Source organism: Azospirillum sp. SYSU D00513, from assembly GCF_017356015.1.
GTDB lineage: Bacteria > Pseudomonadota > Alphaproteobacteria > Azospirillales > Azospirillaceae > Azospirillum.
In genome coordinates this window covers 56,490-111,684 of sequence record NZ_JAFIQV010000010.1, presented here as the reverse complement: position 1 = coordinate 111,684, position 55,195 = coordinate 56,490, and the positions used below count along the sequence as shown (strand labels likewise).

54 protein-coding genes and 1 pseudogene (2 of these 55 only partly in view) are annotated in these 55,195 nt (G+C 68.8%); 28 read left to right on the top strand and 27 right to left on the bottom strand.

The window, feature by feature from the left end; translation table 11 throughout:
- Window positions 1-800 carry the 5' portion of an extracellular solute-binding protein gene (locus JUB11_RS09965; RefSeq protein ID WP_247886961.1) on the bottom strand. The gene continues 1,003 nt to the left of window position 1, outside the view, so 800 of the gene's 1,803 nt are visible here — the first part of the coding sequence; the start codon lies at window positions 798-800; the stop codon falls past the left edge of the window.
- 226 nt (window positions 801-1,026) lie between these two features.
- Between JUB11_RS09965 and JUB11_RS09960 the strand changes: the two genes are divergently transcribed.
- A complete protein-coding gene (locus JUB11_RS09960) occupies window positions 1,027-1,974 on the top strand; it encodes an EboA domain-containing protein (RefSeq protein WP_207458375.1) in 948 nt (315 codons plus the stop codon).
- 6 nt (window positions 1,975-1,980) lie between these two features.
- Here JUB11_RS09960 and JUB11_RS09955 read toward each other — a convergent pair whose 3' ends face one another.
- Together JUB11_RS09955 and JUB11_RS09950 are read right to left on the bottom strand one after the other, a co-directional pair.
- Entirely contained in the window at window positions 1,981-3,621 is a 1,641-nt protein-coding gene (locus tag JUB11_RS09955; protein ID WP_207458374.1) for an alpha-glucosidase family protein, read from the bottom strand.
- Between the two features lie 87 nt (window positions 3,622-3,708).
- Window positions 3,709-4,098, bottom strand: coding sequence for a hypothetical protein (locus tag JUB11_RS09950; protein ID WP_207458373.1), 390 nt, complete (start codon window positions 4,096-4,098; stop codon window positions 3,709-3,711).
- A gap of 198 nt (window positions 4,099-4,296) precedes the next feature.
- On the opposite strand from JUB11_RS09950, the gene JUB11_RS09945 reads away from it, so the two are divergent.
- The 3 genes from JUB11_RS09945 to JUB11_RS09935 all read left to right on the top strand — a co-directional run bounded on the left by JUB11_RS09945 (window position 4,297) and on the right by JUB11_RS09935 (window position 6,453).
- Window positions 4,297-5,484 carry a DNA topoisomerase IB gene (locus JUB11_RS09945; RefSeq protein ID WP_207458372.1) on the top strand — a complete coding sequence of 396 codons (1,188 nt, stop codon included), beginning with the start codon at window positions 4,297-4,299 and terminating at the stop codon, window positions 5,482-5,484.
- A 46-nt stretch (window positions 5,485-5,530) separates the two neighbouring features.
- On the top strand, window positions 5,531-5,860 hold the full coding sequence (locus JUB11_RS09940) for a hypothetical protein (RefSeq protein ID WP_207458371.1): 330 nt from the start codon (window positions 5,531-5,533) through the stop codon (window positions 5,858-5,860).
- A gap of 227 nt (window positions 5,861-6,087) precedes the next feature.
- Window positions 6,088-6,453 carry a response regulator gene (locus tag JUB11_RS09935; RefSeq protein ID WP_207458370.1) on the top strand — a complete coding sequence of 122 codons (366 nt, stop codon included), beginning with the start codon at window positions 6,088-6,090 and terminating at the stop codon, window positions 6,451-6,453.
- Window positions 6,454-6,485: 32 nt separating this feature from the next.
- Here the strand turns inward: JUB11_RS09935 and JUB11_RS09930 are convergent, their stop codons facing one another.
- The 9 genes from JUB11_RS09930 to wrbA all read right to left on the bottom strand — a co-directional run bounded on the left by JUB11_RS09930 (window position 6,486) and on the right by wrbA (window position 15,369).
- Window positions 6,486-8,459 (bottom strand): SpoIIE family protein phosphatase, encoded by a 1,974-nt coding sequence (locus tag JUB11_RS09930; protein WP_207458369.1) that lies wholly within the window; start codon window positions 8,457-8,459, stop codon window positions 6,486-6,488.
- Between the two features lie 246 nt (window positions 8,460-8,705).
- Window positions 8,706-9,104 carry a response regulator gene (locus tag JUB11_RS09925; protein WP_207458368.1) on the bottom strand — a complete coding sequence of 133 codons (399 nt, stop codon included), beginning with the start codon at window positions 9,102-9,104 and terminating at the stop codon, window positions 8,706-8,708.
- 124 nt (window positions 9,105-9,228) lie between these two features.
- On the bottom strand, window positions 9,229-10,830 hold the full coding sequence (gene ctaD, locus JUB11_RS09920; RefSeq protein ID WP_207458367.1) for a cytochrome c oxidase subunit I: 1,602 nt from the start codon (window positions 10,828-10,830) through the stop codon (window positions 9,229-9,231).
- 76 nt (window positions 10,831-10,906) lie between these two features.
- Window positions 10,907-11,824, bottom strand: a complete 918-nt coding sequence (gene coxB, locus JUB11_RS09915; protein ID WP_247886960.1) for a cytochrome c oxidase subunit II — start codon at window positions 11,822-11,824, stop codon at window positions 10,907-10,909.
- A 149-nt stretch (window positions 11,825-11,973) separates the two neighbouring features.
- Window positions 11,974-12,891 carry an FAD-dependent oxidoreductase gene (locus tag JUB11_RS09910; RefSeq protein ID WP_207458366.1) on the bottom strand — a complete coding sequence of 306 codons (918 nt, stop codon included), beginning with the start codon at window positions 12,889-12,891 and terminating at the stop codon, window positions 11,974-11,976.
- The gene (locus tag JUB11_RS09905; protein WP_207458365.1) at window positions 12,888-13,202 is read right to left on the bottom strand and encodes a hypothetical protein; all 315 of its coding nucleotides are present in this window, start codon (window positions 13,200-13,202) and stop codon (window positions 12,888-12,890) included. The genes JUB11_RS09910 and JUB11_RS09905 overlap by 4 nt, the downstream gene beginning before the upstream one ends.
- Window positions 13,203-13,297: 95 nt before the next feature.
- A complete protein-coding gene (locus JUB11_RS09900) occupies window positions 13,298-13,681 on the bottom strand; it encodes a hypothetical protein (RefSeq protein ID WP_207458364.1) in 384 nt (127 codons plus the stop codon).
- Between the two features lie 81 nt (window positions 13,682-13,762).
- Window positions 13,763-14,710, bottom strand: coding sequence for a glutathione S-transferase family protein (locus JUB11_RS09895; protein WP_207458363.1), 948 nt, complete (start codon window positions 14,708-14,710; stop codon window positions 13,763-13,765).
- 56 nt (window positions 14,711-14,766) lie between these two features.
- A complete protein-coding gene (gene wrbA / locus JUB11_RS09890; RefSeq protein WP_207458362.1) occupies window positions 14,767-15,369 on the bottom strand; it encodes an NAD(P)H:quinone oxidoreductase in 603 nt (200 codons plus the stop codon).
- A gap of 128 nt (window positions 15,370-15,497) precedes the next feature.
- Between wrbA and JUB11_RS09885 the strand changes: the two genes are divergently transcribed.
- Window positions 15,498-16,484, top strand: a complete 987-nt coding sequence (locus tag JUB11_RS09885) for a LysR family transcriptional regulator (protein WP_207458361.1) — start codon at window positions 15,498-15,500, stop codon at window positions 16,482-16,484.
- On the opposite strand, the gene JUB11_RS09880 is transcribed toward JUB11_RS09885, so the two are convergent.
- The 8 genes from JUB11_RS09880 to JUB11_RS09845 all read right to left on the bottom strand — a co-directional run bounded on the left by JUB11_RS09880 (window position 16,450) and on the right by JUB11_RS09845 (window position 27,270).
- Window positions 16,450-16,827 (bottom strand): hypothetical protein, encoded by a 378-nt coding sequence (locus JUB11_RS09880; protein ID WP_207458360.1) that lies wholly within the window; start codon window positions 16,825-16,827, stop codon window positions 16,450-16,452. The genes JUB11_RS09885 and JUB11_RS09880 overlap by 35 nt on opposite strands.
- Window positions 16,824-19,646: a cation:proton antiporter gene (locus tag JUB11_RS09875; RefSeq protein WP_207458359.1), complete on the bottom strand. Its 2,823-nt coding sequence runs from the start codon at window positions 19,644-19,646 to the stop codon at window positions 16,824-16,826. The genes JUB11_RS09880 and JUB11_RS09875 overlap by 4 nt, the downstream gene beginning before the upstream one ends.
- A gap of 92 nt (window positions 19,647-19,738) precedes the next feature.
- The gene (gene xylB, locus JUB11_RS09870) at window positions 19,739-21,205 is read right to left on the bottom strand and encodes a xylulokinase (RefSeq protein ID WP_207458358.1); all 1,467 of its coding nucleotides are present in this window, start codon (window positions 21,203-21,205) and stop codon (window positions 19,739-19,741) included.
- A gap of 124 nt (window positions 21,206-21,329) precedes the next feature.
- Entirely contained in the window at window positions 21,330-22,505 is a 1,176-nt protein-coding gene (locus JUB11_RS09865) for a Gfo/Idh/MocA family oxidoreductase (RefSeq protein ID WP_207458357.1), read from the bottom strand.
- A gap of 10 nt (window positions 22,506-22,515) precedes the next feature.
- Window positions 22,516-23,571, bottom strand: coding sequence for a sugar phosphate isomerase/epimerase (locus JUB11_RS09860; RefSeq protein WP_207458356.1), 1,056 nt, complete (start codon window positions 23,569-23,571; stop codon window positions 22,516-22,518).
- Window positions 23,572-23,780: 209 nt separating this feature from the next.
- Entirely contained in the window at window positions 23,781-24,731 is a 951-nt protein-coding gene (locus tag JUB11_RS09855) for a substrate-binding domain-containing protein (protein WP_207458355.1), read from the bottom strand.
- Window positions 24,732-24,755: 24 nt separating this feature from the next.
- A complete protein-coding gene (locus tag JUB11_RS09850) occupies window positions 24,756-25,745 on the bottom strand; it encodes an ABC transporter permease (protein ID WP_247886959.1) in 990 nt (329 codons plus the stop codon).
- Window positions 25,738-27,270, bottom strand: a complete 1,533-nt coding sequence (locus JUB11_RS09845; protein WP_207458353.1) for a sugar ABC transporter ATP-binding protein — start codon at window positions 27,268-27,270, stop codon at window positions 25,738-25,740. Before JUB11_RS09845 ends, JUB11_RS09850 begins: the two co-directional genes overlap by 8 nt.
- 195 nt (window positions 27,271-27,465) lie before the next feature.
- On the opposite strand from JUB11_RS09845, the gene JUB11_RS09840 reads away from it, so the two are divergent.
- Window positions 27,466-28,659, top strand: coding sequence for an ROK family transcriptional regulator (locus JUB11_RS09840; protein WP_207458352.1), 1,194 nt, complete (start codon window positions 27,466-27,468; stop codon window positions 28,657-28,659).
- Window positions 28,660-28,708: 49 nt separating this feature from the next.
- On the opposite strand, the gene JUB11_RS09835 is transcribed toward JUB11_RS09840, so the two are convergent.
- Genes JUB11_RS09835 through JUB11_RS09825 form a run of 3 tightly spaced genes read right to left on the bottom strand, consistent with a single transcriptional unit; the run spans window position 28,709 to window position 31,653 of the window.
- Window positions 28,709-30,274: a HAMP domain-containing sensor histidine kinase gene (locus JUB11_RS09835; protein WP_207458351.1), complete on the bottom strand. Its 1,566-nt coding sequence runs from the start codon at window positions 30,272-30,274 to the stop codon at window positions 28,709-28,711.
- Window positions 30,255-31,094, bottom strand: a complete 840-nt coding sequence (locus tag JUB11_RS09830) for a response regulator transcription factor (protein WP_247886958.1) — start codon at window positions 31,092-31,094, stop codon at window positions 30,255-30,257. The genes JUB11_RS09835 and JUB11_RS09830 overlap by 20 nt, the downstream gene beginning before the upstream one ends.
- Complete coding sequence (locus JUB11_RS09825) at window positions 31,078-31,653, bottom strand: hypothetical protein (RefSeq protein ID WP_247886957.1); 576 nt, start codon at window positions 31,651-31,653, stop codon at window positions 31,078-31,080. Before JUB11_RS09825 ends, JUB11_RS09830 begins: the two co-directional genes overlap by 17 nt.
- Before the next feature lie 625 nt (window positions 31,654-32,278).
- Between JUB11_RS09825 and JUB11_RS09820 the strand changes: the two genes are divergently transcribed.
- The 14 genes from JUB11_RS09820 to JUB11_RS09755 all read left to right on the top strand — a co-directional run bounded on the left by JUB11_RS09820 (window position 32,279) and on the right by JUB11_RS09755 (window position 42,798).
- Window positions 32,279-33,220: a hypothetical protein gene (locus tag JUB11_RS09820; protein WP_207458349.1), complete on the top strand. Its 942-nt coding sequence runs from the start codon at window positions 32,279-32,281 to the stop codon at window positions 33,218-33,220.
- Window positions 33,217-33,633, top strand: coding sequence for a phage holin family protein (locus JUB11_RS09815; protein ID WP_207458348.1), 417 nt, complete (start codon window positions 33,217-33,219; stop codon window positions 33,631-33,633). The genes JUB11_RS09820 and JUB11_RS09815 overlap by 4 nt, the downstream gene beginning before the upstream one ends.
- An 8-nt stretch (window positions 33,634-33,641) precedes the next feature.
- Window positions 33,642-34,592, top strand: coding sequence for a hypothetical protein (locus JUB11_RS09810; RefSeq protein ID WP_207458347.1), 951 nt, complete (start codon window positions 33,642-33,644; stop codon window positions 34,590-34,592).
- A 263-nt stretch (window positions 34,593-34,855) separates the two neighbouring features.
- A complete protein-coding gene (locus JUB11_RS09805; RefSeq protein WP_207458346.1) occupies window positions 34,856-35,341 on the top strand; it encodes an SUF system Fe-S cluster assembly regulator in 486 nt (161 codons plus the stop codon).
- 49 nt (window positions 35,342-35,390) lie between these two features.
- Window positions 35,391-36,875, top strand: a complete 1,485-nt coding sequence (sufB, locus tag JUB11_RS09800) for a Fe-S cluster assembly protein SufB (protein WP_207458345.1) — start codon at window positions 35,391-35,393, stop codon at window positions 36,873-36,875.
- Between the two features lie 33 nt (window positions 36,876-36,908).
- Window positions 36,909-37,661, top strand: a complete 753-nt coding sequence (gene sufC, locus JUB11_RS09795) for a Fe-S cluster assembly ATPase SufC (RefSeq protein WP_207458344.1) — start codon at window positions 36,909-36,911, stop codon at window positions 37,659-37,661.
- Between the two features lie 4 nt (window positions 37,662-37,665).
- Window positions 37,666-39,006 (top strand): Fe-S cluster assembly protein SufD, encoded by a 1,341-nt coding sequence (gene sufD / locus JUB11_RS09790; RefSeq protein WP_207458343.1) that lies wholly within the window; start codon window positions 37,666-37,668, stop codon window positions 39,004-39,006.
- A 40-nt stretch (window positions 39,007-39,046) separates the two neighbouring features.
- A complete protein-coding gene (locus tag JUB11_RS09785) occupies window positions 39,047-40,324 on the top strand; it encodes a cysteine desulfurase (protein WP_207458342.1) in 1,278 nt (425 codons plus the stop codon).
- Entirely contained in the window at window positions 40,321-40,797 is a 477-nt protein-coding gene (gene sufU, locus JUB11_RS09780) for a Fe-S cluster assembly sulfur transfer protein SufU (RefSeq protein ID WP_207458341.1), read from the top strand. Before JUB11_RS09785 ends, sufU begins: the two co-directional genes overlap by 4 nt.
- A 30-nt stretch (window positions 40,798-40,827) precedes the next feature.
- Window positions 40,828-41,205, top strand: coding sequence for an iron-sulfur cluster assembly protein (locus JUB11_RS09775; RefSeq protein ID WP_207458340.1), 378 nt, complete (start codon window positions 40,828-40,830; stop codon window positions 41,203-41,205).
- 15 nt (window positions 41,206-41,220) lie between these two features.
- A complete protein-coding gene (locus JUB11_RS09770; protein WP_207458339.1) occupies window positions 41,221-41,562 on the top strand; it encodes an iron-sulfur cluster assembly accessory protein in 342 nt (113 codons plus the stop codon).
- A gap of 150 nt (window positions 41,563-41,712) precedes the next feature.
- Window positions 41,713-41,970 (top strand): BrnT family toxin, encoded by a 258-nt coding sequence (locus tag JUB11_RS09765; protein WP_207458338.1) that lies wholly within the window; start codon window positions 41,713-41,715, stop codon window positions 41,968-41,970.
- Window positions 41,963-42,340, top strand: coding sequence for a type II toxin-antitoxin system MqsA family antitoxin (locus JUB11_RS09760; RefSeq protein ID WP_207458337.1), 378 nt, complete (start codon window positions 41,963-41,965; stop codon window positions 42,338-42,340). The genes JUB11_RS09765 and JUB11_RS09760 overlap by 8 nt, the downstream gene beginning before the upstream one ends.
- Window positions 42,341-42,375: 35 nt before the next feature.
- Entirely contained in the window at window positions 42,376-42,798 is a 423-nt protein-coding gene (locus JUB11_RS09755; protein ID WP_207458336.1) for a GNAT family N-acetyltransferase, read from the top strand.
- A gap of 13 nt (window positions 42,799-42,811) precedes the next feature.
- Here JUB11_RS09755 and JUB11_RS09750 read toward each other — a convergent pair whose 3' ends face one another.
- Window positions 42,812-43,816 carry a 2-hydroxyacid dehydrogenase gene (locus tag JUB11_RS09750; RefSeq protein WP_207458335.1) on the bottom strand — a complete coding sequence of 335 codons (1,005 nt, stop codon included), beginning with the start codon at window positions 43,814-43,816 and terminating at the stop codon, window positions 42,812-42,814.
- A 206-nt stretch (window positions 43,817-44,022) separates the two neighbouring features.
- Between JUB11_RS09750 and pepN the strand changes: the two genes are divergently transcribed.
- On the top strand, window positions 44,023-46,680 hold the full coding sequence (pepN, locus tag JUB11_RS09745; protein WP_207458334.1) for an aminopeptidase N: 2,658 nt from the start codon (window positions 44,023-44,025) through the stop codon (window positions 46,678-46,680).
- Window positions 46,681-47,150: 470 nt separating this feature from the next.
- Entirely contained in the window at window positions 47,151-47,348 is a 198-nt protein-coding gene (locus tag JUB11_RS09740) for a hypothetical protein (protein WP_207458333.1), read from the top strand.
- Window positions 47,349-47,757: 409 nt separating this feature from the next.
- On the opposite strand, the pseudogene JUB11_RS09735 reads toward JUB11_RS09740, so the two are convergent.
- Window positions 47,758-48,219 (bottom strand): annotated as a pseudogene (locus JUB11_RS09735) (carbon monoxide dehydrogenase subunit G); the annotation flags it as partial.
- A gap of 105 nt (window positions 48,220-48,324) precedes the next feature.
- Window positions 48,325-48,771: a hypothetical protein gene (locus tag JUB11_RS09730; protein ID WP_207458332.1), complete on the bottom strand. Its 447-nt coding sequence runs from the start codon at window positions 48,769-48,771 to the stop codon at window positions 48,325-48,327.
- Between the two features lie 180 nt (window positions 48,772-48,951).
- Between JUB11_RS09730 and folK the strand changes: the two genes are divergently transcribed.
- The 3 genes from folK to JUB11_RS09715 all read left to right on the top strand — a co-directional run bounded on the left by folK (window position 48,952) and on the right by JUB11_RS09715 (window position 52,284).
- The gene (gene folK / locus JUB11_RS09725) at window positions 48,952-49,512 is read left to right on the top strand and encodes a 2-amino-4-hydroxy-6-hydroxymethyldihydropteridine diphosphokinase (RefSeq protein ID WP_247886956.1); all 561 of its coding nucleotides are present in this window, start codon (window positions 48,952-48,954) and stop codon (window positions 49,510-49,512) included.
- A 197-nt stretch (window positions 49,513-49,709) separates the two neighbouring features.
- Window positions 49,710-49,868 (top strand): hypothetical protein, encoded by a 159-nt coding sequence (locus tag JUB11_RS09720; protein WP_207458331.1) that lies wholly within the window; start codon window positions 49,710-49,712, stop codon window positions 49,866-49,868.
- Between the two features lie 250 nt (window positions 49,869-50,118).
- Entirely contained in the window at window positions 50,119-52,284 is a 2,166-nt protein-coding gene (locus tag JUB11_RS09715) for a methyl-accepting chemotaxis protein (protein WP_207458330.1), read from the top strand.
- 119 nt (window positions 52,285-52,403) lie between these two features.
- On the opposite strand, the gene JUB11_RS09710 is transcribed toward JUB11_RS09715, so the two are convergent.
- Complete coding sequence (locus JUB11_RS09710) at window positions 52,404-53,270, bottom strand: universal stress protein (RefSeq protein WP_207458329.1); 867 nt, start codon at window positions 53,268-53,270, stop codon at window positions 52,404-52,406.
- 438 nt (window positions 53,271-53,708) lie between these two features.
- On the opposite strand from JUB11_RS09710, the gene JUB11_RS09705 reads away from it, so the two are divergent.
- The 3 genes from JUB11_RS09705 to JUB11_RS09695 all read left to right on the top strand — a co-directional run.
- A complete protein-coding gene (locus JUB11_RS09705; RefSeq protein WP_207458328.1) occupies window positions 53,709-54,320 on the top strand; it encodes an acyloxyacyl hydrolase in 612 nt (203 codons plus the stop codon).
- An 84-nt stretch (window positions 54,321-54,404) separates the two neighbouring features.
- Window positions 54,405-54,923: a DUF2934 domain-containing protein gene (locus JUB11_RS09700; protein WP_207458327.1), complete on the top strand. Its 519-nt coding sequence runs from the start codon at window positions 54,405-54,407 to the stop codon at window positions 54,921-54,923.
- Between the two features lie 219 nt (window positions 54,924-55,142).
- A protein-coding gene (locus JUB11_RS09695) for a DMT family transporter (RefSeq protein WP_348771401.1) crosses the window boundary here: on the top strand, window positions 55,143-55,195 show its beginning. Its footprint extends 847 nt past the window's final position; the window shows 53 of its 900 coding nt (coding positions 1-53); the start codon lies at window positions 55,143-55,145; the stop codon falls past the right edge of the window.

Sequence of the window (55,195 nt, the reverse complement as noted above, 5' to 3'; positions counted from 1 at the left end):
CGGAAGTCGTACAGGCCGCCATGGAAGGCCTGGAGCGCCACGCTGGTGTCGCGGAAATACTCGTAGCGCATCGTGCCGAAATTGTTCCGGCCGACATTCACGGGCACGTCCTTGCCCCAATAATCCTCCACCCGCTCATAGGTGATCGAGCGGCCGGGATCGAGCGAGGCGATCCGGTAGGGGCCGCTGCCCAACGGCGGGGTCAGGGTCGTGGCGTCGAAGGTCTTGTCCTGCCAGTAATGCTTGGGCAGGACGGGAAGCTGCCCGACGATCAGCGCCAGTTCCCGGTTGTCGCCCGGCTTGAAGGCGAAGCGGACGCGCCGCTCGCCTTCCGCCGTGACCTTCTCAACCCCGCCGTAATAGCTGGCGTAGAAGGGATGGCTCTTCGTCAATGTCTCGAAGCTGAAGACCACGTCCTCGGCGGTCACCGGCTTGCCGTCGTGCCAGCGCGCCTGCGGGCGCAGGTTGAAGGCGATCCAGCTGCGGTCGTCGGCCAGCTCGATGGTCTCCGCGAGCAGGCCGTATTCGGTGAAATGCTCGTCCGGCGCGTTCGCCATCAGCGTGTCGTAGATCATCGTGGCCCCGGCCGCCGGGTCGCCGCGCAGGGTGAAGGGGTTCAGCGTGTCGAAGGAGCCGATCGCCTGGAGCGTGACCTGCCCGCCCTTGGGCGCCTGCGGGTTCACATGGTCGAAATGGCGGAAATCCGGGCCGTATTTCGGATCCCCGTGCAGCGCGATGCCGTGCGCCGGCTCGGCGGCCGGCGCGGGCGCCGCTCCCGCCACGGCGGCCAGACCCAGCATGAGGCCTCCCGCGATCCGACCCAAATGCCGACCCATTGGCGCGCTCCCTCTCCGTTCATGACCCTTTTCGCCATCAGAGATAAGGGCGCAACCGCCGGATGGCACGCCCTTTCCGCCGGGACTCACGCATCCTTTATCGACGGAACCTTTGCCGAAGGGGTCCGGTTGAGCCTGCGGGAGCACGAAACCCGAAAGCGTGCGGGAGCCAAGAACCAAGAGGCGCAGCATGACGCCGCCCGTCCATCCGCCGGTCGTTCCGGCCCATCCGCCGCATTACCATCCGGTGGACACCCAGCATGTCCTGTTCCTGCTGCGCCAATGGCTGAAGCGGGCCGCCCCGCCCGAGGCGGTGGACTGGCTCGACGAGGTGCGCGACGCGCTCGCCGACGGGCAGGAGGACGGATTCTTCATCGCCGCCTTCGCCGCCGTGCCCAGCAGGACCGGGCGGACGCCCCTGTCCCTGCGGCCGGAGGACCGGGCCGAAACCGTCCATGTCCGGCCCGGCTGGTACCCCGATCACTGGACCGCCGACGAGGCGGCGCGGGCCATGCTGCTGCTGAGCTACGACGACAGCGACGCGGACGCCTACGCCTCCATGCTGCGCGGCCTGCTGAAGGCCGGCCAGCTCGACCAGTCGGTGGCGCTCTACCGCAGCCTGCCGCTGCTGCCCTGGCCGGAGCGCCACGTCGCCTGGGCGAGTGCCGCCAGCCGCTCCGACCAGCGCCCGCTCTTCGAGGCGCTGGCCATCTGCAACCCCTACCCCGCCGAACGCTTCGACGAGACCTGCTGGAACCGCATGATCATGAAGGCGGTCTTTCTCGGCATCCCGCTGGACCGGGTGGAGGGGCTGGAGCGCCGTGCCAACAACGTTCTGGCGCACGAGCTGCGCGACTTCGCACAACAGCGGCGCGAGGCCGGGGAGCCGGTGCGGGCCTGCCTGTGGCGGGCCGTCGGCTCTTGCGCGGCCGGGCCGGTGCTGATGGAGATGGAGCGCATGCTGGCGAGCCGCGACCCGGAACAGCAGCAGGCCGCCGCCCTGGTCCTGCACCAGAGCCGCGACCCGCGCGCGGCCTCCATCCTGGACGGCCGCCCCGACCTGCGCGAGGGCATCGCCGCCGGCCGGCTGTGCTGGGAACGGCTCAGCCCGCCGCCGACGCTGCGCGCGGCGGGCTAGCGCCGGCTAGGAGCGCCGCAGCGCCAGGAAGGCGGCCAGCGGCGGAAGGACCAGCGTGCGCCCATCCGGGGTGATCTCCGGCGCCGGGCTGCCGGGCAGGCGCGGCAGCTCCAGGGCCATGAGGTTCGGCTTGTGCTTCAGCGAATATTCGGCCGGCGCGTCGCTGAGATTGAACACCGCCAGCAGGCGTTCGCCGTCCGCCCTCCGCTCGAAGGCGAGGACGGAGCCCTTGTCCTCCACCGCCTCCACCAGCCCCAGGGTCAGGGCGGCGTGGTTGCGGCGCACCTTCAGCATGCGGCGCCACAGTTCCAGCGGGCTGTTGGCCCGGCGTTCCTGCTGGTCCACCGCGAGCGCATGGTGTTCCTCCGGGACCGGCAGCCAGGGTTGGCCCGCCGCGGTGAAGCCGGCGTGCGGCTGGCCGCCGCGCCAGGGCATGGGCGTACGGCTGCCGTCGCGCCCCTGGAACTCCGGCCAGTAGGTGATGCCGAAGGGGTCGCGGAGCTGCTCGCGCTCCAGCACCACGTTGGGCAGCGCCAACTCCTCGCCCTGGTACAGGCAAACGGTGCCCGGAAGCGTGCAGAAGAGCGCCGCCAGCAGCGCGTTGAAACGCTCCGGGTCGGCACCCTTCGGCAGCCAGCGGGTGACCGCCCGTTCCACGTCGTGGTTGGACAGGCTCCAGCAGATGACCTCGGGCCGCGCCAGGGAGGTCAGCGCCTGGGCGAAGGCCGCCGCCGTCAGCGGCTGCTTGGCGACCGAAAGGCTGTAGGCGGCGTGCAGCCCTTCCGGCGAACAGTAGTTGGCGATGCGCTGCCCGGCGCCCGGCTGACTCGACAGCTCGCCCAGCAGGACCCGTCCGGGGTAGCGGTCCACGACGGCGCGCAGCCGCGCCAGCACGTCCCGGATCGAGACGTGCATCATGTCGTAGATGTGACGCTGCAGGGCGAAGGGCTTGGCCGGCGGCTCCGGCTGGGTCCAGGCGGCGGCGGGGTTGGAGCGGAGCTGCGGGTCGTGCCCGAAGAAGTCCACCGCGTCGATGCGGAAGCCGTCCACCCCGCGCTCCAGCCAGAATTCGGCGGTGTCCAGGATGGCCTGGAGCGTCGCCTCGTCCTGGAGATTCAGGGCGGGCTGGCTGGACAGGAAATGGTGCAGGTAATACTGGCGCCGGCGCGGCTCCCACGTCCAGGCGCCGCCGCCGAAGACGGACAGCCAGTTGTTGGGCGGCGTGCCGTCGGGGCGCGGGTCGGCCCAGACGTAGCGGTTCGCGAATTCACCCTCGCGCGAGCGGCGGCTCGCCGCGAACCAGGGGTGTTCGTCCGAGGTGTGGCCACAGACGAGATCCACCAGCACCTTCAGCCCGCGCTTGTGCGCCCCCTCGACGATCCGGTCGAAGGTGGAGAGCTGCCCCATGCGCGGATCGACCGCGCGGTGGTCGGTGATGTCGTAGCCGAAATCCTTCAGCGGCGACGGGTAGAAGGGACTGATCCAGATCGCGTCCACGCCGAGCGAGGCCACATGGTCCAGCCCCTCCAGCACGCCGTGGAGGTCGCCCCAGCCGTCGCCGTCCCGGTCGAGGAAGCTCAGCGGGTAGATCTGATACAGGGCCGCGCCGCGCAGCCAGGACGCGTTGTCGGAGGAAGCTTGGGTCATGACACTCTCCGCACCACAAGGCGGACAGGTTCCGGCCCCCTCCCCTAACGACTGGTTAGCGCGCGCAACGAAATCACAGCCCGCATATCACAGCCCGCCGTCCTTCCCCTTGTCCCCGTCCGGCGCGGGCGGCAGCGCCAGCCAGGGCGCCCAGGCCTGCCGGACGATCCCCGCCCAGGCCTGCGACGCCTGCACCGAAGCCTGGAAGGGTGCCGCCCACAGTGCCGCCATCGGCGCCATGGCAGCAGGCGTCATCATCGGCGGCAGGCCGGGCCGTCCGCCCGGCAGCGTCCCCTGCCCCAGCATCGCGAAGGGCATCATGGCGAGCGTGGGGGCCAGCATGCCGGCGGCGGCCTTGAAGGTCGGGGTGGCCCGGATGCGGATGGTGACGGTCTCCGCCCCCTCCTCCGGCTCGTCGCGGTGGAGGATCTGCACGTCCAGGTTCGGGAGGGCGGCGGTCAGCTTGGTTTCTTCCATGGTCCGTCTCCGCGATGTTCGGTCCGCCAGGATAGCCTTTCGCACCTGCGAAAGACACCTCCCCGGGAGGTGTAGGGGGGCATTGGTCCGGTGTCCGGAACAGGGACGGCACCGGCAGCGAGAGGAGGTGCGGCGTGCCTCCCGGAAACCTCCGCCCCGGCGGATGGTTTACCAGGGCAAACACCGGAAGGTTCACCCATGGATGCCCTCGCCCACACCGACGCCGCCACCGCGTCCGACGGCTCCGCCGCCGAGCACAACGCGGAGCTGAAGGAGGCCGCCACCTGCGCCGGCCTGACCTATGTGTCCGACGAGGAGCCGGGCATCCGCCGCCGGCGCGCCGGGAAGGGCTTCAGCTACAAATGGCCGGACGGCGTCACCATCACCGAAGAGGAGACGCTGGCACGCATCCGCAAGCTCGCCATCCCGCCGGCCTACCGGGATGTGTGGATCTGCCCGGATCCGGACGGGCACATCCAGGCCACCGGACGCGACGCCAAGGGGCGCAAGCAGTACCGCTATCACCCGCGCTGGACCGAGATACGCGAAGGCACGAAGTTCAGCCGCATGCTGGAATTCTGCCGCGCCCTGCCGCAGATCCGCGCCCGCGTGGACGAGGACCTGTCGCGGCGCGGCCTGCCGCGCGAGAAGGTGCTGGCGACGGTGCTGCGCCTTCTGGAGACGACCTTGATCCGGGTCGGCAACGAAACCTACGCGCGCGAGAACAAGAGCTACGGGCTGACCACGCTGCGCGACCGCCACGCCGACATCGAAGGGTCGGAGATCCGCTTCGCCTTCAAGGGCAAGTCCGGGAAGGAATGGAACGTGTCGCTGAAGGACCGCCGCCTGGCCCGGGTGGTGCGCGCCTGCCAGGACGTTCCGGGTTCGGAATTGTTTCAGTACATGGACGGCGACGGGCAGCGCCACGCCATCACCTCGGGCGACGTGAACGACTACTTGCGGAGCATCACCGGACAGGACTTCACGGCGAAGGACTTCCGCACCTGGGCCGGCACCGTCATGGCCGCCCTCGCCCTGAAGGAGTTCGAGAGTTTCGACAACAAAACGAAGGCGAAGCGCAACGTCACCCGCGCCATCGAGCAGGTCGCGGCACGGCTCGGCAACACGGCCAGCGTCTGCCGCAAGAGCTACGTCCACCCGGAAATCCTCGACGCCTATCTGGAAGGCAGCCTGATCGAGGCCATGAAGCGCGAGGTGGAGGCGGAACTGCGCGACGAGCTGGACGGGCTGGACGGCGAGGAGGCGGCGGTGCTGGCCTTCCTGCGGGAGCGGCTGGCGCGCGAGAGCGAGAGCCGCGTCCGCGAAGGCGCCCGGCGCAAGGCCACCGGAGCCGGAGCCGGGGCGGAAGCGCGCAACAACGCCTGAAGCCCGCTGTTCTCGCTCGCAAGCACAGCCCCCCAGGGAGACCATCATGGCGAAGACCACCACCGATCACGACGAAATCCGCAAATGGGCCGAAAGCCACGGCGGCAAGCCGGCGGTCGTGCGCGACACCCACAACGACACGGACGGCAAGAACAGCCGAAAGACGGGCGTCGGGCTGCTGCGGCTGATGTTCCCCAAAGCCAAGCAGTCCGAGCATGACGGGCTGGAGGAGATCGGCTGGGACGAGTTCTTCAAGCAGTTCGAGGACTCCGAACTGGCGCTGCTGTACGAGGAGAGCAGCAACTTCAACAAGATCATCGGCCGCGACACGGCCGAGAAGCGGGAGCACGGGGACTCCAAGGCGAGCCGCCATTGAAGGCCTCCGTCAGGGGCCTCGACCGGGGGTCCCGCCCCAAGCTTGAACCTGACCGTATGGAGAAGCCCCCCTTCCTTCGGGATGGGGGGTTTCGCATTCCGGTGAAGCGAGATCGGTCGGAATCGATGCGCTTTCTACCCAGAATTTGCTGCGACGCACGGAAACAGATCGCGTTCCGGAGGGTTATCTAATCACACCATTTGATTCCGCTTGCGGAGTGTCGGGCTTTGCGCGTTCTGATCGTCGATGATGAGATGCTCATCGCCATGCATCTCGAACTCCTGGTGACCCAGATGGGGCACGAGGTCTGCGCGCTCGCCACGGATGCGGAGGAGGCGCTGGCCGCCGCCGCGCGCTGCCGTCCGACCATCGCGCTGATGGACGTCCGGCTGGCCCGCGGGTCCAGCGGAGTGGACGCCGCCTACCGTCTGCGCCAGGAATTCGGTATCCGCTGCATCTTCGTCAGCGCCAGCCTGGACGACGGCGTCCGCGCCTCGTTGCGCCCGCTGGAGCCGCTGGGCTTCGTCGGCAAGCCGATCATGCCGGCCACCATCATGCGCGCGCTGGAAAAGGCCGACGCCACCACCCACTGAACGGGACAGCGGCCAGGGACGGCACCGCCCTATCAGGCGGGGGCATCCTCCGTCGGCGCCGGAGAGGCCACCGCCGCGGCGTCAGCCGCGGGCAGTTCCGCCGAGGGGTGCAGCCGGCGCAGCACGAGGCAGGCGATGTCGCCGGGAATGCCCTCGACCCCCGCATGAGCCTCCACCGCACGGACGACCAGCTCCGCCCGGTCGCGCACGGCGAAGTTCCGCCCCTGCTGGAGGGTGGCGGCCAGCCGCTCCTCCCCGAAGGGCTCGCGGTTGGCGTTCACGGCCTTCACGATGCTTTCCGTGTGCAGGAAGACCGTGTCCTCCTGCCGCAGCACCAGCGAGGCCTCGCCGTAGGCGACACCCTTGCGCACACCCAGCGCCGGGCCGCCGGCGTCGGACAGCCGCTCGACGGCGCCGTCGGCGGCCACGCGGAAGGGCGGGCGGTGCCCGGCCGTGGCGTGCCGGACAAGGCCGGTCTCGCGGTCGTAGATGGCGATGAAGGCGGTCGCGAAGCCGTCGAAGGGGCTCTGGCCGCACAGGCTGTCGTTGGCGCCGGACAGGATGGCACCTGGCCCCACCCCCGGACGGATCATCTCACGGATGGCGCCGCGCACCAGCAGCATCAGGAAGGCGGCCGGCACGCCGCCGCCGGACACCCCGGCGATGACCAGCACGAGATGCCGCTCGTCCAGCTCGACGATGTCGTAGAAGTCGCCGCTGACCGCCTGGATCGGCAGCAGGGCGCCGAAGAGCTGGGAATCGCGGCCGCTGGGCATCGGCGGCAGCAGGTTCATCTGCACGGCGCGGGCGGCGCGCTGCTCCTCCTCGATCAGGGTCTCGGCGGCGCCCAGACGCTCGGTCTTGCCCTCCAGCTCGACCGTGCGCATGAGGAGCTGCGCGTCGAGCGTCTCCTCCCGCGCCGCGGCCTCCATGGCCATGCCCCGGAAGACGCGGGCCAGCCGGCCGAACTCGTCGCTGCGCTCCATCGCTTCGTTCAGGCGGAAGGGGTTGAAGCGGCCGGCCTCGGCCTCGGCCACCGCCTCGCTCAGCCGCTCGATCGGCGCCATCTGGAGCCGGGAGAAGCGCACCGTCGCGACGATGCCCGCCGCGAGCACCAGCAGCCCCAGGACGAGCCCGGTCAGCAGGTGCGAGCCCACGAGGGCGCCCGCGTCCCCGCCGGACAGCGCCACCACGGCGACGCCCCCGCCGTCCGCGACCGGCGCCAGCGCCAGGAGCGAGCCGCCCGCATAGAGCGTGCGCAGGTCGCGGGTGCCGAGGACGGCCTTCGCCTCCTCCAGGGCGGCGGCGGGCAGCGGCTTGGCACCCGCCTGCACCGACAGGTCGCCGCCCAGCAGCCAGGCGGCCTCCACCCCCTCGTTGCGCGACACCGCCTCGATCAGGGCGGCCGGGCCGAACTGGCGCGACAGCTCCGACAGGGCGCGCAGGTTGGCGCCGACCTGGACGATGCGCGGCCGGTCCACGCCGGACACGCCCGCAAACTTCATCAGCCGCCCGCCGTCGCCGTAGGCCTCGGCGACGACGGTGGCCGGCGCGCGGCTCAGCAGCCCATAGAAGGGCGCCTCGCGCGGCTGCGCCTCATGGTCGGAGCCGAAGACGAGGTCGGGGCCGGGAATGTTGTGCAGATAGGCGCGGCCCCGGTTGTCGGTGATCCACATCTCGTCGGGGCCGCCGCTCTCGGCGATGGTCTTCAGCCGGTCGGCGATGGCCTTGGGGGACTGCTTCGAGGCTTCGGCGAGTGCCACCAGATGGGCGGTCAGGGTCGCTTCCGACAGGAGGCGCGCACCCAGCATCTCTTCCACGGCGCGGGGAATCTCGCGGGTCCGCTCGGCCGAGCGCGCCAGCAGGGCCGCCGAGAGCCGCGCGTCCGTCTCCATCCGGTCCCGCAGCGCGCCGTGCGCGCCCCAGGCCAGCGCCAGCGTGGTCAGACCCACGGCCAGCGCCACGAGGCCGGTCACGAGAAGTATCAGACGCCGTTGAAAGCTCATGGGAAATGCCGCCTCTCTGCCTGCCGCCACCCACCGCTTCTAACGGGACCGGCGGGTGGTGTCCAGGCAAGGGACCGGCGGAAGCTGTAACCGTTCGGGTACGGGGTCCGGCCGGACTCATACGATTTTCATGAAGTCCTGACCTGTGGTCAGGACTTCCGCGCCCCGTGGCGCAGGGGGCGGGGCGCGGGGCCGCAGTCGCGGCCCTATACCGGGTTCAGAGGTCGAAATTTTCCGAACCCGGTATCACGCGGCGGGCGGGGACGCCTGCTCGAGGAGGGACAGGAGATCGCTCGCCCGGTAGGGCTTGAGGAGGAGCCGCCAGCCGCGCCGGGCGATCTCGTCCCGCACGGTGGAGGTCGTGTCGCCCGTGGTGATCACGACGGGAATGCGCTCGCCGAGCGCCTTCATGACCTGCTCGACCGCGTCGAGCGCCGTGGCGCCGCCGAGCCGGTAATCGGAAACGAGGATCTCGGGCCGCCGGCCGGAGCTGGCGATGGCCTTCGACAGCGCGTCGGCGCTGCCGCCCGCCACGACGCCGTAGCCGGACTCGTCCAGGAACAGCTCGGTCCCCATGCGCACGATCGCATCGTCTTCGAGCAGGGCGACCGTCACGCCGGACGCTGGAGTGGTGTTGGAAGTCATGCTGCCTTGATGCCTTCGCGGAGGACGGTTCGGCAACCGTCCAATGGGCATATACGGAGACAAGGCCGGGCGGTGGCCCGGCCTTGTGCCGTTTCAGGAGGTTACAGGAGCAACCCGGCCGCGCTCACTTCACGACCGGCAGCTTCTCGAACTGGTGGAAGGGCGGCGGGGAGCTGACCGTCCATTCCAGCGTCGTGGCGCCCTCGCCCCAGTAGTTGGCGCCCACGCGGCGGCCGAACCAGATCGTGTAGATCGCCGTGGCGATGAAGACGATGTGGCCGGCGAAGGCGATGTAGGAACCCATGCTGGAGATCATGTTCCAGCCGGCGAAGGCGTCCGGATAGTCCGGAATGCGGCGCGGCATGCCGGCGGTGCCCAGGAAGTGCTGCGGGAAGAAGGTCAGGTTGGCGCCGATGAAGGTCATCCAGAAATGGACCTTGCCCCAGAACTCCGGATACTGGCGCCCGGACATCTTGCCGATCCAGTAGTACCAGCCGGCGAAGATGGAGAAGACCGCACCCAGCGACAGCACATAGTGGAAGTGCGCCACGACGTAGTAGGTGTCGTGCAGCGCCAGATCCAGGCCGCCGTTGGCCAGCACGACGCCCGACACGCCGCCGACCGTGAACAGGAAGATCAGGCCGAGCGCGAAGAGCATCGGCGTCTTGAACTCCAGCGAGCCGCCCCACATGGTGGCGATCCAGGAGAAGATCTTCACGCCCGTCGGCACGGCGATGATCATGGTCGCGGCGGTGAAGTAGGCGCGGGTGTCCACGTCCAGCCCGACCGCGTACATGTGGTGCGCCCACACGACGAAGCCGACCACGCCGATGGCCACGATGGCGTAGGCCATGCCCAGGTAACCGAAGATCGGCTTCTTGGAGAAGGTCGAGACCACCTGGCTGATGATGCCGAAGCCCGGCAGGATCATGATGTAGACTTCGGGGTGGCCGAAGAACCAGAACAGGTGCTGGAACAGGACCGGGTCGCCGCCGCCTTCCGGGTTGAAGAAGGTCGTGCCGAAATTGCGGTCGGTCAGAAGCATGGTGATGGCGCCGCCGAGCACCGGCACCGACAGCAGCAGCAGGAAGGCCGTCACCAGCATGCCCCACACGAACAGCGGCATCTTGTGCAGCGTCATGCCGGGGGCGCGCATGTTGAAGATGGTCGTGATGAAGTTCACCGCGCCCAGGATCGACGAGGCGCCCGCCAGGTGCAGCGAGAAGATCGCCATGTCCACCGCCGGACCGGGGTGTGCGGCGGCCGAGGAGAGCGGCGGGTAGATGGTCCAGCCGGTGCCGGCGCCGACACCGACGAAGGCCGAGCCGAGCAGCAGCAGGAAGGCCGGGACGATCAGCCAGAAGCTGATGTTGTTCAGGCGCGGGAAGGCCATGTCCGGCGCGCCGATCATGAGCGGCACGAACCAGTTGCCGAAGCCGCCGATCAGCGCCGGCATGACCACGAAGAAGATCATGATCAGGCCGTGCGCCGTGATGACGACGTTCCAGACCTGCCCGTCGGGCACCACGCCGAGGCCGGGATGCGCAAGCTCCGCCCGGATGATGCCGGAGAAGACCAGACCGGCGACCGCGGCGACGATGGCGAAGATGAAGTAGAGGGTCCCGATGTCCTTGTGGTTGGTGGAGAACAGCCAGCGCTGCACGAAGCCCGGCGTGTGATGGCCGTCGTGCGCGTCATGGCCGGCGGCGTGGATTGGATCAGCCATTACGGTCCTCGCTCGGTCGGGTCTGGACGTTTGATCGGGCACTCATGTGATCGGGCACTCAGGAGGGATCGCGAGGTCATTGCGGGGCCGCGGCGACCTGCGTGGACGGCCCGGTGGAGGGCGCGCCGTCACGCGAGGCGAACTGCTGGCGCGCCTCTTCGGTCCACTGGGCGAAGCGCTCCTTCGACACCACCTCGATCGCGATCGGCATGTAGGCGTGGTTCACGCCGCAGATCTCGGAGCATTGGCCGTAATAGACCCCCTCCTTCTCGGCGCGGACCCAGGTCTCGTGGATGCGGCCGGGGATGCCGTCGGTCTTCAGACCGAAGGACGGCACGCCGAAGGAATGGATGACGTCGCCGGCCGTGACCAGGAGACGCACCGTCGTGTTCACCGGAAGGACCACGCGGTTGTCCACCTCCAGCAGGCGGCGCTGGCCGGGCTTGATCTCCTCGTCGGGGATCATGATGGAGGAGAAGGTGAAGTTGCCATGGTCGGGATAGGTGTAATCCCAGTACCACTGGCGCCCGGTGACGTTCAGCGTCATCTCCGCCTCGGTCGAGCGGTCGCCGAAATAGAGCAGGCGGAAGGACGGCACCGCGATCACCACCAGGATGATCACCGGGATCACCGTCCACAGCACCTCGATCAGGGTGTTGTGGGTGGTTCGCGACGGGACGGGGTTCCGCGTCGCGCTGAACTTGAAGATGACATAACCCAACAGGGCCACGACCAGCAGGCAGATCGCCACCATGATCCAGAAGAGGAGCAGGTGGAAATCGTCCATCATTTCCGCCAGCGGCGAGCCCGGCGTCTGGTGCCAGAGCTGCCAGGGATGCGCCTCGCCGATGACCGGCAGGTCACCGGTCGGCGAGGGTGCCGGCGGCGCCGTCTGCGCCCAGGCCACAGCCGGAAAGAGCATGGCCGGCAAGACCATGGCCGGCAAACCAGTCAGGACGGCCGCGCCGGCCGACCAGAGTTTCTTGACCGTCATTCGCACCTCTCGGCCCTTCCATCAGGCGCAGTCGCGCCCCTCGTTCGCGGAAACAGCCATGCTTCAGGAAAGTTCACCGGCTCCGGAAAAACTCCGGGCCGGGGGTGCCATGCGAAATCGGGGCTTGCGGAGGGCCGATTTTTTTATGTTCAGAGCTTCCCGTCGGCGACGGCGAGCCGGCGGTGGATGGCCGTCGCGGCGATGGCGGCCTGCCCCATGCCGACGGAGATCTGGTTCAGCCCCTCCACCACGTCGCCGGCGGCGAACAGCCCCTCGACCGAGGTCTGCTGGTGCCGGTCCACCGACAGCCGGCCGTCGGCGGCGGTCAGCGGCCCCAGCGCCATCACGGCACCCGTGCGCGGGTCGGCGCCGAGACCGGAATAGAGCGTGTCGAAGGTCAGCCGATCCCCCGCCTCCGTCGTCAGGGCGACGATCCGCCCCTCCTCGGTGTGGACCTCGGCGACCGGGTCGATGACGGCGCGGATGCCCGCCTTCTCCATGCGGCGCCGGTCCACCTCCTCCAGTTCCATCGGCTTGCCGAGCGTCAGCATGGTGACGTCGGGCGAGTAGTTGCGCAGGAACAGCGCTTCGCCCAGCGTACCGGCGCCATGGCCGATGACGCCGATGCGGTGGTCGATCACCTCGTAAGCGTCGCAGATCGGGCATTGGCGGATCAGCCCCTTCTGCACCGCCTGGTACAGATTGGGGAGGCCCGGCTCCCGGTCGATCACGCCGCTCGCCAGCAGGACGGTGCGGGCGGCGACGGCGTGGCCGCCGTCGGTGCGGGCGATGAAGCCCTCCTCGTCCTTCTCCAGCGTCTCGACGCTGCCACGCTCGATCCGCGCGCCGTAGCGTTCGGCCTGTGCCCGCATGTTGGCGACCAGCTCCGGGCCGGTGACGCCGTCCGGATATCCCGCGTGGTTGTGGCTGCGCGGGATCCAGGAGGCACGGCTCTCGGCGGCGTCCACCACCAGGATGCGGCGCCGGTAGCGCGCCAGGTAGATCGCCGCGGTCAGCCCGGCCGGTCCCCCGCCGATGATCAGGGCATCCAGTCTTTCTTCGGTCACGTTCCGTCACCCTGCCGTGTGGGAGTGCCGCCCCTCGCCAAGCAGCGCCGCAGCCCGTCGAGCGCGCGCAGGTTGGCGGCGAAGCCGATCATGAGAAAACCCGCGTAGATCCCGACGAAGACGACGGCCACGGCGAGCACGACCCGCCAGGGTCCCTGGAAGGGCGAGTCCACCAGCAGCAGAACGGCGGCCAGCGCCCCGCCCGCCACCGTCGCCATCCCGATCAGGTCGAGCAGGCGCGGGATCGTCTTCCCCCAGACGGCGGGGTCGGAGGCCGAGCTGCCCTTCGTCGGATCGGGAACGGCCACCATGCGCCTGGCCTCGTTCGGTTGCGATGGATGAGCAACGAACGGCCCCGCCGGCGGTTCCGCCGCGGGGCCGTCCCAATGAACCCTTCAGGAACGCCTCAGCGGGACAGGCCGCGGCGGCTCATCTCATCTTCGAGATCGCGGCGCTCGCGCTGGACGCGGCGCTGTTCGTCGGCGACGCGGTCGTACTGGTCCTGAAGCTCGCGGTCGGAATAGCGGTCGAAGCGGGAGCCCCCGCGGTTGCCGGAGGAGCCGGACGAGCGGGCGCTGTCGTCATAGCCCGAAGCTCCGGAATTGCGGCGGTCGCGCTCGATCTGCTCGCGCTGCTGCTGGCCCTCGTAGCTGTTGGGGTTCACCGCCCGGTTGAGCTGGTCGAGCGTGCCGGACCAGCCGCCGCCCTGGTTCTGCTGCTGCGCCAGGGCCGCCGGAGAGACGGCCAGCATGGCCGCGACCGCGGCGGTGGCAAGACGTAATCGGTTCATTCTCCACTCCCTCGGTATTGCCGATGTGGAGGGATAAACCGTCCGAACGGGCGAAGATCGCGTTCAGGCCACCGCCTTTTCTCAAGCCAGCCGATCGCGTCCGTGCGGCGCGTCCAAATCCAGCGCCGGCCCCTTCGGCACGATGCCGGTCGGGTTGATGGTGGCGTGGCTGCCGTAATAATGCCGCTTGATGTGGTCGAAGTTCACGGTTCCCGCGATGCCCGGCACCTGGTACAGCTCCCGCAGATAGCCGGACAGGTTCGGGTAGTCGGCGATGCGCTGCCGGTTGCACTTGAAATGGCCGACATAGACCGCGTCGAAGCGCACCAGCGTGGTGAAGAGCCGCCAGTCGGCCTCCGTCAGCCGGTCGCCCACGAGATAGCGCTGCCGGGACAGGCGCGCCTCCAGCTCGTCGAGCGCTTCGAACAGCGCGTCGAAGGCCTCCTCGTACTTCTCCTGGCTGGTGGCGAATCCGGCCTTGTAGACGCCGTTGTTCACCCGGTCGTAGACATAATCGTTGATCCGGTCGATCTCCTCCGCCAGGTCGGCCGGGTAGTGGTCGTGGGAGCGGTCGGCGAAGGCGTCGAACTCGCGGTTCAGCATGCGGATGATCTCCGCCGATTCATTGCTGACGATCGTGCCGTCGCGCTTGTCCCAAAGGACGGGCACGGTGACCCGCCCCGTGTAGTCGGGCATGGCCTTGGTATAGACCTCGTGCAGGCGCTTGGCCCCGGTGACCAGTTCGAGCTCGGCGAAGACCCAGCCCTCCTCCAGCATCAGCGGCTCGACCACCGAAACGGTGATGGCCGATTCCAGCCGCTTCAGGGCACGGAAGATCAGGGTGCGGTGCGCCCAGGGGCAAGCCAAGGAGACGATGAGATGGTAACGGCCGGGTTCCGGCGCGAAGGGCGTCGAGCCGTCCGCCTTCACCCAATTGCGGAAGCGGCTTTGCGACCGCACGAAGGCGCCGCCCGTGGATTTGGTGTCGTACCACTGGTCGTGCCAGCGCCCCTCGATCAACAGACCCATGGCCGTCCTCCTCTTTTTCTGAAATTCCCTCTCCCCGCCGGGGGAGAGGGAGAGAATCAGCCGTGCAGCTTCGTGGCGATCTCGGCGACGTGGCGGCCCTGGAAACGGGCACCGTTGAGTTCGACCGCGCTCGGCTGGCGGGAGCCGTCGGCGTCGGCGATGGTGGCGGCACCATAGGGCGAGTTGCCCATGACTTCGGACACGCCGTTCTGGCCCTGGAAGGAATAGGGCAGGCCGGCGATCAGCATGCCGTGGTGCAGGAGCACGACATGGGTCGTCAGGATGGTGGATTCCTGGCCGCCATGCTGGGTGGCGGTGGAGGTGAAGACACTGCCCACCTTGCCGACGAGGGCGCCCTTGGCCCACAGGCCGCCGGTCTGGTCGAGGAAGTTCTTCATCTGCGCCGCCATGTTGCCGAAGCGGGTCGGCGTGCCGAAGACGATGGCGTCGTATTCCGCCAGCTCGGCGGGGCTGGCGACGGGAACGTCGGACTCGTCCTTGTAGTGGAACTGCGAGGCGACCTCGGCCGGGACCAGTTCGGGGACGCGCTTGACGGTCACCTCGGTTCCGGGCACCGAACGGGCGCCTTCCGCCACCGCCTGAGCCATCGCGGAGGTGTGACCCCAGCTGCTGTAATAGACCACCAGAACCTTGGCCATGGGATGCGTTCCTTTGTCGTTTACGAGGACAGGCGGCGTTGCCGCCGCCCCACCCTTTTAACGGTCGGGGGCGCCTTTCGTAATGCGCCGCTCTGGCATTTCATTGTTTCGTGGTGTAGAACAATGCCATGGACCGTCTCGACGATATGCTCGCCTTCATCAAGGTGGTGGACAGCAAGAGCTTCACCGCCGCCGCGGACAGGCTCAACCTGTCCAAATCCGTGGTCTCCCGCCGCATCGCGGAGTTGGAGAACCGGCTGGGCGCGCGGCTGCTGAACCGCACCACCCGCAGGCTGAGCCTGACCGAGGTCGGCCAAGCCTATTACGAGCGCTGCATCCGCATCCTCGCCGACCTTGAGGAGGCGGAACAGGCCGTCGCGGACCTTCACGCCGCCCCCCGGGGACGGCTGCGGATCAACGCGCCTGCCTCCTTCGCGCTGGTCCACATGGCCCCGGCGGTGGCGGATTTCCTGACGCGCTACCCGGACATCGAGATCGACATCGACCTGAACGACCGCTACGTCGATCTGGTGGACGAGGGCTACGACCTCGCCGTGCGCATCGGGCGGCTGCGCGACAGCTCGCTCATCGCCAAGCGGCTCGCCCCGAACCGGCGGGCGATCTGCGCCAGCCCGGCCTATCTGGAAAAGCACGGGATCCCCGCCAGGCCGCAGGATCTCGCCGACCACAACTGCCTGATCTACACGAACGTTCCCCTGGCGGAACAATGGCAGTTCCGCGTGGACGGCCAGATCCAGTCGGTGCGGGTGTCGGGCAGCCTGCGTTCCAACAACGGCGACATGCTGCTCGCGGGCGCCATCGCCGGCGCGGGGGTGGTGGTCCTGCCGACCTTCATCTGCGGCGAGGCGCTGCATTCCGGCGCCCTGCGCGAGGTGCTGGCCGAGTTCGACGGGACGGATTCCTCCGTCTTCGCGGTCTACCCGCAGAACCGGCACCTGTCGCCCAAGGTGCGGGTCTTCGTCGATTTCCTGGCCGCCCGCTTCGGCCCGAAGCCCTATTGGGACCGCGCCCTGAGCGCGGCCCTTTCGGCCGAAGAGCCTGCTCCGGACGAGCGTTCCGTCATGGAGTCGGACGCCGGCGCGACCGCATATTGAGGGCGTTCAGCAGGCTGGTCGACTGGTTGGGGGCCTGAGCCCGCTTCGGCGCCGTGGACAGGAAGCCCGCGACCCGCCCGCGCAGCTCGACCGCGTCGTGGGCAGCGTTGTCGGCCGTCTCGGCGACACGGCGGCGGACATCCGGGTCCAGCGTGTTGAAGGCCCGCGTCGCGAACTCCAGGGCCGGCCGCGACTTGGTGGCGATCACCTGCCGCAGCGCCTTGGACACGAGCACCGTGTCGAGCCCACCCGGCCCGTCCACCCCGTCCAGCACGTCGGCCAGGATGCCGATGGCCTGAAGGGTCCGGTTGTCGTCGAGGGAGAGGTTCGCCAAACCGGTCATGCGTCTTTTTCCCGATCACTCCGGGACGGAAGCCCGGCATCATTTCCAGCAAGGATAGTGCGCGCCCGCGTTTCTGGCAACGCGGGCGCGCCGGGTCCCTCTTCGGAGGAAACCGGGGCCGCCTCCGCGGGCACGGGTTCGGCCATGGCCGGTTCCGCTGGGGCGGGCTCCGCCGGGACCGTTTCAGCCCCAACCGGCTCCGCCGCCGCCGTTTCCGCCGGAACCGGTTCGGCGGGTGCCCCGTCCGCCGGCGCGGCCATGCCGGGTTCGAGCCCGTCGAGAACGGGCTGCTCCTGCTCGTCCGCTTCGCTCCCCTCCCCTCCGGCCCCCGCCGGGGCGGGCTGGCTGCGCGCCTCGGCGACGTCCTGGATGTGGGCGCGCAGGTCGGCGTCCTTCTGGAGGAAGCGGCGGAAATCACGCTCGGACAGGACGAGAAGCTGGCAATAGCCGAGCGAGCGGACGTCGGCGTTGCGCCGCCCGCCCCTCAGCAGCGCCATCTCGCCGAAGAAGTCGCCGGTGCCGAGATTGACCGGCTCGGCGAGGCCGGGCACCAGCACCTCGACGGCACCCGACGCGATGAAGAACATGGCGTCGCCCTTGTCGCCGCGCCGCACGATCATCTCGCCCGGCAGGGCGAGGCGTGGGCGGAGCAGCCGGACGATCCCGGCGAGCCGTTCCGGCTTCACCCCGGCGAAGATCGACACCCGTCCGACCATCTCCGGAAGGTCCAGGCGGAGGTCCAGCTTGGGCACGCGCTCCAGCGCCCGGCGGCGCTTCTCCATGTCGCGCTCCAGATCGTTCAGCACCTCCTGGCTGATGATCGACTCCGCGAACATGGTGCGGTAGTCGGCCTCCTCCAGCCGCAGCGCGGCGCGGCCGAGATAGCGGTTCTGGAGGAGGATGGCGTAGTCCGGATATTGCAGCCGCATGGTGGCCAGCGCCTGGTCGACGAGGGCGAGCCGCACGGTCAGGATGCCCTCCAGCTCGCGCGCGGCGTCCTCGCCGAGGACGGAGGCGATCTTGCCCCGGGTGAAGTCGAGCAGCTCGCGCAGCACCGTGCCGACCGCCACCAGCACCTCGAACCGCATCGCCAGCCGCCGGGCGAGCGGCCCCTCGACGCCCATCCGGCGCTGGAGCCAGCTCGCCATGCGCATCGCGGTGCTGAAGGCGATGAAGGGCTCCTCCGACGCCTGATAGCCCGCCCGGCCCTGCGTCCGCACCGCGTCGAGCAGCCGGGCGGTGCGCCCGGCCAGCAGCTCCATGACGCCGCGGGAGATCACGCCCTCCTTGAAATGGGCGAAATACAGCTCCTCCTCGCGGTTGGCGAGGATGGCGAGCCCCACGGTCACGCGGTCCTCCGCCCCGGCCGGGACCTCGCTGTTCCGGCCGCGGTCGATGGCGCTCAGCCGCTCGGTGTATTCGCTGACGAGCGTTTCGACGGACGCCGGATCGACATGGTAATGGCGGCCGATGGCGGTCACCCGCTCCCGCACGTCGGCGAGCGACAGGGCCAGCACGCGGTTGCGCATGACGGCCTCCACCGGCGACAGCCGGTCGAGACCGAGCAGCTTGATCAGCGGGCGGAGCGTCGTGCCGTTGACGAACAGGGTGAAGAAGACATAGCCGGTGGCGAGCACCGCGACGAAGCCCTGCACCCGGTCCGGCACCCGGCCGTTCTCCGTGACGGCGAGCGCCAGGGTGAGCGACACCGCCCCCCGCAGCCCGCCCCACAGCATCACCGCCTTGTAGGCGTCGCTGACCCGCTGTGACAGGCCGGCCGCCGACAGAAGCGGCAGCAGCCCGAACAGAACGAGGCCGCGCGCCAGCCCGGCGGCGACCACGACGACGAGGAGCAGCCCGACATCGGCCCAGCCGACCGAGTTCAGCAGGCGCGGCACCAGGATGGCGGTCAGCAGGAAGATGAGGGAGTTCGCCCAGAAGCCGAGCTGGCGCCAGACATGCTCCATGGCACCCCAGGTGGTCGGGGAAACGCGCGTCCGCCCGACCGACCCGACGACGAGGGCGGAGGTGACGACGCCGACGACGCCCGAGACACCCACGTAATGCTCCGCCAGCACGTAGGTCAGGTAGGCGAGCGCCACCGTCAGCGTGATCTCGGCCATCGGCTGGTTGCGGTAATGGGTCACCAGCGTGCAGGCGAGGCGCCCGCAGAGATAGCCGGTCACGATACCGCCGGAGAAATCCTTCAGGAATTCGAGGCCCGCTTCCACCACACCGCCGTCGGAGCGGCGCGTCATGATGCCGAGCAGCAGGGTGAAGACCGCGATGGCCGCGGCGTCGTTCAGCAGGCTCTCGCCCTCGACCAGCGTGGTCAGGCGGCGCGGCGCGCCGAGGTCGCGGAACACGCCGACCACCGCCGCCGGGTCGGTGGAGGCGAGGATCGCGCCGAGCAGAAGGCAGGGGATCAGCCCTATGCTGGTGAAGAGATTCAGCGCGTAGCCGACCGCGAAGGTGCAGACGAAGACCGCCACCACGGCCAGCAGCAGAATCGCCGCCATGTCGTCGAACAGCCGCCGCACCTCGACCGTCAGCGAGGTTTCGAACAGCAGCACCGGCAGGAAGACGAACAGCAGCGCTTCCGACGAGATGTTCAGGTCGGCCAGCGAACGCAGGAAATCATGGATCGGCCCGGTGCCGTTCGTGCCGGCGAAAGCCTGGATCAGCGTGCCCAGCGCGACGCCGACGGCGGCCAGCAGAACGGTGTAGGGCAGCCGGAGCCGTGCGGCGATCGGGGGCAGCAGGCTGACCAGCGCCAGGAGCCCCGAAACGCCCAGAACATAAACGACGATTTCGTGCATGACCCTACGCGCCGGTTGCAAGCCCGGCGGCACGGTAGCCGCCGGTGGTGGACTGGGCAAGGTCTGGAAGGGTCATTCCCGTGGGAAAAGTCCTATGACCCGGCGAAGGCCTCCCGCAGGTCGCCGTAGAGGCGCTGGAACAGGCGGCGGCGGCCTGCCATGCGGGCAGCCAGGGCGGGATCGGGCTCGACCGTGTGGCGGATTTCCAAGGGGCGGCAGACGGAATCGGGGTCCTCGCCGGTCGCGGCCAGCCGGCCGAGCCGGGCGGCGCCGAAGGCCGGCCCGACCTCCGCTCCCGCCGGATAGTCGAGCGGCCGCCCGAGGGCGCTCGCCAGGATGCGGCCCCACAGGGCGCTACGCGCCCCGCCGCCGATGACCAGCATGCGGTCCACGGAGGCTCCCGCCTCCTCCAGCACCGCGAGCCCGTCGGCGAAGGCGAAGGCCACCCCCTCCAGCACCGCGAGTGCCAGTGCGGCGCGGTTCGTCTCGTGGGTCAGGCCGAAGAAGACGCCCTTGGCGTGAGGGTCGTTGTGCGGCGTGCGCTCGCCCGACAGGTAGGGCAGGAAGACCAGCGAGCCGATGTCCTCCGCATGCGCCTCCGCCTCCCGAAGCAGGGTGGCCTCGTCCGGCGCGCCGGTCAGCCGGGCGGCGAAGGTCAGGCAGCTCGCCGCACTGAGGATGACGGACATCTGGTGCCAGCGGCTGGGCAGCGCGTGGCAGAAGGCGTGGACGCCACGTTCCGGGTTGGGCGCGAAGCGGTCGCCGCTGACGAACAGCACGCCCGAGGTGCCGAGCGACAGAAAGGCCGTCCCCGGCGCCACCACCCCGACGCCGACGGCCCCCGCCGCGTTGTCGCCGGCCCCCGCCGCGACGACGGCGTCGGCCGGCACGCCCCATTCCGCCGCCACGTCCGGCAGCAGCGTGCCGGTGGCGTCGGATCCCTCATACAGGCGTGGCATGTGGAATTCGGTCAGGCCGGTGGCGGCCAGCATTTCCGCCGACCAGCAGCGCTTCGCCACGTCCACCCACAGGGTTCCGGCGGAATCCGACAGGTCGGAAGCATGGGTGCCGGTCATGCGCAGGCGCAGGTAATCCTTGGGCAGAAGCACCTTGGCGGTCGCCCTGAAGACTTCCGGCTCATGGTTGGCGACCCACAGCAGCTTCGGCGCGGTGAAGCCGGGCATGGCGCGGTTGCCGGTGATCGCCCGCAGGCCCGGCACGCGCCGCTCCAGCTCCGCGCATTCGGCGCCGCTGCGCCCGTCGTTCCACAGAATGGCCGGCCGCAGCACCCGGTCACCGGCGTCCAGCAGCGTCGCCCCGTGCATCTGCCCCGACAGGCCGATGCCCCGCACCGCCGCCATGGCGTCCGGGTGCAGCCGGCGCAGCTCGGCGATGGCCTGCCGCGTCGCGGCCCACCAATCCTCCGGGTCCTGCTCCGACCAGAGCGGCTGGGGCCGGCTGACCTCCAGCGGCGCCGTCGCCTGCCCGACCAGCCGCTGCTTCCCGTCGATCAGGACCGCCTTGACGCCGGACGTGCCGAGGTCGATGCCGAGATGCATGAATAGTCTTCCTTTGGATTTGCACCCTCACCCTAGCCCTCTCCCGGGACGGGAGAGGGGACTTGAGCCGAGCGCTGGACTCCCCTCTCCCGCCCCGGGAGAGGGAGGGTGAGGGTGGTTGCTCTTACAGCTCGACCCAGGCCGCACCCCTGCGGCTGGACTCCACGGCGGCGTGGATGAAGCGGACGCCGCGCACGCCGTCCTGCACGGTGGGCACCAGGCGGGCCTGCGGGTCGGGGTCGCCCCAGCCCATGCGGGCGCCGATCAGGTCGGCGGTGTCGCGGTAGAGCTGGGCGAAGCCTTCCAGATAGCCCTCCGGATGGCCGGACGGGATGCGGGTGGCGTAGGCGGCGGCCGCGTTCGATCCGGGGCCGCCCCGCGTGACGGTGCGCGGCGGCTCGCCGAAGGGGGAGACGCGGAGCTGGTTCGGCTGCTCCTGGAACCATTCGATCCCGCCCTTGTCGCCATACACGCGCAGGCGCAGGCCGTTCTCGTGGCCAGGGGCCACCTGGCTCGCCCAGAGCATGCCACGGGCACCATTGGCGTAGCGCAGCATCATGTGGGCGTTGTCGTCCACCCGGCGCCCCTCCACGAAGGTGTGGAGGTCGGCGGCGAGCTGCGCGCAGCGCAGCCCCGTGACGAACTCGGCGAGTTGGAAGGCGTGGGTGCCGATGTCGCCGACGCAGCCGGCGATGCCGCTCTGCGCGGGGTCGGTGCGCCAGGCCGCCTGCTTCTGCCCGCTGTCCTCCAGCCGCGTGGTCAGCCAGTCCTGCGGGTATTCGACCTGCACGACGCGGATCGTGCCCAGCTCCCCCGCCTCGATCATGGCGCGGGCCTGCCGGATCATCGGGTAGCCCGTGTAGTTGTGCGTCAGCGCGAAGACGAGGCCGCTGCGCTCCACGGCGGCGGCGAGGTCCTCGGCGTCCTCCACGGTGGTGGTCAGCGGCTTGTCGCAGATGACGTGGATGCCCGCCTCCAGGAAGGCCTTGGCGGCGGGATGGTGCATGTGGTTCGGCGTGACGATGGCGACGGCGTCGATGCCGTCCGGCCGGGCGGCCTCGGCCTTCGCCATCTCCGCGAAGTTCGCGTAGCAGCGGTCGGGGGCGAGGAACAGGTCCTCGCCGCTCGCCCGCGCGCGCTCGGGGTCGGAGGACAGAGCCCCCGCCACCAGCTCGTAACGGTCGTCCAGCCGGGCGGCGATGCGGTGCACCCCGCCGATGAAGGCCCCGCGCCCGCCGCCGACCATGCCCAGCCGCAGCCGGCGCCGCGCCGCCGAAGCAGCACTTCCCTCGATGGTCATGTTTCCCTCCTCAGCCGATGCCCAGCATCCGCCGGTTGGCTTCCAGGTCGGTCCCGGTGCCGGCGAAATCGTCGAAGGCCTTTTCGGTCGTGCGGATGATGTGCGCCTCGATGAAGGGCGCGCCCTCGGCGGCCCCCTGTTCCGGGTGCTTCATGCAGCATTCCCACTCCAGCACCGCCCAGCCGTCGTAGCCGTACTGGGTCAGCTTGGAGAAGATCGCGCCGAAATCGACCTGCCCGTCGCCGAGCGAGCGGAAGCGGCCCGCGCGGTTGATCCAGGGCTGGTAGCCGGAATAGACGCCCTGCCGGGGGGACGGGTTGAACTCCGCGTCCTTGGCGTGGAACATCTTGATCCGCTCGTGATAGACGTCGATGTAGCCGAGGTAATCGAGCTGCTGCAGCACGAAGTGGCTGGGATCGTAGAGGATGTTGCAGCGCGGGTGATTGCCGACGCGCTCCAGGAACATCTCGAAGGTCGCGCCGTCGAACAGGTCCTCGCCGGGGTGGATCTCGTAGCAGAGATCGACGCCGGCCCGGTCGAAGGCGTCGAGGATCGGGCGCCAGCGCTTCGCCAGCTCGTCGAAGGCCGTCTCGATCAGCCCCGCCGGGCGCTGCGGCCAGGGATAGATGTAGGGCCAGGCGAGCGCGCCGGAGAAGGTGGCGTGCGCCGTCAGGCCGAGGTTGGCAGACGCCTGCGCCGCCAGCATGAGCTGCCCGACCGCCCATTCCTGCCGGGCCTTGGGATTGCCGCGCACCTCCGGTGCCGCGAAGCCGTCGAAAGCCTCGTCATAGGCCGGGTGAACGGCGACGAGCTGGCCCTGCAGATGGGTGGAGAGTTCCGTGATCTCGACGCCCAGATCGGCGAGCGTGCCCTTGACCTCGTCGCAGTAGGTCCGGCTCTCCGCCGCCTTGGCGAGATCGAACAGCCGCCCGTCCCAGCTCGGGATCTGCACGCCCTTGTAGCCGAGGTCGGCAGCCCATTCGCCGATGGCCGGCAGGCTGTTGAAGGGCGCCTGATCGCCCGCGAACTGGGCGAGGAAGATCGCCGGCCCCTTGATGGTCTTCATTGGCCCATTCCTCCCGATGATGTGCTTCTTGCCACCGCGCCGCGCGTATGGACGCTCAATTCCCTCTCCCCCTGGGGAGAGGGTCAGGGTGAGGGGGTTGCAGGGGAACATTTGCGTTCGGCAGATGCGGCACCCCCCTCACCCTCCCGCTGCGCGGGCCCCTCCCTCTCCCCGGAGGGGAGAGGGGATAGCCTCACCCTTCCCTCACATCAGAACGGCGAGTCCGGGTAGTAGTACTTGGCCGCGTTCTCGGGCGTCACGAGGGTCGCCTCGATGATGTACTGCTTCTCGATCGGCGCCTTCTCGACGAGGTGGCGGGCGGTGATCTCCATGGCTTCGGCGATCATCGCGGGCGGGTACAGCACGTCGGCCGGGACCAGCGTGTCCTTGTCCATGACGCGTTTGATGATGTCCTTCATGCCGGCGCCGCCGAGGATGAACATCTCCTTCTCGCGGCCGGCCTGCTTGACCGCCTCGATCACGCCCAGCGCGATGTCGTCGTCCTGCGCCCAGACCGCGTCGATCTTCGGGAAGCGGGACAGGAAGTCCTGCATCACCTTGAAACCGTCGTCGCGGTTCCAGTTGGCGTATTCCATGCCCAGGACCTTGATCTGGCTGCCCTTGATCTCCTCCTGGAAGGCCTCGACGCGCTGGTTGTCGACCACCGTGGGGATGCCGCGCAGCACCACGATGTCGCCCTTGCCGTTCAGCTTCTGCTTGATGTACTGGGCGGAGACCTTGCCCATCTCCGGGTTGTTGCCGGCGACGTAGAGGTCCTGGATCGACGGGTCGGTCAGGCCGCGGTCAACCACCGTCACGAACTTGCCGGCGTCCTTCACCGCGCGGACCGGGTCGGTCATCGGCGCGGATTCGAAGGGCAGGATGACCAGAGCGTCGATCTGGCGGACCGACACGAGGTCTTCCAGGTCGTTGGCCTGGCGGCCGACGTCGCGCGCCGTCACCAGGATGACGTCGAGGTTCGGGTATTTCTGCTCCAGCCGCTTTTCGGCCTGCTGGGCGTGCCAGTTCAGGCCGCCGGCCCAGCCGTGCGTCGCGGCGGGGATGGAGACGCCCATCTTGATCTTGTCCTGCGCCCAGGCGGCCGGGGCCATCAGGACGCCGGCGACGAGTGCGGTGGCGAGACTCAGCTTCAGTTTCATTGCCTGTTCCTCCCTTTGGAATTCTTAGCGTTTGGACGCCGTGCCCCGTTGCAGCAGCACGGCGACGATGATGATGGCGCCCTGGATGGCGCCATTGAGGTAGACGCTGATCGCCCCCGTCAGGTTGAGGATGTTGTCGATCAGCGTGAGCATGACGGCACCGACCACCGTGCCCCAGACCCGGCCGTAGCCGCCCTTCAGCATGGTGCCGCCGATGATGACCGCCGCGATGGCCTCCAGCTCCCACAGCAGGCCGGTGGTGGCCGAGGCGGAGCCCAGCCGCGGCACGTAGATGACCACGGCCAGCGCGACGCACAGCCCCTGGAGCATGAAGGCCAGCAGCTTCACCCGGTCCACGTCGATGGCCGAGTAGCGCGCGACCTCCTCATTGGAGCCGATGGCGGCGCAGTATCGGCCGAAGCGCGTGCGGTACATGATCAGCGCGCCGATCAGCGCGACCACCGCGAACAGCAGGATCGGGTACGGGATGCCGAAGAGCGAGCCGTAATAGACGGGCCTGTAGACCGACCGCATGGAGGAATCCAGCGACAGCGTGCCGCCGTCGGCCAGATACGTCACCAGCGACCGGAAGATGCCCATCGTGCCGAGCGTCACGATGAAGGCCTCGATCCTCCCCTTCGTCACCAGAACGCCGTTGACCAGCCCCGCCGCGAGTCCGAGCCCGACCGCCACCAGCATGCCCAGCGCCACCACGTGCCAGCCCGGTCCCATCGCGGGGACCAGCGCGTTCATGGTGACGATGGTCACGCCGGACGCGAAGGCGGCGAGCGAGCCGACCGACAGGTCGATGCCGCCGGACGTGATCACGAAGGTGGCGCCGACCGCGATGATGCCGATGAAGGCGGTGCGGGTCAGCACGTTGAAGATGTTGCCGGGGCTGAGGAAGACCGGGTTCACCAGCGTGCCCAGCACGATCAGCCCGGCCAGTGCCAGGAACGGCCCCCAGAGCTTCAGGTCGAAGCCGGACGAACGTCTCCGGACCGCGTCAGGCATGGACGATTGCGTCATTGGACACTCCCTTGGTCCCGCCCTTCAGGCCGGTGGCGTAGCGGACGATTTCGGCTTCCTCGATGGCGTCGCCGGACAGCGTGCCGGTGACGACCCCTGAGCGCATGACGACGACCCGGTGCGACAGCCCGATGATCTCCGGCATTTCCGACGAGATCACGATGATGGAGGCGCCGCGCCGGGCAAGGTCATGCAGGAAAAGGTAGATCTGGCGCTTGGTGCCGATGTCGATGCCGCGCGTCGGCTCGTCCACGATCAGGATGGAGGGTTCGACCTGCATGGTCTTGGCGAGCAGCAGCTTCTGCTGGTTGCCGCCGCTGAGGCTGCCGACCAGCGCGTCCATGCTCTTCACGCGGATGTCGAACTCCTCCACCGCGCGCTCCAGCACCGTGGCCTCCTTGCGCTCGTCGATGAAGAAGCGCCCATAGCGGTCCAGCGCCAGCAGCGTCAGGTTCGGGCGCAGCCCTTTCCCCACCAGCAGTCCCTTGCCCTTGCGGTCCTCCGTCAGGTAGGCGATGCCGTGGGCGGCGGCGTCGCCGACGTTGCGGATGCGCACCGGCTTGCCGTCGCGGCGGATGGTCCCGGCGGTGCGGTGGCGCAGGGACAGCATGCCCTCGATCAGCTCCGACCGGCCGGCCCCGACCAGCCCGGCGAAGCCCAGGATCTCGCCCCGCCGCAGCCGGAAGGAGGCGTTCTCCACCCAGCCGGGCACGGTCAGCCCCTCCACCTCCAGCACCACCGGCGCGTCCGGCGCCAGTTCCCTCTTGGGCGGGAACATGTCGCTGAGGTCGCGCCCGACCATGAGCTGCGCGATGTCGTCCTGGCTGAGTTCGGCGGCCGGGCGGGTGGCGATGTGGCGGCCGTCGCGCAGCACGGTCACGCGGTCGGAGATCGCCTTCACCTCGTCCAGCTTGTGGGAGATGTAGACGACGCCCACCCCCTGCGCGGTCAGCCGGCGGATCAGGCGGAACAGCACCTCCGTCTCCGCCCCGGTCAGCACGGCGGTCGGCTCGTCCATGATGAGGACGCGCACGTCGCGGGAGACCGCCTTGGCGATCTCCACCATCTGGCGTTCGGAGACGGCGAGGCCGCTGACCCGCGCGTTCGGATCGACCGGGCAGTTCAGTTCGGCCAGAGCCGCCCGCGCCCGCTCGCGCATGGCCTTCTTGTCGAGGAACAAGCCCCGCCGGACCTCGCGGCCGAGCGAGATGTTCTCCTCCACCGTCATGGTCTCGGCGAGGTTGAATTCCTGGTGGATCAGGACGATGCCCAGCGCCTCGGCATCGCCGCTGCCCGAAAACTGGACCGGCTGGCCGTTCACGCGGATCGTGCCCGCGGTCGGCGGCTGGTAGCCGCCGAGTATCTTCATCAGCGTCGACTTGCCCGCGCCGTTCTCGCCCATCAGGGCGTGGACCTCGCCGGGGCGGACGTCGAAATCCACCCCGAACAGGACCTGGACCGGCCCGAAACTCTTCGCGACGCCTTCCGCCCCCAGCACGGGTTGGCTCATGGCGCGATTTCCGTCCCTGTCTCGCGGCTCTTCGGCGTCGCCGCCCGGCCGCTTGCTGCATTCATCGATTGTCGGTCTTTTTGATAGACCGTCTAACTAATGGGACGCTACCCTAGCGATCAGAGCCCGTCAACACCCCTACCGGGTGTTATGCGGTTCGGACAGACGCCGAAAGAGCGGAACAGAGGGGGATGCATGCCGCCGCGGGTCAATTCGGCCGTGATCCGGCGCCTCAACATGGTCCGGGTGTTCCATGCCCTGCGCGAGAACCCCAGCGCCTCGCAGGCGGAGCTTGGCCGGCTGACCGGGCTGGACAAGGCGACGACCTCCGCCGTGGTCACGCAGCTCCTGGAAGAGGGGCTGGTGGAACGGACGGAAACGGCGCGCACCCGGCGCATCGGCCGTCCGGAAACGGCGCTCAACATCGCGCCGTCGGCGGGGCTGCTGGTGGGAGCGCGGCTGGAGCCGGGGACCATCCGCATCGTCACGGCAACGCTGGCCGGCACGGTCATCGACCATCTGGAACTGCCCGGCAGCACGGATCTGGGAGAGGCCGTCGCCCGGCTGCGGGACGGCATCGGCCGCATCGTCGCGATGAGCGGCGCCGGCCTGCCCCTGCGCGCCATCGGAGTCGGCATACCCGGCATGATGGACCGCGACGGGCGGCTGGCGCTGGCGCCGAACTTCGGCTGGCGCGACACGGCGATCCGGCCGCTTCTGGAATCGGCGCTGCTCGAATCTGAGCTGGGCGCGCCGGTGCACATCGACAACGACACCAAGGCGGCGGCGATGGCGGAGCGTCTGTTCGGCGCCTGCCGCGAGGTGGAGGATTTCATCTACCTGACCGGCCAGTCCGGCGTCGGCGGCGCGCTGGTGCTGGGCGGGCGCTCCTACCGCGGCGCGCGCGGCTTCGCCGGCGAGGTCGGGCACCTCACCGTGGAGCCGGGCGGGCGGCTGTGCGGTTGCGGCAACCGCGGCTGCATGGAGGCCTATGTGTCCGAACTGGCGATCCTGGCTCAGGCGGCGGAGCGTGGCCGTCCCTTGCCCGACCTGTGGGCGGTGACGGCGGCGGCGCGGGACGGCGACGCGGCGATGCTCGGCCTGCTCGACGAGGTGGGCGGGCGGCTCGGCCTCGCGCTCTCCTACATCGTCAATCTGCTGAACCCCGAGCTGGTCGTGCTCGGCAGCAACCTGTCCATCGCCGCCGACTTCCTGCTGCCGCCGCTGGAACGCGCGCTGGAGCGCCACGCGCTGGAGCCGCACCGCCGCGGCCTGCGCCTGCTGGTCTCCCCGCTCGGGCCGGACGCGGTGCTCATGGGCGGCATCGCGCTCGCGATGGAGGGCTTCCTGTCCTCGCCCATGCCGGGCGCCGACATGCTGCTGGGGTAGCGGCGCCGGAGGAGAGGCGCACGCTGCTCCCCTTTCACGCCCTCCCCCGTCAGATCTTCGGCAGCAGGATCTTCATGCTGAAGCCACCGGTCGGGCGGTTGGCGGCGATCACGCGGCCGCCGACCGCCTCGATGTTGCGGCGGACGATCCACAGGCCGATGCCGAAATGGACGGCCCCGGCCTGCCCCGCCGCCACCTCGTCCTCCGGGATGCCCCGGCCCGGCTCGCGCTGGGAGAAGTAGCGCTCGAAGATGCGCGGCAGGTTGGCGGGATCGACGCCCGGCCCCTCGTCCTCGACCGTCAGTTCGGCCCAGGTGCCGCTGCGCGCCAGCCGGATGGAGACGGTGCCGTCGTCCGGCGAGAAGCTGACGGCGTTCTCCACCAGGTTCTCTATGACGGTTTCCAGAATGTCCTCGCTCGCCCGCACCACCAGCCCGGTCTCGATGCTGGATCGCATGTGCAGGTGCCGCTCCGACAGCAGGCCGGTGTAGCCGTTCGCCATGCGCTCGACCAGGCCGGACAGGTCCACCTTGCGGCGCGGCGGGGCGAGCAGGTCGGCGACCGCCTCGTCCATGCGGCGGGTCGAGGAGACGAGCCCGTCGAGCTTGTCCACCGACTTCTCGATCATGGTGAGCGCCCGCTGGCAGCGGTTGTCGGCCTCCGGCAGGGAGCGGCGCAGGGGCTCCACCGACTGGCGGATGACGGCGATCGGCGTCTTGAAGGCGTGGGCGTTGTCCTCCGCCGCGCGGCGGAGCGACTTGGCGCTGTCGCGCAGCGTGTCGACCAGCCGGTCGAAATCCTCGGCGACGCCGGCCAGCTCGGGCACGGTGTTCTGCGCCGCGAAGGAGCCGTGGGCCTCGCCGCCGTCGCCGCTGATGATGTCGCGGGCGAGGTCGCGGAAGCGATGGAGGTTGCGCCACACGCCGATCAGCACCGCCAGCACCAGCGCCGCCATGCCGATGTAGATCAGTGCGGCGGCCTGCACCACCGGTGTGCGCCAGTAGGGTCGGCCGAGCGAGGAGGCGATGTAGCCGTCGGTGCCGTGGCTGGTCACCAGCGCCCAGCAGCCGAAATCCGTGTTGAGCGGGGTGATGGAGGACAGAACCTCCACCTTGCCGGAGGGGCGCGGCACGCGGATGGCGAGCGGCGCGTTGCCGGCGCAGGAGGCGCCCAGCCGCTCCAGCACGCCCTGCTCCAGCAGCTGGGCGCGTTCGAAGGCGAGGTCCTCGTTCGGCACGGCCGGTGCCGCCGCCACGTAGAAGAAGCCGTCGCCGCCGGACATGGCGTGCGGACGGACCAGAAGCTTAAGCCGGGTCCGCTCGTCCGCGAAACGGGCGAGGTCGGCGCTGAGCTGCGGCAGGGCCTGGCGGTTGGCGCGCGCCAGCTCCGGCTGGAGGGCGCGCGCGATCAGCTTGCCCTGCTGCTGCGCGCTTTGCAGCAGCAGGGTCTGGTTGACCTCGTCGGCACGGCGGAACTGGTCGTAGATCATGACCGGAACCGCCAGGAAGACGATGGTCAGCAGCGCCAGCCGGGTCGCCAGCGAACGCCACAGCCAACGGACCGGGCGGGCTGACGCGACCGGGCGGGCCGGCGCCTCACTCGGCAGCAGCGCCATTGAGCATCACATCGTCATTGTCCTGCCGCGCGCGGCCGGCGTCCTGGCCGCCGGCGCCGTTGCCCCAGCGGTAGCCGAAGCCCGGATAGTTCTCGATGCAGTCGAAATCGGCATCGACGGCGCGGAACTTCTGGCGGATGCGCTTGATGAAGGCGCGGACGTTGGCGCGGTAGCCCGACGGGCCGTAGCCGGCCATGAAGCCCTTGCCATGCACGAGGTCGTAGATCTCGCGGTAGGAGACGTCCTCGTCGGGCCGAGTCGCCATCAGCTTGACGATGTTGAACTCGGTCAGCGTCAGGTCTATGCGGTCGCCGCTCCAGAAGGCGCGGCTGTTCTCCAGGCGAAGCTCCAGCTTGCCGAGCGTGTGGACGCCCAGGACCGACGCCTGCGCCTGGGCCTGGGTCTCGGCCTCCGCCTCCTCGGCGGCACCCTTGGTGCCCCCGACGATGAGCTGCATGCGCTTCAGCAGAATCGGCAGGCTGCGCGACTTCTCGACGAAGTCGAGCGCGCCGCCGGCCAGTGCCGCCTCTTCATAGATCTGATCCGACAGGACGGTCAGGAAGATCACCGGCAGCTCGATGCCGCGCGACCGCATCTGACGCAGAACGTCGATGCCGTCCAGCTTCGGCATGCGCCAGTCGAGCAGGACGATGTCGACTTGGCCGCCCTGGGCGAAGAAGTCGAGGGCCGGTTCGCCCCGGTCGAAGGAAATGACCTCGTAGCCCTCGTCGGCCAGGTTGAGGCCGAGGGACTCGCGGAACAGGTCGTCGTCGTCGACGAGGGCCACGCGGGCGATCGGTGCATCAGTCATGGCTGGCATCCCAGGCTTGAGCAAGGAGTTGGGCGAAGCATCGGCTATCGGCGTCAGGGACATTGTCGCTGCTCTTCATGTCGTAGGAGAGGGCTCGAAAGTCCTGGGAGGACGTCATGTCCATGAAGAAGTACACCTTGAGCGTGCAATCGCCCTTGGCGTAGCGCCAGACCTTTGACGGCGGCGCCTCTTCCGTCGAGGCGGGGGACCCCAGGAGACGGCGGGTCTGGTTCTGATCCAATCCGACCAGTGCGTTCGGATCGGCCTTTCCGCCGGGTGACGCCTCCGGTGGCAAGGCCGCCAGATGCGTCTGCGTGGTGGGAACCGCGTCCTCCGCCTTCTTGGCGGTGACGACGGCGTTCGACCGCTGCGCGGGCTTGGGCTTGGGCACCGGGGGCGCCATCGCCAGGCCTTTCGCGGTCTCGGTCTGGATCGAGCCCTGGTCCGAGTTGATCGTCGTGCCGGGGCACCCCGTCAGCAGGAGAACCGCCAGGACCAGACCCGCGCGGCCGCGCCGGCCGTCGGCCTTGGCGTCGGCTGCATCGCGCACGGAAGCCGTCATGGTCATTGTGCGGGCCTTTCAACGTCATTCAGAACGAAATCGGGCCGATCGGGGTGGTTCGATGCCGTGCCTTGCGGCCCCACATTTTCCCCCTGCCGGTGAGGCCAAAATCAGACGAGGCTGGTTAATGCCACGTTAAACGCACATCAATTACCCCCTTTTTGCGAGGGCTCGGCGCGTTTCTTCTCGGATTCCGCCAAGCCGCAGCCAAGGCAAGCGGGGCGGAGACTAGGATAAGTTCATCTCCCCCAAAGCAAAGCAACCTGCGGAACCCAGTATAGCCCCCGAACGCGTCAAAGCTGTGGCAGGAATCGGATCGCCGCATGGCGGGCGTGGGGCACCTCCTCCGACCGGGGCGGGCACGGCAGCGGCCGGCGCGCCGTCATCGCGGCGGCGGCCCGTCCCGGCCCCCCGCAACTCCACATTGACATCGCATGCCGGCTTTCGGGCAACCGGAACCCGGACGCCCTCAGGGTTGTTCTATCGACAGTCATCGGACGCCGCCGTGCGCGGCGGGTGCCGCATGCCGCGGAACCAGCGGACCGAACCGGCACTACGTGCCCCGGCACAGGGTTTCAGAGCACACCGGGCCAGAGAACACCGAGCCAGAGAACACCGAGGAGGAACCAAAATGGCAGACCGCGACACGTCGGGCACCGGCGAAACGAACAAGGGATCGGAACCGATGGGCAAGGCACGCGAATACAAGGATCAGGTGACCAGCGGCATCAACCAGGCGCAGCAGCAGGCGATGGACGCCGGCCGCGAGCAGGTCGGCGCCGCGCAGACCCGCATCCGCTCGCTTCTGGAGCAGCAGACGCACCGCGCCGCCGACCAGCTCGGCAGCGTCGCCGACGCGCTGCACGTGGCGGCCGACCAGCTCGCCAAGGAGAACAACGGCGCCGCCGCCCACTACGCCGACCAGGCCGCCAGCCGGGTCGAGCAGGTCGCGGACATGCTCCGCGATTCGACGATGGACGACATCGTCGGCCAGGTCGAGGGCTTCGCCCGCCGGCAGCCGGAGGTCTTCATCGGCGCCGCCTTCGCCGTCGGCTTCCTGTTCTCGCGCTTCATCAAGTCCTCCGGCGAGCGCCGGATGCAGAACAGCTACGGCTCGGGCGTGCGCCGGGGGCAGAACAGCTACGACACGGGCTCCCAGACCGTGCGCAACGGCGGCTACGGCCTGCACGACTATGACAGCCACGGCTACACCGAGTCGGGCGCCCGGGCCTTCGCCACGGGCACCCGCGCGCGGGGCACCGGCACGGGCACCGCGGCGGGCGGCCGCGAGATGTCGGAAGGCGTCGCGGCGAGCCGCGGCACCGGCACTCACGGCGGCACTCACATGGGCACCGGCGGTGTCGGCGGTGGGATGGGCGGCGGCGCGCGCATGAACAGCGCCACCGCCGCGACCGCCAGCGCGCGCAGCCAGGACGCCGCCGGGCTGATGGCCGGCACCGCCCCGACCCCGAAGGCGGCCGAATCCGTCGCCAAGCCGGCGGGCACCGTTCCCGGCGCCACCCTGAACTCCTCGCCGGCCACCGGCGGCAAGCCGCAGGGGACCACCCCATGAGCGCCGCCGAAGACCGCTCCTACGACACCCGGCAGGATCGGCCGATCTCCGGGCTCTTCGCCGACCTCGCGCGCGAGACCACCAACCTCGCGCGGACCGAGATCGAACTGGCCAAGGCCGAGATGACCGAGAAGGTCGGCCAGGCCGCCGGCGGCGTCGCCTTCCTCGCGGTGGGCGGCTTCATCGCCTACGCCGGGCTGCTGGTCCTGCTGGCGGCGGCGGTTCTGGGGCTGGCGCTCTACGTCCAGCCATGGCTGGCGGCGCTCATCGTCGGCGCCGTCGTGCTCGTCATCGGCGGCGTGCTGCTGATGATGGGCAAGAGCCGCCTGTCGGCCAACAACCTGCAGCCCAAGCGCACCATGGAAACGTTGCGCGACGACAAGCGCTGGGCTCGTTCCCAGCTCGCCCGGTGAACACGGCCATGAGCCGCGGCCATGACGGCGGGCGGGGCGACGGACCGGGCGACGACCGGGGCACCCGCGACTACGACGCCATGCAACGCGACATCCGCACCAGCCAGGAGCGGATCACCGAAACCCTCGGGGCGCTGGAGCGGAAACTCTCCCGGCTCGCGCCCCGGCACCTGAAGGAGCAGATGATGGAACGCATGCACACGAATCCGGGCGGCCGCACCGCCCACAGCAGCACCAGCCATTTCGACGCCGGGCATGACGACTCCTCCCATGGCGGCTACGGCAGCCGCGCCAAGGGGGGCATGGCCTCCATCGGCGACACCATGCGCAGCCACCCGGTCCCGCTCGCCATGATCGGCATCGGGCTGGGCTGGCTCGCCCTGACCGGCAGCGGCTATGACCGCAAGCTCGCCCGCAGCGGCGCCGTCCGCTCGGTCCGCGGCCGCGTCGGCGACGCGACCGGCTACGCCCGCCAGGCCTTCTCCAGCGCCGGCGAGCATGTCAGCGACGCCGTCGGCAGCGCGACGCAGCGCGTCCGCGGCTCTTCTTCCTCCAGCCACGGTGCCGGCCAGACCACGGGCATGTATGCCGGCGGCGCACAGTCCAGCCGCAGCACCGCCATGTCCGGCCAGCGCGCCAAGGGCATGGCCAGCAGCTTCTGGGACATGGTCGAGGACCATCCGCTGGTCGCCGGCGTGATGGGGCTGACGCTGGGCGCCGCACTCGGCGCCAGCATCCCCTCCACCCGATACGAGAACGAGTGGATCGGCGACTACGCCGACGAGGCGACCGAGCGCGCCAAGAGCATGGCGCACGATTATGTGGACCGCGGCACCCGCGCCGCCCGTGCCGCGCTGGAAACCGCCCAGGAGGAGCTGGGTGACGCGATGGGCACGGCCAGGAACGCCGCCTCCGAGGCGGTCCAGGCCGCCAAGGAAGAAGCATCCAAGCCCTCCTGAGCCCCGCCTGCGGGCGTCTTGCCCGCCATCTGACAGCAGCCCTCGCCCCGCGGTCCGCCGCGGGGTTTTTTCTTTCCCAGCTTCCCGTGCCCGGCGGTGCCGGATTCATGCCCGGAAGGCCGGTCTGCCGCGCGATGAGCGCCCTTGCCGCCTCTTTTGCGATGGTTTACGACCTTCGGCGAAAAGCGGCCCCGGTTTCGCTTGACATTAGGCGGAGCCACGCCACCTATACCGTACCAATTTGGTCCTGTATGGGAGCCGCCATGATCCGGCTGAGCAAGCTGACCGATTATGCCATCGTCGTGATGAGCGACATGGCGCGCCAGGCGGGCACGGTTCACACCGTCGCCCAGATCGCCGAGCGCACCGGCGTGCCCGCTCCGACGGTCGCCAAGCTGATGAAGTCGCTGACGCCCTCCGGGCTCGCGGTTTCGCACCGGGGGGCCGCCGGCGGCTACGCGCTGAGCCGGACGGCCGAGGCGATCTCCATCGCCGAGATCGTGACGGCGCTGGAAGGACCGATCGCGCTGACCGCCTGCGTGGACGGCGCCGACAGCCAATGCGACGTGGAGAGGCTCTGCCCCATGCGCGGCGGCTGGGAAAAGGTCAACAGCGCCATCCGCGGCGCCCTGGAGCAGGTGTCGCTCGCCGACATGATGGCGCCGGCCTGGGGCATGCCGAGGGCCGCGCCGGCCGCCGAGGCGGCCGTTTCCGGCACGGCCGGCAGAACACCCCAACACGCCGCCTGACAGGGCGCGCACCACCGACGAACGCATCTACCGCAAGGGACGAAAGACCATGGCTGGCACGCCGGAAACCATCGAACAGGTCCGCGCCGTCACGGAGCAGAAGTACAAGTACGGCTTCACCACGGACATCGAGTCCGACATGGCGCCGAAGGGCCTCAACGAGGACACCGTGCGCTTCATCTCCGCCAAGAAGGAGGAGCCTGAATGGCTGCTCGAATGGCGCCTGAAGGCGTTCCGCGCCTGGCAGGGGATGGAGGAGCCGCACTGGCCCAAGCTGAACTACGGCCCGATCGACTACCAGGACGCCCACTATTACGCGGCGCCCAAGCAGAAGAACAAGCCGAAGTCGCTCGACGAGGTCGATCCCGAGCTGCTGAAGACCTACGAGAAGCTGGGCATCCCCCTGCGCGAGCAGGAAATCCTGGCCGGCGTCGAGGGGTCGGAGGGCAAGAGCCCGGCCATCGCCGTGGACGCCGTGTTCGACAGCGTGTCGGTCGCGACCACCTTCCGCGCCAAGCTGGAGGAGATGGGCATCATCTTCTGCGCGATCTCCGAAGCCGTGCACAAGTGCCCGGAGCTCGTTCAGAAGTATCTCGGTTCGGTCGTTCCCTACACCGACAACTACTTCGCGACGCTGAACTCAGCGGTCTTCACGGACGGCAGCTTCGTCTACATCCCCAAGGGCGTGCGCTGCCCGATGGAGCTGTCCACCTATTTCCGCATCAACCAGGCCAACACCGGCCAGTTCGAGCGGACGCTGATCATCGCCGACGAGGGCTCCTACGTCAGCTACCTCGAGGGCTGCACCGCACCCCAGCGCGACGAGAACCAGCTCCACGCGGCCGTCGTCGAGCTGGTGGCGTTGGATGACGCCACCATCAAGTACTCGACGGTCCAGAACTGGTATCCGGGCAACGAGGAAGGTGTCGGCGGCATCTACAACTTCGTGACCAAGCGCGGCGCCTGCCGCGGCAAGAACTCCAAGATCTCCTGGACGCAGGTGGAGACGGGTTCGGCGATCACCTGGAAGTATCCGAGCTGCATCCTGCAGGGCGACAATTCGGTGGGCGAGTTCTATTCGGTCGCCATCACCAATAACCGCCAGCAGGCCGACACCGGCACCAAGATGATCCACATCGGCAAGAACACCCGCTCGACCATCGTGTCGAAGGGCATCTCCGCCGGCCGCGCCGACCAGACCTACCGCGGCCTGGTGAAGATCCTGCCGAAGGCCGAGGGTGCGCGCAACCACACCCAGTGCGACAGCCTGCTGATCGGCGACCAGTGCGGTGCCCACACGGTTCCCTACATCGAGAACCGCAACCGCTCCGCCCGCGTCGAGCACGAGGCGACCACCGCCAAGATCAGCGAGGACCAGCTCTTCTACTGCCGCCAGCGCGGCCTGTCGGCGGAAGACGCGGTGTCCCTGATCGTCAACGGCTTCTGCAAGGAGGTCCTGAAGGAACTCCCCATGGAATTCGCCGTGGAAGCCCAAAAGCTCGTGGGCATCAGCCTCGAAGGCAGCGTCGGCTGACCGGCCGCAGGACAGTGTGAAGGAAGAAGACAGATGATCGAGATCAAGAATCTGCACGCCACGGTGGACGGCAAGGAAATCCTGCGGGGCATCGACCTGACGATCCGCCCGGGCGAGGTGCACGCCATCATGGGGCCGAACGGCGCCGGCAAGAGCACCCTGTCCTACCTGCTGGCGGGGCGTGAGGGCTACGAGATCACCGAGGGCTCGGTGACCTACTACGGCAAGGACCTGCTGGAGATGGAGCCGGAGGAGCGCGCCGCCGAGGGCGTGTTCCTGGCCTTCCAGTATCCGGTGGAGATCCCCGGCGTCGCCAACACGACCTTCCTGAAGGTGGCGCTCAACGCGCTCCGCAAGCATCGCGGCGAGAAGGAGCTGGATGCCATGCAGTTCCTGAAGCTGGTCCGCGAGAAGACCAAGGCGCTGGGCATGAGCGACGACATGCTGAAGCGCGCGGTCAACGTCGGCTTCTCCGGCGGCGAGAAGAAGCGCAACGAGTCGCTTCAGATGGCCGTGCTGGAGCCGAAGTTCGCCATCCTCGACGAGACGGACAGCGGCCTGGACATCGACGCCCTGCGCATCGTGGCGGAAGGCGTGAACGCGCTCCGCTCGCCGGAGCGCTCCATGCTGGTCATCACCCACTACCAGCGTCTGCTCGACTACATCGTTCCCGACCATGTCCATGTGCTGGCGGCCGGCCGCATCGTCCGTTCGGGCGGCAAGGAGCTGGCGGTGGAGCTGGAGAAGAACGGTTACCGGGATTTCGGCGCGAACGAGGCGGCCTGAAGCCATGACGACTACCTTTTCCGCTCGGGGTGCGGCACCGGAAACGGCGCGCCCCTACATCGAGCAGTTCGACCGGCTGCAGGGCGAGTTGCCCGGCGCCGGGCTGGCCTGGCTGGCCGAGCTGCGCCGCCAGGGCCGCGACCGTTTCGCCGAGATCGGCTTTCCGACCGTGCGCAACGAGACCTGGAAGTACACCAACCTTCGGGCGCTCGATAAGCTGAGCTTCGAGCCGGCCTCCCCCACCCCGCGCGCCGGCATCGACACGCTGCCGACCGTGCGGCCAGCGGGCGCGCAGGGCCCCCGGCTGGTCTTCATCGACGGGCGCTTCCACGCCGAGCTTTCGTCCACCGCCGGCCTGCCGGAAGGCGTGGAGCTGCTGAGCCTCGCCGACGCGCTGCGCACGAAGCCGGACTTCGTCGCCGAGCATCTCGGCCGCCTCGCCCAGCCGGACGACCTGCCGCTGGTGGCGCTGAACACCGCCTTCCTGACGGACGGCCCGCTGCTGCACGTGCCGCAGGGCGTCGCTGTCGAGCAGCCGGTCGAGATCGTCCACGTCACGCTGGCGGGCGACCGCCCGTCCGCCGTCCACCCGCGCACGCTGATCGTCGCCGGGACGGGCGCGCGGGTGACCGTGGTCGAGCACCATGTCGGCTTCGGCACGGGTGCGGACCTGGCCAACCATGTGGCGGAGGTCTTCGTCGCCGACGAGGCGACGGTGCGCCACTACAAGGTCCAGCGCGAGGGGACGGAGAGCTTCCACTTCTCGCACGCGGCGGCCACGGTCGGCACCAACGGCCATTACGACAACTTCATCCTGACCACCGGCGCCCGGCTGTCCCGCAACGAGGTGCGCAGCACCCTCGCCGGCACCGACAGCTCGACCCATGTCAGCGGCGCCTACATGGTGCGCGGCGGCCAGCACTGCGACACCAGCACCTTCATCGACCACGCCCAGCCGAACGGCACCAGCCGCGAGGTCTACAAGGGCGCCATCGACGACACGGCTCGGGCGGTGTTCCAGGGCAAGATACTGGTGCGTCCGGGCGCGCAGAAGACCGACGGCTACCAGATCAACCGCGCCCTGCTGCTCTCGGACAACGCCGAGATCGACAGCAAGCCGGAGCTGGAGATCTACGCCGACGACGTGAAGTGCAGCCACGGCGCCACCATCGGCGAGCTGGACGAGGACGCGCTCTTCTACATGCGCGCCCGCGGCATCGAGAAGGACCAGGCGCGCAGCCTGCTGATCGGCGCCTTCCTGGCCGAGGCCATCGAGGAGATCGCCGACGAGACGGTGCGCGAGGCGTTCCAGGAGATCGCCTCCGGCTGGATGGCGTCGCGGTAAGAAAGCCCGGCCCGGAAGAGAGCCGGCAGGAGAGGACGAGATGGTGGAACTGACCCGCACCCGTGACAGCGACGCGCTTTCCTACGACGTGGAACGCGTGCGCGCGGATTTCCCCGTGCTGTCGCGGCTGGTGCATGAGCGCAAGGGCAAGCCCGGCAAGCCGCTGGTCTATCTCGACAGCGGCGCCAGCGCCCACAAGCCGCGCCAGGTGATCGAGGCGATGAGCCGCTTCATGGAGGAGGACTACTCCAACATCCATCGCGGCGTGCATTTCCTGTCGCAGCGGGCGACCGACCGGTTCGACGCCGTGCGGGGCAAGGTGGCGCGTTTCCTGAACGCGCCGTCGGACAACACCATCGTCTTCACCCGCAGCGCCACCGAGGCGATCAACCTCGTCGCCTCCAGCTACGGCCGGACCTTCCTGAAGGAAGGCGACGAGGTCATCCTGTCGGTCATGGAGCACCACGCGAACATCGTTCCGTGGCAGCTCCTCCAGGCCGAGAAGGGCATCGTCATCAAGGTCGTGCCGGTGGACGACGAGGGCGTCTTCGACCTCGACGCCTACGCCGGCCTGCTGTCGGACCGCACGAAGTTCGTGGCGATCACCCACTGCTCCAACGTGCTGGGCACGGTGACCCCGGCCCGGGAGATCGCCCGGCTGGCCCACGAGCGCGGCGTGCCGGTGCTGTTCGACGGCAGCCAGGCGGTGGTGCACCGTCCGGTGGACGTGCAGGAGATCGACGCGGACTTCTACGTCTTCACGGTCCACAAGCTGTACGGCCCGACCGGTCTCGGCGTGCTCTACGGCAAGTACGAGCTGCTGAAGAAGATGCCCCCCTACCAAGGCGGCGGCGACATGATCGAGGCGGTCAGCTTCGAGGGCACGACCTTCAAGCTGCCCCCCACCCGGTTCGAGGCGGGCACCCCGCCGATCACCGAGGTGATCGGGCTGGGTGCCGCCATCGACTATGTCGAGAGCCTGGGCCGCGAGGCGATCGCCGCGCATGAGGACGACCTGCTGAAATACGCCACCCAGCAGCTCTCCCAGCTCGAGGGCTTGCGCATCCTGGGCACCGCGCCGGGCAAGGGGCCGATCATCTCCTTCACGCTGGACGGCGTGCACCCGCACGACATCGGCACCATCGTGGACCAGTATGGCGTGGCCATCCGCGTCGGCCGTCACTGCGCGGAGCCCCTGGGCGAACGTTTCGGGGTGGGTGCTTCGGCGCGCGCCTCCTTCGGGCTGTACAACACCCGCGCCGAGGTGGACGCGCTCGTCTCCTCGGTCAGGGCGGTGAAGGAGTTCTTCGGAGCATGATGGACGAACTGCGCGAGCTGTATCAGGAAGTCATTCTGGATCACGGCAAGAACCCCCGGAACTTCCGCCATCCGGAGGACGCCAACCGCGAGGCCAAGGGCGAGAACCCCATGTGCGGGGACCGCTTCATGGTCTACCTGAAACTGAAGGACGGGGTGGTCGAGGACGTGGCCTTCCAGGGCCGCGGCTGCGCCATCTCCACCGCCAGCGCCTCCATGATGACGGAGGTCGTGCGCGGCAAGACGGAGGCCGACGCGAAGGCGCTCTTCGAGACCTTCCACGACCTCTGCACCAAGGAAGACCACGAGCACGGCGACCACGGGCCGGTGGACGAGGAGGCCATGGAGCGCCTCCAGGTGCTGGCCGGGGTGCGCCAGTTCCCCGTCCGCGTCAAGTGCGCCACGCTCGCCTGGCACGCCATGAGCGCCGCCATCGACGGCGAGGACAAGGCGTCCAGCGAGACCAAGGACTGAGCCCTCGGGGCCGAGAACGAGACAACCGCCATGCCGGATGGAACGACGATGTCGGACGAGACGACACAGAACGAAACACAGGCCGTGGCCGATGACGATCCGCAGGCCAAGCTGCGCGAGGACATCATCGCCGCGGTGAAGACCTGCTACGACCCCGAAATCCCCGTGGACATCTGGGAACTCGGGCTCATCTACCGCGTCGATATCCTCGAGGACGCCAAGGTCGAGATCGACATGACCCTGACCAGCCCGATGTGCCCGGTCGCCGGCGAGCTGCCGGCCCAGGTGCAGATGGCCGTCGAGACCGTCGACTGGGTCAAGGAATGCAAGGTCGAGGTCGTGTGGGATCCGCCCTGGCGCCAGGACATGATGTCCGAGGTCGCGCAGGTGCAGCTGGACATGTTCTAAGGAGGCAAGAAGACCATGGCTCTTCCCAAGGCCCTCAACATCACCGACGCCGCCGCCGAGCGCATCAAGGCCCTGATGGCCAAGGCGCCGGAAGGCGAGATCCTCGGCCTGCGCATCGGCGTCAAGGCCCGCGGCTGCTCGGGCATGAGCTACGACGTGCAGTACGCCAAGGAGAAGATGAAGTTCGACGAGGTCGTCGAGGACAAGGGCGTCACCGTCATCATCGACAGCACCGCCGTCATGTTCCTGCTCGGCAGCGAGATGGATTACGTGGACGACAAGTTCCAGACCGGCTTCGTCTTCAAGAACCCGAACGAAAAGGGCCGTTGCGGCTGCGGCGAGAGCTTCCACGTGTGAGACGGCGCGCCCCTTCCGGCGGGAAGGGGCCACTGGCATGCTCCCGGTCACCGCGGCCCGGCGCTCTTCACGAGAACATTCCCGATTCATTCGCGTTGACAGTAGTACGGACTGCCCGTAGCCTGAAGGGGTTGGCACGAGGATACCGAAGTGTTCTGCTGGGACGAGGCGAAGTACCAGAGCAACGTCGAAAAGCATAAGGTCAGCTTCGATCTCGCCAGTCTCATTTTCGACGGTCTGACCGTTGAATGGGAAGACACCCGTTTTGCATACGGCGAGGTGCGTATCAACGCGTTCGGCTATCTCAACAGCCGCTTGTTCACCTGCACCTACGCCCCACGTTACGGTTGGCGCCATGTAATTTCCCTGCGGAAGGCCAACGCGAAGGAGGTCAGGATCTATGGCTGAACGTCCTCTGACGGAACGGGAGAAGGCCGCGCTGGCAGCCGTGGACTGGTCCGCGATCGACGCGATGACCGACGAGGACATCGCCCGGCAGATTGCCGAGAACCCCGACGCCACGCCCGACCTGTCGGATGTGCCCCCCTCCGCGATCCGGGTGGTGCATCCGGACGGCGGTGTTTCGGTGCGCGGTATCCGGGCGAAGCTCGGCCTGAACCAGCGGGAGTTCGCGCAACGCTTCGGCTTTCCGCTCGGCACCCTGCGCGATTGGGAACAGGGACGTTATCAACCGGAGCCTGCCACCCGCACTCTCTTGCATGTGATCGAGCGGAACCCCGATCTGGTGGCCGCCGTGGTGGCCGACGTCGCCGCCTGATCGGTCCGCATTGCTTTCCATCGCGTGACGGACCGATGCGCTTCGACCTGACCCTCACCGACGCGCCCAACCCGGACGCCCGCGCCGCGATCCTCCGCCACCTCAAGGCCTTCAACGCCCAGCAGGCCGGCGCGCGGGACGAACGCCCGCTCGCCATACTGCTGACGAGCCCCGAGACGGGGGAGATCCTGGGCGGGCTCTGGGGCCGGACAGCCTTGGACTGGCTGTTCGTGGAACTCCTCTTCGTGCCCGAGACGCTGCGGGGCGCCGGCGTCGGCCGGGACATGATGCGGCGCGCCGAGGCCGAGGCGCGGGCGCGGGGGTGCCATGGCGTCTGGCTCGACACCTTCAGCTTCCAGGCCCGCGGCTTCTACGAGAAGCTCGGCTACACCGTCTTCGGGACCATCGACGACTTCCCGGTCGGCCACCGGCGCTTCTTCCTGAAGAAGCCTCTCTGACCTCCACCTCCCTCTACGCCAGCCGCTCCACCGACACCGCGTGCAGCGGCTGGCCGTCGCGCTCGAAGGCGTCGATGTTGGCGAGCGTGGTCCCGGCGATGCCGTGCAGGGCCTCCTCGGTGAAGAAGGCCTGATGGCCGGTGACCAGCACGTTGGGGAAGGTCAGCAGGCGGGCGAAGACGTCGTCCTTGATGGCGCGGGCCGACAGGTCCTCGAAGAAGAGGTCCGCCTCTTCCTCGTACACGTCGAGCGCCAGCCCGCCGAGCCGGCCGGATTTCAGCGCGCGCAGCACGGCGGGCGTGTCGATGATGGCGCCGCGGCTGGTGTTGACCAGCATGGCGCCGGGGCGCATGCGCTCCAGCGCCGCCGCGTCAATCATGTGTCGGGTGTCGGGGGTCAGCGGGCAGTGCAGCGTGACGATGTGCGACTGCTCCAGCAGCTCCTCCATGGTCACGTAGCGCACGCCCAGGCTCTCGCAGACCTCGTTCCGGTAGGCGTCGTGGGCGAGCAGCCGGCAGCCGAAGCCGGCGAGGATGCGCGCGACCACCTCGCCGATCTTGCCGGTGCCGACGATGCCCACCGTCTTGCCGTGCAGGTCGAAGCCCAGCAGCCCCTCCAGCGCGAAGTTGCCCTCCCGCACGCGGTTGTAGGCGCGGTGGATCTTGCGGTTCAGCGCCAGGATCAGGGCCAGCGTGTGCTCGGCCACGGCGTGGGGCGAATAGGCGGGCACGCGCGCCACGGATATGCCGAGGCGGCGGGCGGCGGGCAGGTCCACGTTGTTGAAGCCGGCGCAGCGCAGCGCGACCAGCCGCACCCCCTCCCGCCGCAGAACCTCCAGCACGCCCGCGTTCAGTTCGTCGTTGACGAAGGCGCAGACCGCCTCGCTCCCGGCAGCCAGCCGCGCCGTCCCCTCGGACAGGCGCGCGTCGAGGAAGGTGAAGCGGTGCCGCCCGTCAGCGTTCTCCGCCTCCAGGAAGCGGTGGTCGTAGGGCTTGGTGCTGAAGACGGTGACGTGCATCGGTGCTGTGCTCCCTTGGCGGCCGGCGCAGGATGCCCTTCGGCGGTGACGCGGCGCCCTGACCTGGATCAAGAAAGCCGCATCGAGAGGCCATCTTGCCGAACGCCGCGGAATCCCGATCTAATCCGCATACCCCTTTCCGGCAAGCGACGGCCCTCCCCCGCCGTTGCTAAGCTCCGGCAACCAAACAAGACGAGAAAAGCGCAATGGACAAAGGCACGCCGAGGGCCATCCGCCTCCAGGACTACCGCCCGACCGCCCATGTGATCGAGACGGCCGACCTTTATTTCGACCTGGGCGAGGAGGTCACGACGGTGCGCGCCGTGCTGGGCATGCGGCGCAACCCGGACCGGGAGGACGCGGCCTCGGCGCCGCTGGTGCTGGACGGGCAACGGCTGGAGCTGGTGTCCGTGGCGCTGGACGGCCGGACGCTGGACCCGTCCGACTACACCGTCACGCCCGACCATCTGACGCTGGCCTCGGTGCCGGAGAGCTTCACGCTGGAGACGGTCGTCCGCATCAAGCCGCAGGAGAACACGGCGCTGGAAGGGCTCTACAAGTCCTCCGGCAACTTCTGCACCCAGTGCGAGGCGGAGGGTTTCCGCAAGATCACCTATTTCCTCGACCGGCCGGACGTGATGGCGCGCTACAGCACCACCATCACGGCGGACAAGGCGCGCTACCCGGTCCTGCTGTCGAACGGCAACCTCGCCGAATCCGGCGAACTGGAGGACGGACGCCATTGGGCGCGCTGGGAGGACCCCTTCCTGAAGCCCTGCTACCTGTTCGCGCTGGTGGCCGGCGATCTGCGGCACATCGAGGACCGTTTCCGCACCCTGTCCGGCCGCGACGTCACCCTGCGCATCTATGTGGAGCCGGGAAACGAGGACCGCTGCGATCACGCCATGGAGTCGCTGAAGAAGTCGATGAAATGGGACGAGGAGGTGTACGGGCTCGAATACGACCTGGACATCTTCAACATCGTCGCCGTCGGCGACTTCAACATGGGGGCGATGGAGAACAAGTCGCTCAACATCTTCAACACGAAATACGTGCTGGCGAAGCCGGACACGGCCACCGACCAGGATTTCCTGGGCATCGAGGCCGTGGTGGCGCACGAGTATTTCCACAACTGGACGGGCAACCGCGTCACCTGCCGCGACTGGTTCCAGCTCTCCCTGAAGGAGGGGCTGACCGTCTTCCGCGACCAGGAATTCTCCTCCGACATGCATTCCCGCCCGGTGAAGCGCATCGCCGACGTGCAGCGGCTGCGCACCGTGCAGTTCCAGGAGGACGCGGGCGCCATGGCGCACCCCGTGCGCCCGGAAAGCTATGTGGAGATCAACAACTTCTACACCCCGACCGTCTACGACAAGGGCGCCGAGGTCATCCGCATGTACCACACCCTGCTGGGGGCCGAGGGCTTCCGCAAGGGGATGGACCTCTATTTCGAGCGCCACGATGGCCAGGCGGTCACCACCGACGATTTCCTCGCCGCGATGAGCGACGCCACCGGCGTGGACCTCTCGCACTTCAAGCTCTGGTACAAACAGGCCGGCACGCCGGAGCTGGACGCCAGCGGCGTCTATGACGAGGGCGCCAGGACCTACCGGCTCACCATCCGCCAGACCGTGCCGCCGACGCCGGGCCAGCCGGACAAGCAGCCGATGCTGATCCCCGTCGCCATGGGCCTGCTCGGCCCCGACGGCGCCGACCTGCCCCTGCGGCTGAAGGGCGAAGCCACGGCCGTGGGCACCAGCCGCGTGCTCCAGCTCGCCAGGGCGGAGGAGGTGTTCGAGTTCGTGGACGTGCCGGCCCGCCCGGTGCCGTCGCTGCTGCGTGGCTTCTCCGCCCCGGTGAAGCTGAAGGCCGACCTGTCGGAAGCCGACCTCACCTTCCTGATGGCCCATGACAGCGACGCCTTCAACCGCTGGGAGGCCGGCCAGACGCTCGCCACCCGCATCCTGCTGGGGCTGATCGCCGAGTCCCAGGCCGGGCGCTCGCTGGAACTGCCGCAGGGCTTCATCGACGCGGTGGGTGCCGTCCTGAAGGACGCGCAGGCCGACCCGGCCTTCGCCGCCCAGGCCCTGACCCTGCCGGGCGAGGGCTATCTCGGCACCCAGATGGCCGTCGTCGATCCCGACGCCATCCACGCCGCGCGCGAGTTCGCCCGCCGGCGGCTGGCCGAGGCGCTGCGCCCGCAGTGGCTCGCCGGCTACCATGCCAACCGGGGAGACGAGACCTTCTCCATCAACGCCGAGGCCATCGGCAAGCGGTCGCTGAAGAACCTCTGCCTCGCCTACCTCATGGCGCTGGAGGACGAGGAGGCCGTTTCCCTGACGCTGGAGCAGTACCGCACCGCCCACGCCATGACCGACGTAATCGCGGCGCTGCAGTTCCTCGCGGGCTCGGCCGCGCCGGAGCGGGAGGAGGCCATCGCCTCCTTCTACGAGCGCTGGAAGGGCGACGCGCTGGTTATGGACAAGTGGTTCGGCGTGCAAGCCATGTCGCCGCGCGCCGACGCGCTGGACCGGGTGAAGGAGCTGCTCGGCCACCCGGCCTTCTCGATCCGCAACCCGAACAAGGTCTACGCGCTGATCGGCGGCTTCGCCGGTGGCAACCCCGTGCGCTTCCACGACCGCGGCGGCGCCGGCTACCGCTTCCTCGCCGACCAGGTGCTGACGTTGGACGGGCTGAACCCCCAGGTCGCCGCCCGCATGATGGGCCAGTTCTCCCGCATCCGCCGCTACGACCAGGACCGCCGCGCGCTGATGAAGGCCGAACTGGAACGCATCGTCGGCACGCCCGGCATTTCCCCCGATGTCTTCGAGATCGCCAGCAAGAGCCTCGATTCGGCGGGGTAAGGGAGAGCTGCGGAGTCGGAGCAAGCCTTCTTGCTCCGACACGTTGTTAGAAGAAACAACTTTTCTGTCGTCGCCCCGAAGGCGCTATGGAGCGCGCACATGTCCCAAGTCGCAAACTAGTGAGATACAAGTATTTCTTCGTCATCCCCGCGAAAGCGCATAGGCGTTAACTTTAGCGGCTAACTGATTGAAGCAAGCCTCCGACCACCCCTCCACCGTCATCCCCGCGGACGCGGGGATCCAGGGTTTCCAACGGTTCCGCTTTGGGAAGGACTGGATTCCCGCTTTCGCGGGAATGACGACGAGGGAGATTGCAGGCTTCGGATAACCGGGCCGATGTGCAAAAGTTAGCGCCTATGCGCCTTCGCGGGGGTGACGGCTGGTGTTTGTTTTGCGCAGGGCCCCTGCTCTGGAAGGAAAACCTATCTTCCAGCGCGAAGGCGTAGAACTCAGAGTCCACAGAGTAAATCATGAAAAAGGTAAATCCACGCTCGGTAAAACACCGGCATTATGCTGATCTCGACGTTCTCAATGCCATTTCAGAACGCGGAGCAGCCGCAATCGAACGCGGCGAATACATTCTGGTTAGCGGCGAGGAAGGCCGCCGCGCCTTGTTCGAACGGCTGGACCGGCGCGCGGCGGAACGCGCCAAGACGCGTCGGGACTGAACTCACCATTTTACATGCCTCTGCCCGAGCAGGGCAGAGGCACACATGGGTTGTCTCACGCCACCGCCAGGATCACCACCAGTGCCACCACAGCAGCCGCCGCAGCCCAGGGGAGGTAGGAACGGCCGCCGCTCGCCGTTGGAAGGGGCAGCGGGATTTCCGGCTGGGGTTCGGCGACGGCGGGCTTGATGGCCGCCGTGGCGGGGCCGGACGTCGAGGCGGAGGATACCGACGGGTTCACGCTGCTGGTGTAGGGCGCCGGTTCCTGCATGGCCGCACCGGCCAGGGAAGCACTGGATGCAGCACCGGAAGTGGCGCTGGATGCCGCCACGGGCGAGGCGGCCGTGACGACGCCCGGCGCCGGGGCGGCGGCAGCGGGCGGCGGTGCTTCCACGGCGGCGCCGGCCAGAGCCGCTTCCGGGGCCGGGGCGGGACCGCCGACGATGACGGAAAAGCGGGCGAAGAAGTCGTCGGCCATCTTGCGGGCCGTGGCGTCCACGAGGCGGGAGCCGATCTGGGCCAGCTTGCCGCCGACCTTGGCGTTGGCGGCGTAGGCGAGCAGCGTGCCGGTGCCGTCGGGCTCCAGCTTCACGGTCGCTCCGCCCTTGCCGAAGCCGGCGACGCCGCCCGACCCCTCGCCCGTGATGGTGTAGCCGTTCGGCGGATCCAGGTCGGAAAGTGTCACCTTGCCGGCGAACTTGGCGCTGACCGGCCCGACCTTCGCCGTCACCTTCGCGGTGAATTCAGTGTCGGAGACCTTCTGCACCTCCTCGCAGCCGGGGATGCACTGGCGCAGGATCTCGGGATCGTTCAGCGCCTCCCACACACGCTCGCGCGGCGCCTCGATCCGGTAGCTGCCGGTCATGTCCATGGTGATTTCCTCCCTCATGTCCGCTTTCGCGCGGCTTTGGCCCGACGATAGGCCATTTACCGCGGCGCGGCATCCCCCCAAGAAGTATCGGTCACGCGCCGGGACTCAGGGGGCGCCCGCCGGCATGCAGTTCCGGACGATGGGCGCGCAGGAGGAGAGCGAGGCGTCCGGCGCGTAGACGAGCTGCCGCACCACCCCGTTCTCCAGCGTGAAGGTAGCCTCGCAGCCCGAATCCCCGCCCCCGCCGAGCGGCAGGCCGAAACCGAGCCCGAGCCCGATCCCGCTGGAGCTTCCCCCACCGATGCCGATGCTGGTCGAGGGGCCGCCATAGCCACCGGTCGGACGCTGTACGTAGCTGTAGAACTCGCGCCCGCCCGCCTCCGCCTGCCGGTCCGGCACGCCGGCGCAGGACAGCAGCGCCTGCTTGGGCATTCCGACCAGCGAGGTTCGCGCCTGCTGGGCCATGTCCGCGGCCGGCCCGCCCGCGCAGGCGGCGAGCAGGACGGCCGTGGCGCCGAGAACAAGGAACGGCACGACGCGCCGCTTCCGCATGACCGGTCTCCCATCGAAAAGTCTCATATCGAGACAAACCCCACCGAAGCCCTGCGGTTCCGCGAATGGGACGGATGGGTTTCAAGCGGATGGGCTTGGCGCGGGCGGCCCGTCCGTGTGAAAAGGGCCGCCACCCATTCTTGGGCTTGATCTTAAGCTTACCGGGACGAGGAGCGGGGCATGAACATGCAGGACGGTGTTTCCAACGAAGACGGTTCCAACGAAGGCGGCGCGGTGACGGTCTGGCTGGCGCTCGGCAGCAACCTCGGCGACCGGGAGGCCAACCTCGCCGAGGCCATCGAACGGCTCGTGGCCGGTGGTGTGACCGTGGAGGCGCTTTCGGCCGTCTACGACACGGCGCCGATGTACGTCACCGACCAGCCGGCCTTTCTCAACATGGCGCTGCGCGGGCGCACCGCGCTCGGCCCGCACGAGTTGCTGCGGCTCTGTAAGACGATCGAGGCGGCGCTCGGCCGCGACTTCGGCAGCTTGCGCTTCGGGCCGCGCCCCATCGACGTGGACGTGCTGCTCTATGAAGAGCTGACGCTGCAGACGCCGGATCTGGAAATCCCACACCCGCGCATCGCCGAACGCGCCTTCGTCCTGCGGCCGCTCGCCGATGTCGCCGCGGACGTCCGGCATCCCCTGCTCGGCCGCACCGTCGCCGAGCTTCTCGCCGAGGTGCCTGGCCAGGACAGCGTGGTCTTCCATGCCGACCGGTTGAAGGGCGCCGCGCCGTAAGGGGTTCGCTTCCGCCCTGGCTGTCTCGGCGGGCGCACCATTCCACTTCTGAAAGGCTTAGCGCCTATGTCTTTCGGCCTCTCGCCAATGCGTTCGTGACGAGATGCCTTAACCAGCAACATAATTGCTGATTCCCGCAATCGGGCAACAACCAACGAGCACCGGCAGATCACGCATTCGCTGGAACGGAGGGCCACATGGACTACAAGACGGATTCGACGCTGTCGGAACTCCTGAACGATCCCCTGGTCCTCGTCCTCATGCAGCGCGACGGCGTAAGCCGTGAACAGGTGGAACGGCTGTTCGAAAGGCTTCGCGACGGCCATCGCGCCCGCAAGGAGCGGATCGCCGCCTGACCGGGGCGAGGTTTCCGCAGCACGGATTGCGCGGAAAACCTTTCGTTCCTACAACCTTCTCTTGGGATGCGCCGCCCGGTCCTTGGACCGGCGCGGCCGTTTCTGTTCGCCCGACGCGCGGGGTTGTTTGAGTAAAACTTTAGCTTCATTGGTACTACGGATTTCTGAAGTTTTTATTGTTTCGGTAGGAAACTGTTAAGTTTTGGGCGGGTAATTTTTCAGAAGAAAAGAAGATTCCCTTGGAGGGATTATGTCCGACCACCCGTCACCGGCTGCCAAAGGCAGCTCCCTGCCCGTCCGTGTCTCCTTCGGCCTTCAGGGGCGGCTTTTCCTGGCCATCGCGGCGATCCTGTCGGGCACGCTGGTGGCTGGCGTCGTGTCGGTGAGCGGCTACCGGAATTTCGGAACCACGCTCGGCTCGATCACCGGCGACGCGGTCCCCGCGATGAACCGCGCCCTGCGCGTGGCGCAGAAGGCCGAACGCCTCGTGGCGCTGGCACCGGCCCTCCAGGCCGTGGAGACGGCCATGGAGCACCAGCGGGTGTCGGCCAGCCTGAGCAGCGAGCGCATGGAGTTCGAGGCCTACATCCTCGGCCTGCAGAGCCTGAACGCCGAACAGGGCGCCATCATCGCCACCGCGTCGGAGGAGCTGATCGGCAACCTCGTGCAGCTCGACCAGATCGCCGCCGAGCGCGTGAAGCTGACCGCCGTCTACGGCAAGCTCGTGCCCGAGGTGATCCAGGCCTATTCGCGCGTCCAGTCGATCACCTCGCCCTGGCGCAGCGTGCACGAATCGGAGATGGGCCACGCGAAGACGACCCTCCTGGACGAGGCCTCGGACATCGAGGCCATGCGCTCGGCCGGCAAGCTGATCAATGCCTCCACCGAATCCTATGCTCCGGTGCGCGAGACGCTCGAACAGGCGACGCTGATGCGCAACCTGCTGCTCGAATCGCAGTACGCGCCCACGTCAGAGCGGATCACCATCATCGAAAGCAACCTGATGCTGATGGTCGGCCGCATGAAGGGCGCCGCCGAGCAGACCCCCGGCAAGACCGCCGCCTCGCTGGAAGGGCCGGTCGGCGTCCTGGAACGGGCGGCCACCGGCCCCGACAACCTCGTCGTCACCCGCGGCAAGGAGCTCGAGGTCATCGCGCGCGCCGCCGCCCTGATCGAGAGCAACCATGCTCTTTCCGGGCGCCTCTCCGGGCTGATCTCGGACATGGTGCGCAAGCAGGAGAGCGAGGTCGAGGCCGCCGCCACCGACACCGCGGCACTGCTCGACCGCAGCACGACGATCCAGATCGCCGTCGCCGGCGTGAGCGTCCTGCTCTCGATCCTCATCGTCTGGCTCTACATCGGCCGGAACGTGGTCCGCCGCCTGCTCACCCTGAAGGAGAGCATGGCCCAGATCGCCAGCGGCAACCTCGGCGTCGCCATCCCCACCGGCGGGCGTGACGAGATCGCCCAGATGGCCGAGACGCTGATCGTCTTCCGCGACACGGCCGCCGAGGTCGAGGCCGCCAACGCCCGCACCGAGGAGGAGCGCCGCCGCGCCGCCGAGGAACGCCGGCAGGCGATGCTCGCCTTGGCCGAACAGTTCGAAAGCCGCGTGAAGCGTTCGGTCGAGCAGGTGTCCGGCGCCTCGGGCAAGATGCAGCACACCGCCTCCAGCATGGCCCAGGTCGCCCAGGAGACGAGCCAGCAGGCGAGCGAGGCCGCCGCCGCGTCGGGCCAGGCCTCGGCCAACGTCGACCAGGCCGCCGCCGCCGCGCATGAGCTGTCGGCCTCCATCGCCGAAATCGGGCGGCAGGCGAGCGACTCCTCGGGCATCGCCGCCCAGGCGGTCTCGGAGGCGCGCCGCACCGATCAGACGATGCGCAGCCTGAACGATGCCGCCGGCCGCATCGGCGACGTGGTCAAGCTGATCTCGGACATCGCCAGCCAGACCAACCTGCTGGCGCTGAACGCGACCATCGAGGCGGCGCGCGCGGGCGACGCCGGCAAGGGCTTCGCCGTCGTGGCCAGCGAGGTGAAGAGCCTGGCCAACCAGACGGCCAAGGCCACCGAGGAGATCTCGGCCCAGATCGGCAGCATGCAGACGGCGACCGACAACGCGGTCGGCGCGATCCAGGGCATCGGCGGCACGATCCAGCAGATCGACTCGATCGTCGCCGGCATCGCTTCGGCCGTCGAGCAGCAGCGCGCCGCCACCGACGAGATCGCCCGCAACCTGTCCGAGGCATCGGGCGGCACCAATCGCGTGTCGCAGAGCGTGGAGCGGGTGACCGTCACCGCGTCCGACGCCGGCAGCGCCGCCAGCGAGGTGCTGAGCGCGTCGGAGCAGCTCGCCAGCCAGGCCAAGCTGCTGAACGAGCAGGTGGACGACTTCCTGCGGGAAGTGCGCGCCTCCTGACGCGGGACCGGCGCAAGGCCGGCCACCGGGCACGGAAAGAAGGGGACCTTGCCACGGCAAGGTCCCCTTCTTCATTCCATGTTTCCCCTTCCGGCTGGCGCCGGGCCGTCACTGTACCGTCAGTGCGCCAGCAGCACCGGCAGGCCGCCGTGGCCGAGCACGTCGCGGGTCACGCCGCCCAGGATCATCTCGCGCATGCGGCCGTGGCCGTAGCCGCCCATCACCAGCAGGTCGGCACCCAGCGCCGCCGCCCGGTCCACGAGCGCCCGTCCGACCGAGCCTCCGTTTGGCGCCACGACGGTGAGCGGGGCCTGGATCCCGTGCCAGGCGAGATGTTCGGAGAATCGCGCACCTGCCGCGGCCCGCGTGGCGGAGGTCTCGGCGGTCAGCACATGCACCGTTTCCGCGTCGCGCAGGAAGGGCATCGCCGCGCAGGCCACGCGCGCCGACTCCCGGTTTCCGTTCCAGGCGACCGCGACCGTGCGGCCGATCGTCTCCGGCGGCGATTTCGGCACCAGCAGCAGCGGGCGCCCGGCGCTCAGCAGCGCGGACTCCATGACCGTGAAGCCTTGAGGGTTCTCCGCCACCGGGCAGTGGACGAAGAGCATCAGGTCGAAATAGCGCGCCTCCGCCGGAACGACCTCCTCCATCCGTCCGGCCGTCTCGCGGAAGCGCGCGCTCGGCCCTTCCCGTCCGGGCGGCATGGCCTGGAACGGGATGGAGGCGTCACGGACCGCCTCCTCGAACATCCGGTGCGCCCGGGCCAGATGGGTGTGGGAGTCGTCCTCCGCCGCGCGCATGATCTCGTCCACCATGGCTCCGGACATCCCCTCTCCGAGGAGGGGGACCGTGTCGCGCGGATCGACGGTCACGAAGAGCGCCTCGACATGGGCCTCGAAGGCGCGGGCCACCGAGAAGGCGGCGTTCAGCGCGGCCCGGTCCTCCGCTGCCCCGCGGAGGGGAACGAGGATGGTCTTGATCGTCATGGGCGTCCTCCCTTGGTCCGTGGCCCGGGGTGCCATGGCCCGGCTCAGCCGTTCCGGAGCGCTTTTGGACGGCGCATCCCATGGACCCGCACCCATCATCCTAGCCCAAGGCCGGCTAACGAAACAGTTCGACTTTCAGTACTGCCCATAATCCGGATTGTGTCCCTCGCTGACAAACGGAGATAGCCGCGCCCCACTTCGGAACAGGAAGCCCTGTGGCGCGTTGGGTGCCTGCGGCGGGGCTGTGCGGGGATCGGCCCAGGGGTGGTAAGGCCATCAGGCTTCTTCGCCCGGGCGCCCGGCGCAGGTTATGATAAGCCTTTGATTTCAAGGTAGTAGCTCTGAAACGCATCTTGCGACCCCTGCACATGCGTTCCCATCTGCTTCCTATGTGACGATCGCGGCCATGCCGCACAGCCTGACCGGGAGTAGCTCGCCATGCGCCGCCAACCCTGGGGACCAGCCACTCTGGCATTTGCCGCACTTCTCCTGCACGGCGTCCCGGCGCTGGCCCAGAGCGGCGTTCCGGCCGGCAGCTTCTACCCGGGCGGCGCCCTGGCCGGCAGGGCCGCGCAGGAATGGGGCGGCGAGGGACCGGGGAACTGGAAGATCGGCGCCCAGGCCTATCTCGGCGAAACCGAGCTGGAGACCACCGTGTCCAACCTGCAGAACAAGGTCCGCGTGGGCTCGTCGCTGCTGCCGGGGCTGGAGCCCTATCTGTCCGTTCATTCCTGGGTCGGCTTCGGCCCCGAGACGACCGACGGGACCGTGCAGGGCATGGGCGGCGTCCTCATCGACGTGCCGGTCGGCTCCTTCGTCTTCACCCCCAGCATCGGGGCGAGCCTGCTGCCGCAGACCGACCGCGACCGGGGTGGGGCGGTGCAGCTCCGGTCGCAGCTCGAACTCGGTTACGAGTTCGAGGACCAGTCCCGCTTCAGCCTCGCCTACAGCCGCCTCAGCACCAGCGGCGTCGGCCCGATCGACGGCGGCTCGACAAAGGTCCTCGGCCTCTACTACCGCATGCCCTTCAGCGCGTTCCTCGGTGATTGACGCTGCTTTTCGTCGCTCGGCCTTAACCTGAGTTTAATGGTGTTTTGCTGTAGTTTCCCCACATTGCCAGAGGGAAACGAGATCATGGCCAGCCGCAAGACCGCAACGCCCGTTCAAACCGTCGACGCGGCCGTGACCGACGCCGGGGCGGAGGTCATCCTTCGCACCAACTTCTCGATGGTCGAGCAGGACGTCCGCGCCCTGCTGCGCGCCGCCAGCCTGCTGATGGAGGCGGACACGGCGGACAAGGTCAACCTCGCCCTCGACCACAACATGAAGCTCTGGATCGCCATCAAGACCGTGATCCAGAACGGCGCCACCTCCCTGTCCCAGGAGGTCACCCAGAACCTCACCCGGCTGGCCCAGTATGTCTCGACCGCCACCCTGGCGGCCGCGCAGGACGGGATCGATCCGCTGAAGATCGTCTCGCTGTCGCGCATCAACGTGAACATCGCCGAGGGGCTTCTGCGCGGCCAGCAGAACACCCTGGTCCGCGAGCGCGCCTACCAGATCTGGGAAGAGGAAGGCCGCCCCAACGGTCGCGAGAACGAACACTGGATGCGCGCCGAGGCGGAACTCTCCGGCACGCTGATGGTGCTCTGAGCCGCGTTCCCGCCCCGCCGGGCCAGAGCCCCCGTTCCCGCAAGGGTGCGGGGGCGTTTCCTTTGGGGATCATTCCCCCGGCACATGCGTGCCATGTTGCGACGCAATGACGGCCGGGTTCCAGCCTTTGCTACAGTCCGGGGCGTGACCCTTCCCTCCCCGCCCCCTCCCGCCGCTCCCGGTCCAGCCGGCGCTCGCCCTGGCGAGCGTGCTGCCTATGTGCGGGTCGACAACACCCGCCTCGGCATCCTGATGATGCTCGGATCGGTGTT

Bases quoted from the DNA above. Each gene is read 5' to 3' on its own strand.
- wrbA (WP_207458362.1), bottom strand. From the start codon at position 15,369: ATGGCCAAGGTTCTGGTGGTCTATTACAGCAGCTGGGGTCACACCTCC.
- JUB11_RS09835 (WP_207458351.1), bottom strand. From the start codon at position 30,274: ATGGCGCTGCTGCCGAGTGAGGCGCCGGCCCGCCCGGTCGCGTCAGCC.
- JUB11_RS09940 (WP_207458371.1), top strand. From the start codon at position 5,531: ATGGCGAAGACCACCACCGATCACGACGAAATCCGCAAATGGGCCGAA.
- JUB11_RS09875 (WP_207458359.1), bottom strand. From the start codon at position 19,646: ATGCACGAAATCGTCGTTTATGTTCTGGGCGTTTCGGGGCTCCTGGCG.
- JUB11_RS09805 (WP_207458346.1), top strand. From the start codon at position 34,856: ATGATCCGGCTGAGCAAGCTGACCGATTATGCCATCGTCGTGATGAGC.
- JUB11_RS09830 (WP_247886958.1), bottom strand. From the start codon at position 31,094: ATGCCAGCCATGACTGATGCACCGATCGCCCGCGTGGCCCTCGTCGAC.
- JUB11_RS09930 (WP_207458369.1), bottom strand. From the start codon at position 8,459: ATGAGCTTTCAACGGCGTCTGATACTTCTCGTGACCGGCCTCGTGGCG.
- pepN (WP_207458334.1), top strand. From the start codon at position 44,023: ATGGACAAAGGCACGCCGAGGGCCATCCGCCTCCAGGACTACCGCCCG.
- JUB11_RS09825 (WP_247886957.1), bottom strand. From the start codon at position 31,653: ATGACCATGACGGCTTCCGTGCGCGATGCAGCCGACGCCAAGGCCGAC.
- ctaD (WP_207458367.1), bottom strand. From the start codon at position 10,830: ATGGCTGATCCAATCCACGCCGCCGGCCATGACGCGCACGACGGCCAT.
- sufD (WP_207458343.1), top strand. From the start codon at position 37,666: ATGACGACTACCTTTTCCGCTCGGGGTGCGGCACCGGAAACGGCGCGC.
- JUB11_RS09770 (WP_207458339.1), top strand. From the start codon at position 41,221: ATGGCTCTTCCCAAGGCCCTCAACATCACCGACGCCGCCGCCGAGCGC.
- JUB11_RS09700 (WP_207458327.1), top strand. From the start codon at position 54,405: ATGGCCAGCCGCAAGACCGCAACGCCCGTTCAAACCGTCGACGCGGCC.
- JUB11_RS09740 (WP_207458333.1), top strand. From the start codon at position 47,151: ATGAAAAAGGTAAATCCACGCTCGGTAAAACACCGGCATTATGCTGAT.
- xylB (WP_207458358.1), bottom strand. From the start codon at position 21,205: ATGCATCTCGGCATCGACCTCGGCACGTCCGGCGTCAAGGCGGTCCTG.
- JUB11_RS09840 (WP_207458352.1), top strand. From the start codon at position 27,466: ATGCCGCCGCGGGTCAATTCGGCCGTGATCCGGCGCCTCAACATGGTC.
- JUB11_RS09710 (WP_207458329.1), bottom strand. From the start codon at position 53,270: ATGACGATCAAGACCATCCTCGTTCCCCTCCGCGGGGCAGCGGAGGAC.
- sufU (WP_207458341.1), top strand. From the start codon at position 40,321: ATGATGGACGAACTGCGCGAGCTGTATCAGGAAGTCATTCTGGATCAC.
- JUB11_RS09880 (WP_207458360.1), bottom strand. From the start codon at position 16,827: ATGACCGGTTTGGCGAACCTCTCCCTCGACGACAACCGGACCCTTCAG.
- JUB11_RS09850 (WP_247886959.1), bottom strand. From the start codon at position 25,745: ATGCCTGACGCGGTCCGGAGACGTTCGTCCGGCTTCGACCTGAAGCTC.
- sufB (WP_207458345.1), top strand. From the start codon at position 35,391: ATGGCTGGCACGCCGGAAACCATCGAACAGGTCCGCGCCGTCACGGAG.
- folK (WP_247886956.1), top strand. From the start codon at position 48,952: ATGAACATGCAGGACGGTGTTTCCAACGAAGACGGTTCCAACGAAGGC.
- JUB11_RS09895 (WP_207458363.1), bottom strand. From the start codon at position 14,710: ATGGGTCTGTTGATCGAGGGGCGCTGGCACGACCAGTGGTACGACACC.
- coxB (WP_247886960.1), bottom strand. From the start codon at position 11,824: ATGACGGTCAAGAAACTCTGGTCGGCCGGCGCGGCCGTCCTGACTGGT.
- JUB11_RS09855 (WP_207458355.1), bottom strand. From the start codon at position 24,731: ATGAAACTGAAGCTGAGTCTCGCCACCGCACTCGTCGCCGGCGTCCTG.
- JUB11_RS09815 (WP_207458348.1), top strand. From the start codon at position 33,217: ATGAGCGCCGCCGAAGACCGCTCCTACGACACCCGGCAGGATCGGCCG.
- JUB11_RS09820 (WP_207458349.1), top strand. From the start codon at position 32,279: ATGGCAGACCGCGACACGTCGGGCACCGGCGAAACGAACAAGGGATCG.
- JUB11_RS09810 (WP_207458347.1), top strand. From the start codon at position 33,642: ATGAGCCGCGGCCATGACGGCGGGCGGGGCGACGGACCGGGCGACGAC.
- JUB11_RS09760 (WP_207458337.1), top strand. From the start codon at position 41,963: ATGGCTGAACGTCCTCTGACGGAACGGGAGAAGGCCGCGCTGGCAGCC.
- JUB11_RS09925 (WP_207458368.1), bottom strand. From the start codon at position 9,104: ATGACTTCCAACACCACTCCAGCGTCCGGCGTGACGGTCGCCCTGCTC.
- JUB11_RS09720 (WP_207458331.1), top strand. From the start codon at position 49,710: ATGGACTACAAGACGGATTCGACGCTGTCGGAACTCCTGAACGATCCC.
- JUB11_RS09750 (WP_207458335.1), bottom strand. From the start codon at position 43,816: ATGCACGTCACCGTCTTCAGCACCAAGCCCTACGACCACCGCTTCCTG.
- JUB11_RS09715 (WP_207458330.1), top strand. From the start codon at position 50,119: ATGTCCGACCACCCGTCACCGGCTGCCAAAGGCAGCTCCCTGCCCGTC.
- JUB11_RS09955 (WP_207458374.1), bottom strand. From the start codon at position 3,621: ATGACCCAAGCTTCCTCCGACAACGCGTCCTGGCTGCGCGGCGCGGCC.
- JUB11_RS09950 (WP_207458373.1), bottom strand. From the start codon at position 4,098: ATGGAAGAAACCAAGCTGACCGCCGCCCTCCCGAACCTGGACGTGCAG.
- sufC (WP_207458344.1), top strand. From the start codon at position 36,909: ATGATCGAGATCAAGAATCTGCACGCCACGGTGGACGGCAAGGAAATC.
- JUB11_RS09755 (WP_207458336.1), top strand. From the start codon at position 42,376: ATGCGCTTCGACCTGACCCTCACCGACGCGCCCAACCCGGACGCCCGC.
- JUB11_RS09775 (WP_207458340.1), top strand. From the start codon at position 40,828: ATGCCGGATGGAACGACGATGTCGGACGAGACGACACAGAACGAAACA.
- JUB11_RS09705 (WP_207458328.1), top strand. From the start codon at position 53,709: ATGCGCCGCCAACCCTGGGGACCAGCCACTCTGGCATTTGCCGCACTT.
- JUB11_RS09860 (WP_207458356.1), bottom strand. From the start codon at position 23,571: ATGAAGACCATCAAGGGGCCGGCGATCTTCCTCGCCCAGTTCGCGGGC.
- JUB11_RS09845 (WP_207458353.1), bottom strand. From the start codon at position 27,270: ATGAGCCAACCCGTGCTGGGGGCGGAAGGCGTCGCGAAGAGTTTCGGG.
- JUB11_RS09905 (WP_207458365.1), bottom strand. From the start codon at position 13,202: ATGGTGGCCGTTCCCGATCCGACGAAGGGCAGCTCGGCCTCCGACCCC.
- JUB11_RS09900 (WP_207458364.1), bottom strand. From the start codon at position 13,681: ATGAACCGATTACGTCTTGCCACCGCCGCGGTCGCGGCCATGCTGGCC.
- JUB11_RS09730 (WP_207458332.1), bottom strand. From the start codon at position 48,771: ATGCGGAAGCGGCGCGTCGTGCCGTTCCTTGTTCTCGGCGCCACGGCC.
- JUB11_RS09960 (WP_207458375.1), top strand. From the start codon at position 1,027: ATGACGCCGCCCGTCCATCCGCCGGTCGTTCCGGCCCATCCGCCGCAT.
- JUB11_RS09785 (WP_207458342.1), top strand. From the start codon at position 39,047: ATGGTGGAACTGACCCGCACCCGTGACAGCGACGCGCTTTCCTACGAC.
- JUB11_RS09885 (WP_207458361.1), top strand. From the start codon at position 15,498: ATGGACCGTCTCGACGATATGCTCGCCTTCATCAAGGTGGTGGACAGC.
- JUB11_RS09865 (WP_207458357.1), bottom strand. From the start codon at position 22,505: ATGACCATCGAGGGAAGTGCTGCTTCGGCGGCGCGGCGCCGGCTGCGG.
- JUB11_RS09945 (WP_207458372.1), top strand. From the start codon at position 4,297: ATGGATGCCCTCGCCCACACCGACGCCGCCACCGCGTCCGACGGCTCC.